This window comes from Prevotella dentalis DSM 3688, from assembly GCF_000242335.1.
Taxonomy (GTDB): Bacteria; Bacteroidota; Bacteroidia; order Bacteroidales; family Bacteroidaceae; genus Prevotella; species Prevotella seregens.
Genome location: NC_019960.1, coordinates 115,344 through 173,014, shown reverse-complemented (window position 1 = coordinate 173,014; position 57,671 = coordinate 115,344). Strand labels below are relative to the sequence as shown.

General features: G+C 58.3%; 46 protein-coding genes and 1 tRNA gene (1 of these 47 only partly in view). 25 read left to right on the top strand and 22 right to left on the bottom strand.

Annotation, left to right across the window (positions count from 1 at the left end; translation table 11 throughout):
- The 4 genes from PREDE_RS00605 to PREDE_RS00590 form a co-directional block, all read right to left on the bottom strand.
- A protein-coding gene (locus PREDE_RS00605) for an AMP-dependent synthetase/ligase (protein ID WP_015298333.1) crosses the window boundary here: on the bottom strand, positions 1 to 859 show its beginning. It extends 950 nt beyond the left edge of the window; the window shows 859 of its 1,809 coding nt (coding positions 1–859); its start codon is at positions 857 to 859; its stop codon lies beyond the left edge, outside the window.
- 71 nt (positions 860 to 930) lie between these two features.
- Entirely contained in the window at positions 931 to 2,061 is a 1,131-nt protein-coding gene (locus tag PREDE_RS00600; protein ID WP_005845759.1) for an AraC family transcriptional regulator, read from the bottom strand.
- A gap of 165 nt (positions 2,062 to 2,226) precedes the next feature.
- Complete coding sequence (locus PREDE_RS00595; protein WP_015298331.1) at positions 2,227 to 2,595, bottom strand: nucleotidyl transferase AbiEii/AbiGii toxin family protein; 369 nt, start codon at positions 2,593 to 2,595, stop codon at positions 2,227 to 2,229.
- On the bottom strand, positions 2,550 to 2,855 hold the full coding sequence (locus tag PREDE_RS00590) for a DUF6922 domain-containing protein (RefSeq protein WP_005845757.1): 306 nt from the start codon (positions 2,853 to 2,855) through the stop codon (positions 2,550 to 2,552). Before PREDE_RS00590 ends, PREDE_RS00595 begins: the two co-directional genes overlap by 46 nt.
- A gap of 154 nt (positions 2,856 to 3,009) precedes the next feature.
- On the opposite strand from PREDE_RS00590, the gene PREDE_RS00585 reads away from it, so the two are divergent.
- Positions 3,010 to 4,092: a M20 family metallo-hydrolase gene (locus PREDE_RS00585; RefSeq protein ID WP_044126937.1), complete on the top strand. Its 1,083-nt coding sequence runs from the start codon at positions 3,010 to 3,012 to the stop codon at positions 4,090 to 4,092.
- A gap of 424 nt (positions 4,093 to 4,516) precedes the next feature.
- Here PREDE_RS00585 and PREDE_RS00580 read toward each other — a convergent pair whose 3' ends face one another.
- From PREDE_RS00580 to dut, 4 genes are read right to left on the bottom strand one after another with little or no spacing between them, the layout of a single operon-like run.
- A complete protein-coding gene (locus tag PREDE_RS00580) occupies positions 4,517 to 6,274 on the bottom strand; it encodes a murein hydrolase activator EnvC family protein (protein WP_005845754.1) in 1,758 nt (585 codons plus the stop codon).
- Positions 6,275 to 7,174 carry a DUF4292 domain-containing protein gene (locus tag PREDE_RS00575; RefSeq protein WP_005845751.1) on the bottom strand — a complete coding sequence of 300 codons (900 nt, stop codon included), beginning with the start codon at positions 7,172 to 7,174 and terminating at the stop codon, positions 6,275 to 6,277.
- Between the two features lie 20 nt (positions 7,175 to 7,194).
- Complete coding sequence (locus PREDE_RS00570) at positions 7,195 to 9,009, bottom strand: tetratricopeptide repeat protein (protein WP_005845750.1); 1,815 nt, start codon at positions 9,007 to 9,009, stop codon at positions 7,195 to 7,197.
- 11 nt (positions 9,010 to 9,020) lie between these two features.
- Entirely contained in the window at positions 9,021 to 9,458 is a 438-nt protein-coding gene (gene dut / locus PREDE_RS00565) for a dUTP diphosphatase (RefSeq protein WP_027952147.1), read from the bottom strand.
- A 130-nt stretch (positions 9,459 to 9,588) separates the two neighbouring features.
- Between dut and dgt the strand changes: the two genes are divergently transcribed.
- Positions 9,589 to 10,926, top strand: coding sequence for a dGTP triphosphohydrolase (gene dgt / locus PREDE_RS00560; protein ID WP_015298328.1), 1,338 nt, complete (start codon positions 9,589 to 9,591; stop codon positions 10,924 to 10,926).
- Between the two features lie 77 nt (positions 10,927 to 11,003).
- On the opposite strand, the gene PREDE_RS00555 is transcribed toward dgt, so the two are convergent.
- Positions 11,004 to 12,020, bottom strand: a complete 1,017-nt coding sequence (locus tag PREDE_RS00555) for a GNAT family N-acetyltransferase (protein WP_005845747.1) — start codon at positions 12,018 to 12,020, stop codon at positions 11,004 to 11,006.
- Positions 12,021 to 12,039: 19 nt separating this feature from the next.
- A complete protein-coding gene (locus PREDE_RS00550) occupies positions 12,040 to 12,930 on the bottom strand; it encodes a hypothetical protein (RefSeq protein ID WP_005845746.1) in 891 nt (296 codons plus the stop codon).
- A gap of 303 nt (positions 12,931 to 13,233) precedes the next feature.
- On the opposite strand from PREDE_RS00550, the gene PREDE_RS00545 reads away from it, so the two are divergent.
- The 14 genes from PREDE_RS00545 to PREDE_RS00480 all read left to right on the top strand — a co-directional run bounded on the left by PREDE_RS00545 (position 13,234) and on the right by PREDE_RS00480 (position 29,596).
- A complete protein-coding gene (locus PREDE_RS00545) occupies positions 13,234 to 13,692 on the top strand; it encodes a division/cell wall cluster transcriptional repressor MraZ (RefSeq protein WP_005845744.1) in 459 nt (152 codons plus the stop codon).
- Positions 13,689 to 14,627: a 16S rRNA (cytosine(1402)-N(4))-methyltransferase RsmH gene (rsmH, locus tag PREDE_RS00540; protein WP_005845742.1), complete on the top strand. Its 939-nt coding sequence runs from the start codon at positions 13,689 to 13,691 to the stop codon at positions 14,625 to 14,627. Before PREDE_RS00545 ends, rsmH begins: the two co-directional genes overlap by 4 nt.
- Complete coding sequence (locus tag PREDE_RS00535; protein ID WP_005845741.1) at positions 14,624 to 15,064, top strand: FtsL-like putative cell division protein; 441 nt, start codon at positions 14,624 to 14,626, stop codon at positions 15,062 to 15,064. Before rsmH ends, PREDE_RS00535 begins: the two co-directional genes overlap by 4 nt.
- A gap of 6 nt (positions 15,065 to 15,070) precedes the next feature.
- Positions 15,071 to 17,251, top strand: coding sequence for a penicillin-binding protein (locus PREDE_RS00530; protein ID WP_005845740.1), 2,181 nt, complete (start codon positions 15,071 to 15,073; stop codon positions 17,249 to 17,251).
- A 44-nt stretch (positions 17,252 to 17,295) separates the two neighbouring features.
- Positions 17,296 to 18,753 carry a UDP-N-acetylmuramoyl-L-alanyl-D-glutamate--2,6-diaminopimelate ligase gene (locus PREDE_RS00525; RefSeq protein WP_015298327.1) on the top strand — a complete coding sequence of 486 codons (1,458 nt, stop codon included), beginning with the start codon at positions 17,296 to 17,298 and terminating at the stop codon, positions 18,751 to 18,753.
- A 44-nt stretch (positions 18,754 to 18,797) separates the two neighbouring features.
- Positions 18,798 to 20,066, top strand: coding sequence for a phospho-N-acetylmuramoyl-pentapeptide-transferase (gene mraY, locus PREDE_RS00520; protein WP_005845738.1), 1,269 nt, complete (start codon positions 18,798 to 18,800; stop codon positions 20,064 to 20,066).
- A 110-nt stretch (positions 20,067 to 20,176) separates the two neighbouring features.
- The gene (murD, locus tag PREDE_RS00515) at positions 20,177 to 21,508 is read left to right on the top strand and encodes a UDP-N-acetylmuramoyl-L-alanine--D-glutamate ligase (protein ID WP_005845737.1); all 1,332 of its coding nucleotides are present in this window, start codon (positions 20,177 to 20,179) and stop codon (positions 21,506 to 21,508) included.
- Between the two features lie 18 nt (positions 21,509 to 21,526).
- Positions 21,527 to 22,801, top strand: a complete 1,275-nt coding sequence (locus PREDE_RS00510) for an FtsW/RodA/SpoVE family cell cycle protein (RefSeq protein ID WP_005845736.1) — start codon at positions 21,527 to 21,529, stop codon at positions 22,799 to 22,801.
- A gap of 96 nt (positions 22,802 to 22,897) precedes the next feature.
- Positions 22,898 to 24,013 (top strand): undecaprenyldiphospho-muramoylpentapeptide beta-N-acetylglucosaminyltransferase, encoded by a 1,116-nt coding sequence (gene murG, locus PREDE_RS00505; RefSeq protein ID WP_015298326.1) that lies wholly within the window; start codon positions 22,898 to 22,900, stop codon positions 24,011 to 24,013.
- 30 nt (positions 24,014 to 24,043) lie between these two features.
- Entirely contained in the window at positions 24,044 to 25,423 is a 1,380-nt protein-coding gene (murC, locus tag PREDE_RS00500; protein WP_005845734.1) for a UDP-N-acetylmuramate--L-alanine ligase, read from the top strand.
- Positions 25,424 to 25,426: 3 nt separating this feature from the next.
- The gene (locus PREDE_RS00495; protein WP_005845733.1) at positions 25,427 to 26,221 is read left to right on the top strand and encodes a hypothetical protein; all 795 of its coding nucleotides are present in this window, start codon (positions 25,427 to 25,429) and stop codon (positions 26,219 to 26,221) included.
- Between the two features lie 16 nt (positions 26,222 to 26,237).
- The gene (gene ftsA, locus PREDE_RS00490; RefSeq protein WP_005845731.1) at positions 26,238 to 27,686 is read left to right on the top strand and encodes a cell division protein FtsA; all 1,449 of its coding nucleotides are present in this window, start codon (positions 26,238 to 26,240) and stop codon (positions 27,684 to 27,686) included.
- A gap of 66 nt (positions 27,687 to 27,752) precedes the next feature.
- Positions 27,753 to 29,111 (top strand): cell division protein FtsZ, encoded by a 1,359-nt coding sequence (gene ftsZ, locus PREDE_RS00485; RefSeq protein WP_005845729.1) that lies wholly within the window; start codon positions 27,753 to 27,755, stop codon positions 29,109 to 29,111.
- Positions 29,112 to 29,143: 32 nt separating this feature from the next.
- Positions 29,144 to 29,596, top strand: a complete 453-nt coding sequence (locus PREDE_RS00480; RefSeq protein ID WP_005845727.1) for a GatB/YqeY domain-containing protein — start codon at positions 29,144 to 29,146, stop codon at positions 29,594 to 29,596.
- Positions 29,597 to 29,726: 130 nt separating this feature from the next.
- On the opposite strand, the gene recO is transcribed toward PREDE_RS00480, so the two are convergent.
- Positions 29,727 to 30,449, bottom strand: a complete 723-nt coding sequence (gene recO / locus PREDE_RS00475; RefSeq protein ID WP_005845725.1) for a DNA repair protein RecO — start codon at positions 30,447 to 30,449, stop codon at positions 29,727 to 29,729.
- Between the two features lie 108 nt (positions 30,450 to 30,557).
- Between recO and PREDE_RS00470 the strand changes: the two genes are divergently transcribed.
- The 7 genes from PREDE_RS00470 to PREDE_RS00440 all read left to right on the top strand — a co-directional run bounded on the left by PREDE_RS00470 (position 30,558) and on the right by PREDE_RS00440 (position 38,736).
- Positions 30,558 to 30,632, top strand: a tRNA-Glu gene (locus tag PREDE_RS00470).
- Positions 30,633 to 30,658: 26 nt separating this feature from the next.
- The gene (rpsT, locus tag PREDE_RS00465; RefSeq protein WP_005845723.1) at positions 30,659 to 30,913 is read left to right on the top strand and encodes a 30S ribosomal protein S20; all 255 of its coding nucleotides are present in this window, start codon (positions 30,659 to 30,661) and stop codon (positions 30,911 to 30,913) included.
- A 209-nt stretch (positions 30,914 to 31,122) separates the two neighbouring features.
- Positions 31,123 to 33,096 (top strand): DNA topoisomerase (ATP-hydrolyzing) subunit B, encoded by a 1,974-nt coding sequence (gene gyrB / locus PREDE_RS00460; protein WP_005845721.1) that lies wholly within the window; start codon positions 31,123 to 31,125, stop codon positions 33,094 to 33,096.
- Between the two features lie 246 nt (positions 33,097 to 33,342).
- The gene (locus PREDE_RS00455) at positions 33,343 to 34,356 is read left to right on the top strand and encodes a hypothetical protein (protein WP_005845720.1); all 1,014 of its coding nucleotides are present in this window, start codon (positions 33,343 to 33,345) and stop codon (positions 34,354 to 34,356) included.
- A gap of 155 nt (positions 34,357 to 34,511) precedes the next feature.
- Positions 34,512 to 36,866 carry a glycoside hydrolase family 95 protein gene (locus PREDE_RS00450; protein WP_005845718.1) on the top strand — a complete coding sequence of 785 codons (2,355 nt, stop codon included), beginning with the start codon at positions 34,512 to 34,514 and terminating at the stop codon, positions 36,864 to 36,866.
- A complete protein-coding gene (locus PREDE_RS00445; protein WP_005845716.1) occupies positions 36,866 to 37,822 on the top strand; it encodes an alpha-L-rhamnosidase N-terminal domain-containing protein in 957 nt (318 codons plus the stop codon). Before PREDE_RS00450 ends, PREDE_RS00445 begins: the two co-directional genes overlap by 1 nt.
- An 11-nt stretch (positions 37,823 to 37,833) precedes the next feature.
- A complete protein-coding gene (locus PREDE_RS00440) occupies positions 37,834 to 38,736 on the top strand; it encodes an AraC family transcriptional regulator (protein ID WP_235777496.1) in 903 nt (300 codons plus the stop codon).
- On the opposite strand, the gene PREDE_RS00435 is transcribed toward PREDE_RS00440, so the two are convergent.
- The 5 genes from PREDE_RS00435 to PREDE_RS00415 all read right to left on the bottom strand — a co-directional run bounded on the left by PREDE_RS00435 (position 38,702) and on the right by PREDE_RS00415 (position 45,243).
- Positions 38,702 to 39,340: a DUF3109 family protein gene (locus tag PREDE_RS00435; protein WP_005845712.1), complete on the bottom strand. Its 639-nt coding sequence runs from the start codon at positions 39,338 to 39,340 to the stop codon at positions 38,702 to 38,704. The two genes, PREDE_RS00440 and PREDE_RS00435, sit on opposite strands and share 35 nt — an antisense overlap.
- Positions 39,341 to 39,375: 35 nt before the next feature.
- Positions 39,376 to 40,038: a uracil-DNA glycosylase gene (ung, locus tag PREDE_RS00430; RefSeq protein ID WP_005845710.1), complete on the bottom strand. Its 663-nt coding sequence runs from the start codon at positions 40,036 to 40,038 to the stop codon at positions 39,376 to 39,378.
- Between the two features lie 87 nt (positions 40,039 to 40,125).
- Positions 40,126 to 41,643 (bottom strand): 2,3-bisphosphoglycerate-independent phosphoglycerate mutase, encoded by a 1,518-nt coding sequence (gene gpmI, locus PREDE_RS00425; protein ID WP_005845709.1) that lies wholly within the window; start codon positions 41,641 to 41,643, stop codon positions 40,126 to 40,128.
- A gap of 105 nt (positions 41,644 to 41,748) precedes the next feature.
- Positions 41,749 to 43,011, bottom strand: a complete 1,263-nt coding sequence (locus tag PREDE_RS00420; RefSeq protein WP_005845708.1) for an SGNH/GDSL hydrolase family protein — start codon at positions 43,009 to 43,011, stop codon at positions 41,749 to 41,751.
- Between the two features lie 12 nt (positions 43,012 to 43,023).
- A complete protein-coding gene (locus tag PREDE_RS00415; protein WP_005845707.1) occupies positions 43,024 to 45,243 on the bottom strand; it encodes a M6 family metalloprotease domain-containing protein in 2,220 nt (739 codons plus the stop codon).
- A gap of 158 nt (positions 45,244 to 45,401) precedes the next feature.
- On the opposite strand from PREDE_RS00415, the gene PREDE_RS00410 reads away from it, so the two are divergent.
- Complete coding sequence (locus PREDE_RS00410) at positions 45,402 to 46,952, top strand: ATP-binding protein (RefSeq protein ID WP_015298324.1); 1,551 nt, start codon at positions 45,402 to 45,404, stop codon at positions 46,950 to 46,952.
- Between the two features lie 144 nt (positions 46,953 to 47,096).
- Entirely contained in the window at positions 47,097 to 48,650 is a 1,554-nt protein-coding gene (locus PREDE_RS00405) for an ATP-binding protein (protein WP_015298323.1), read from the top strand.
- A 367-nt stretch (positions 48,651 to 49,017) separates the two neighbouring features.
- On the opposite strand, the gene PREDE_RS00400 is transcribed toward PREDE_RS00405, so the two are convergent.
- From PREDE_RS00400 to PREDE_RS00375, 6 genes are all read right to left on the bottom strand, one after another.
- A complete protein-coding gene (locus PREDE_RS00400; protein WP_005845703.1) occupies positions 49,018 to 49,836 on the bottom strand; it encodes a hypothetical protein in 819 nt (272 codons plus the stop codon).
- A gap of 21 nt (positions 49,837 to 49,857) precedes the next feature.
- On the bottom strand, positions 49,858 to 51,360 hold the full coding sequence (locus PREDE_RS00395) for a RagB/SusD family nutrient uptake outer membrane protein (RefSeq protein WP_005845702.1): 1,503 nt from the start codon (positions 51,358 to 51,360) through the stop codon (positions 49,858 to 49,860).
- 21 nt (positions 51,361 to 51,381) lie between these two features.
- Positions 51,382 to 54,528, bottom strand: a complete 3,147-nt coding sequence (locus tag PREDE_RS00390) for a SusC/RagA family TonB-linked outer membrane protein (protein WP_015298322.1) — start codon at positions 54,526 to 54,528, stop codon at positions 51,382 to 51,384.
- A 159-nt stretch (positions 54,529 to 54,687) separates the two neighbouring features.
- A complete protein-coding gene (locus PREDE_RS00385) occupies positions 54,688 to 55,629 on the bottom strand; it encodes a helix-turn-helix transcriptional regulator (RefSeq protein ID WP_005845699.1) in 942 nt (313 codons plus the stop codon).
- Positions 55,622 to 56,311, bottom strand: a complete 690-nt coding sequence (locus PREDE_RS00380; protein WP_005845697.1) for a ribonuclease HII — start codon at positions 56,309 to 56,311, stop codon at positions 55,622 to 55,624. Before PREDE_RS00380 ends, PREDE_RS00385 begins: the two co-directional genes overlap by 8 nt.
- A 2-nt stretch (positions 56,312 to 56,313) precedes the next feature.
- Positions 56,314 to 57,522 (bottom strand): cysteine desulfurase, encoded by a 1,209-nt coding sequence (locus PREDE_RS00375; RefSeq protein WP_005845695.1) that lies wholly within the window; start codon positions 57,520 to 57,522, stop codon positions 56,314 to 56,316.
- Positions 57,523 to 57,671: the final 149 nt, after the last annotated feature.

Below are 57,671 nucleotides of genomic sequence, written 5' to 3'. Positions count from 1 at the left end.
CTTTCACGGCCTGATACACTTTCTCCCAGAAGCGCGGCACGCTCGACATGCACGTGGGATGGGTCTCGCGCATCGAATCCTGTATCTCCTTGGGATAGGTGTTGATGATAATCTCGGCCCCCATGGTCAGTGACAGATAGGTCCATCCCCGCTCGAAGATGTGCGTGAGGGGCAGGAAACTAATGATTCTGTCCTTTTCGCTCACCGGCACGCACTCGCCGTTGGCCCGCATGGCGGCGGCATACTGCCCATAAGTGAGCATCACACCCTTGCTCTCGCCCGTGGTGCCACTGGTATAGATGATGTTGCAGAGGTCGTCGTCATTGGCTTCGGCCCATCGCTTCTCCACCTCCGTCTGACGCGGCAAGTCCTCGCCGAGCTTCAGGAAGTCGTCAAAATAGAGTGCGTTGGGGTCGTGGGTACTGATGCGTACACTGTCGTCGAAGACGATGATACGCTCCAGCGAGGGGCACAGTGCAAAGACACGGTGGGCCTTGTTGTACTGTTCCTGCTCGCCTACAAAGAGGAAACGTACCTCCGCATCGTTGATCATGTACTGTATCTGCTGCTCCGAGCTCGTGGCATAAAAGGGTATTGAGCATGCCCGCACGCCGTAGGCGCCGAAGTCTGTATAGAGATAATGGATGCAGTTTTGGGAAAAAACAGCTATGTTTTCCTGCGGACGGATACCCAGGTTGAGCATGGCATTGCTCACCTGCTTGACGCGCAACGAGAACTGATTCCAAGACACGGTCTTCCACTTCAGGCTGCCGAAGTTGCGAAAAGTGAGTACCGCCCGAGAGCCATATTTCTTTGCCTGTTCATGGATAAGGACCGAGAGGTGACTTCTGTTCTGCATGTTTTTGGGATTTATAATTGATGCAAAGATAGCGTTAATTGGCAAAGAAAACAAGAAAAATCCCCGTTTTTTTATCTTTCGGCCGCCTTGGGGCGGTAGCCTTTAAACCTGGCAAAGTTGCGATAGAACGTGCTTTTCGTGGCATAGCCGGCCCGCTGGCCCAGCTCCTCAACGGTGATGCCGGGCTCTTGTTGCAGCACCCGCTCGGCATAGTCCACGCGCAGCCGGTTCACATACTCGGAGAACGTCATGCCCAGCTCCTCGTTCATGGCCTGCTGCACGTAGCGGCGGTTGGTGCCCAGCCGTCGGGCCACGTCATCAACCTTAAGATCGGGCAGCAGGTAGAGCTGCTCGTCGCTCATCACCCCACGCACCTGCGCCAGCCACTGACCCATACTTTCAGCCTCGGGCGCGGCCTCCGGCCCGTCTGTTCCGAGCTCCACGTCCTCGAAAGAGAACTGTTGCCGATAGCCGCAATAGCCCAAAGCAAAGAGCAACATACTGAACATCACAAACGGAATGGCCAGCAACCACAGCCGTCCGGCAAAGTAATGGCGACCAATGGCATTAGCTGTAAACGACACGATGCACGTCGCCACCATCAACACCAAGATGGTGGTCACACCGCGAAGCCGTCGGTTGTCCGTGTCGGCATACAGCGAATCGACCAGCCGGTTGTAGCGTCTCACCTTGCGTGTGCCCACCCACAGCGTCACAACCACGCCGACGGCAAACAGCACTTTGCCTGCATGGTGCACGACCGCCATCCACCAAACCAGCCCCGCAAGGCTGTCAAAACTATTGCGATAGAGGTAAGCCTCGATGAAATGGGCCGTTTCCAACGGTGTCATCAGCAGGTAGAGGGCACCCACCACAACGCCAAATGCCACCGGAGGCACAGCCACCAGGAGATTCGTCGATCGGCTCACCCGACCCTCGGTGAGCCGGACGAGATAGCGCAGATACAGCGGGAACACGGCCAGATTGCAGACCACATAGAGCGTGTCGAAGAGCGGAAGCAGCAGCGTGTCGCGGTTGAAGAAGACGCAGTGCCCCATATATAATAAGGTGGCGGCCGCCGCCCACAACAGCAGGGCGCGGTGTGCCGCCCGGTCGCCGTGCTCCTTGACATCCAAGGCCAGCATCGCCATCCAGAAAGCACAAACCAGCATGGGGGCCACCGTAATCATTGACTGGGCCATAGATTGTCGTTCGTAGGTTATGACTTGTATTTGTACCGGCTGCAAAGATAGCGCATTTTTCCGAAACGACAACTTGTTTTCCGAAAATTGAAAGCAGGACTCCGCAGTCCGTTCCTCCTCCTTGTCGCAGCCTGTCACTGCTGCATGCATGGCTATGCACTGTCCTCAAACATGTTGCACTTCGCGCAATATCGTGGCCTTGACAGTCTCCCACGTCAACGTACTGAACATCCGAGGCATCAACTGCTCCTCGGCATCTTCAAAATAAGAAAGGCTCATCAGGGCTCGGAACTCGCTATGTTCAGGGTATTTGCGCCGGTAAAAAGTCATCAATTCACGCAACGTGTAATGTTGTAAAAGGAAGATATCGTCGGGCAGACGGCCGAACAGATCCAAATCCACCGACTGACGGTGTCCATACTGCAGGGCCAACGCCGTACCTCCTACAAGCCGCATGCCTGCAAACAGCGGTTCGGCCATGAGCCGTTTCAGGAGTTCCAGGGTGTGGGGTTCGACTGTCTGATACGATAACATCTGTAGTCTTCCTTTCTGGTTTGCGAGATAGCGCATATATACGACAGGCATACCGGGTCGAGTGTGCGCAGTTGCTTGCACACCTCCACGATTTTGTCAAGTCCATAGTAATCCCTAATCAGGCGCCAATCGCTCAGTTCGCCGTACTCCAGCACGCGCTGCACAATCTGGGCCGGAGCCCGGTCCATGTCGGCTTGCGCCAAGTCAATGTCCCAAAACAAATGGCTCGACAACCGCCCGATACACTCTTGACTGCTCATGGTTTTCTTTCCTTTTACATTCCGAGTCAACGGATTCACTGCAAAGATAGGCGTTTCCCGCCAAACCTGCAAGGGCTGGAGGATTTTTCTCTGTCCTTTCAGAATCAGAGGAACAAAGGGGGCGGATATGGGGGAATTTGCTTACTTTTGCAACATGGAACAGCACATCGAACTACAAGAACAATACCTGCGCGACGCCACCGATCTGCTCCGTCGGCTCATCGCCACGCCGTCCGTGAGTCGCAGCGAAAGCCAAGCCGCTACCATCATGGAGGCAACCATCCGCAGCTACGGCTTCGAGACCCACCGCGAAGCCAACAATGTATGGGCCGTGGACCCACTGTACGACCCCGCCCGCCCCACGTTCCTGCTCAATGCACACCTCGACACCGTGAAGCCCGTGGCCACGTGGACGCGCGACCCCTACGCCCCCACCCTCGAAGACGGCACGCTTTACGGCCTGGGCAGCAACGACTGCGGCGGCGGACTGGTGACGCTGCTGCAAGTGTTCCGCCACTTCTGCCGCGAGCGGGCCGAGAGGCCGAGGGGCTTCAACCTGGTGTATCTGGCCTCGGCCGAGGAGGAAGTGTCGGGCCGGGACGGCATCTGCCGCGCCCTGCCCCTGCTGCCCCACGTGGACACGGCCATCGTGGGCGAGCCCACGGGCATGCAGCCGGCCATCGCCGAGAAAGGACTGATGGTGCTCGACCTCGTTGCCCACGGCAAGAGCGGGCACGCCGCACGGGACGAGGGCCAGAATGCCATCTACGAAGCACTGGACGACATGCAATGGATTCGCGACTACAGGTTCGACCGTGTGAGCCCGTTGCTCGGCCCGGTCAAGATGACTCTCACCGTGGTCAACGCCGGCACGCAGCACAATGTGGTGCCCGACCGCTGCACCATGCTCGTCGACGTGCGCCCCAACGAGCTCTACACCAACGAAGAAATCTACGACATCGTGTGCCGAAACGTGCGCAGCGAGGTGCGCGCCCACTCGTTCAGGCTGCATGCTTCGCACATCGACGAGGGCCATCCGCTGGTGCAGCGGTGCCTCCAACTCGGGCTCAAACCCTTCGGTTCGCCCACGCTGAGCGACCAGGCACTCATGCCATTCCCCTCGCTGAAACTCGGTCCCGGCGAGTCGGCACGGTCGCACAGCGCCGACGAATTCATCCGCATCGACGAGCTGGCACACGCCCTCGACCTCTACCTGAGCCTGTTGGGCGGACTGTAAAAAGGAGAAGTGGAAAGGCTGCAAAAGCGGCGCGGCAGCGCGGCAAAAAGGCCATGGTGTTGCTGTCACGCCTCCACGCCGGTGCGATTGCACCGCAAAGGCCGCGCGATAACGGCGTAAACGCCGCATGAAAACGCCGCAAACGCATCGCGTTTACGGCGTAAAGCCAACGCCATGAAAGCGCAAAGCCGCACCGGCAGCCGCAAGGCGGGGGTGTGGCAAATGCTAAACTTGCTGTCAAATGGCAGAGACACATGCCTTGTGTGTCCGTAAATAGAGCCATCTATGTCCGTAAATAAAACCATGCCGTGGACGCGCCTTGAGCGCGTCCACGGCATGTAAATTCCAATTATATTGTTTCGTCAAAGCGCCGCTCCGCCGTCGTGCCCCTCCCATGGAAGGGGTGAGAGGAGCTGTCAGGGAGTCATCGGCGCAGCCACGCCTCGGGATTGAGCTTGGTTCGCTCCTTGCGCAGCTGGAACTGGAGGATGTTGTCGGCCCCCACCGAGCCGAGCGTCTGGCCCGTGCTCACCTTTTGGCCGCGGCTCACGCTCACCGATTTCAGGTTGCAGTACACCGAGATGTAGGCGCCGTGGCGCACCATCACCACCATGCTGCCTCCGTAGCCGATGACCGCGCTCACCTCGCCGTCGTAGACCGAACGGGCCTGACAGCCGTTGCCGCCCATGATATTGATGCCCTTGTTGTCGAGCGTCACGCCGCGAAGTCCCTCCACATTGTACTGCCCGTAGTGGCTCACAATCTTGTAACCACCCGTGATGGGCATGGGCAGACGGCCGCGGTTGGCCTCGAAGCCACTGTTCATCATGCGGTCCACGGTGGAAAATTTCTGCACCTCCTCGGCGTCCTGCCGTGCCTCGGCAATCTCTTTCTTGGCGCGGGCAGCGTCCACCTCTTCTTTCAGCTCGGCGGCGCGTCGCTGCGACTCGGCCTCGCGGGCCGCCTGTTCGGTGGCGGCTTTTCGGGCTTCGGCCTCGCGGGCGGCCTGCTCCGCACGGGCGGCCTTGTCAGCCAGGTCGCGTGCAGCAGCCTGCTGGGCGGCACGCTCCTGGGCCGAGGCTTGCTCGGCCGCTTTGCGGCGGGCCTCGGCGGCAGCCTGTTCGCGGGCCTTGGCTTCGGCGGCGGCAGCCTGGCGGGCCTCCTCCTTGAGCCGGGCCTCACGGGCTCTGGCCTCGGCAATGCGGCGGGCGTTCTCGCGGGCGGCAGCCTCGGCTTCGGCTTTCTTGCGGGCTATCTCGACCTCACGCCGCTTGGCAGCCTCAGCCGCAGCGGCACGCCGCTTGGCCTCGGCCTCGGCACGCGCGCGCGCTTTCTGTATCTCGATCTCCACCAGTCGGTCTATCTGTGCATTGAGGGCGGCGTCTTTCTTGTGCTGCTCGGCAATGATGGACTGGATGGTCTTCTGCTGTTTCTGCAATCCCTGCACCACCTGCTGCTGCTCGTTCTTGCTGCTTTCGAGCCGGCTCTTCTCCTCGCGTCCCTTGGAGAGCAGGGTGTTCTTCTGCCCCTTCACCTGTTGCAACTGGAGATGCTTGGCGTTCACCTGGTTCTGCTTGGCCTTCACGGCCTCGCCCTGCGCCCGCTGATACTGCGCGTATTCGCGCACGAAACGCAGCCGACGGTACATCTGATAGAAGTTCTTGGCCGAGAAAACGAACATCAGTTTGTCCTGCACTGAGCGGTGACGGGCCATGTAGCGCATGGACTTCACGTAGCGGGCCTGCCGCTCCTTGAGCTGCTGCTCGAGGGTTTCGAGCTGTGCATTGAGAATGCCGATGTTGCCTTCGATGTGCCTGATGTCGGTCTGGATGCCCTCGATGTTCTTCTGCCGCTGGTCTATTTCGCCGTTGATGACAAACAGATTGCGCAGCCGCTGCTCCACGTCGGCCCGGTTGGCCTTGAGCGCCTGCTCCTGCTCCTTGATTTTTTTCTGGATGGCCGCCCGCTGGTTTTGCAGTCCGCGGATGGACGAATTGGTGTAGGTGGGCGTGCGGGCGGCAGGTGCCTTGGCGGGCTTGGCAGCCGGGCGGGCGGTCTTCGCCGTGCGTTTGGGGGTGGGAGCAGCCGTGGCAGGGCGCTTGGCCGGCGCATGCTTGCGGGTCTGAGCACCGGCGGCCGAGGTCAGGGCCAGGGCCAGCACAAAAGTGATGATGCGTCTCATTTACATGTTTAATAATTTGCCCAGAATATCCTTGGCCTCTATCTGCTTGTACTTGGCCGACACGGTGGTGCGCGGTTCCCAGCCGTCGGTGGTCTTGAGGTCGCCCATTTCGAGCTTCACGGTGGTCTTCTTCACCTTGTCGGTAGCCGTTGTGGTGAACGAGAACTGCTGGGTGGCGGGGAAGATTTTCGAGCCAAGCGGCTTGAAGTTGGCGTAGTCCCACGTCAGATCCGACTGGCCGTGGCCCGCACTGCTGTAGGCCACGCGGGCCTGGTCGATGCGTCCGCTCGTGCGGTCGGCCTGCCACACGTAGCTCATCGGACCGTTCTCCAGGCTCACGGGCAGCGTCTGCCCCACCCCGTCAATCGTCACGTCGAACTTCTGCAGGTCGCTCTCGCCCACCCGTGACGCGCCGGGCAACAGCAGCTGGTTCCAGAAGAGGGCCTGGAGAGAGTAGAAGTTGAGCCCGTTGTCCTGCAGGAAGTCGAGCTGCGTGTAGTCGCCCTTGACATACTGTTTGTGCAGTCGGTCGACCACGAGCACATAGTCGGGCGTGAACTCCAGCCGCCCCACCTCGGTGCCGAGCAGGGGGATGAACAGCTGCAAGCGGATGACCTCGTCGCGCCGCATGTGCAGCGAACCGGGCACGGTGACGTCGCGATCGCCCATAGTTGCGGTGAAGGTCATGTCGGCTACAATGTTCCGGGCATAGACCTTCTGGTCGCTCACTTTCTGCACGAAGGCCAGTTTGCGGGCCTCTTTTGTGGCAGCGGCGTCGCCCTTGACCACCACGCCGGCCGGCCGTTCGGCCACGAGGGCTTTCTTGGCTCCGCACGAGGCCAGCAGCAAAGGCAGCCCGAGGAGCAGGGAAAACAGGGATTTCTGTATCTTCATCGTCATAGTTGCTAAATGGTTTCGGGTTATCTACGCCCTGCCTTGCGGGCCGGGCGGCGGGCGGCTGACGGACGGACGGGCTGTATCTTGCGCATGAGGGCCGTGCGGTCGGCCCCGGCCGCGATGGCCCGCTGCCAGTAGGCCACGGCCGCCGGACGGTCGCCCGTCTTGTCGTAGATGTCGCCGGCATGCTCCAGCACGTCGGCGTTCAGGGTGGAGTCGGGGGTGTTGGCCAGGGCTTGGTCTATGTAGAGCTTAGCCTCGGTGTAGCGGCCCTGGCGGTAGAGCACCCAAGCGTAGGTGTCGAGATAGGTGGCATTCTTGGGTTCGGCCTTGACGGCGCGCGCGCTCATCTCCTCGGCCTTCTTGAGGTCGCCGCCCTCTATGGAGAGGAAGTAGGCATAGTTGTTGAGCGTCATCACCTGGTCGGGCTTCCATTGCAGGCAGCTGTCGTAGGCGGCGTAGGCTTTCTTCAGCTCGCCTTTGTTGTGGTATATCTCGCCCATGATGGCGTAGAAGTCGCTCACGATGGCCGGATCGCTCTTGTCATTAATCTCTGCCGTACCTCGCTGAAAGGCGTCTAGGGCCCCGTTGTCGTCCTTTTGGTAGTAGCGGGCAAGGCCTGTAAAGTAATAAAACACCATTTCATCGGGGTTGTATAGCATGCCCGGCTCGCTCAGAGCAGCTATCTCCGTCCAGTTGCCCTTGCCCCATTTGTTTCGGATGAGCTGCAGGCGGGCACCTCCGTTGTCGGGTGCCAGCCGCAGCAACTGCACGAGTGCCGAGTCGGTCTGGGCCGCGGGCATCTTCTTGAGCGTGTAGTAAGCCACGCGCATCTCGGCCACCTGGGCGTCGCGCGGGGCCACCTGCTGCATGCGGTCGAGGAGCGAAATGATGAGAGTGGAGTCGCCACCCTGCTGCTCGTTCTCCTGAATGGCCTGGCGCATGAACTGAATGCGGTTGTCGGCGGGCGTGTTGCGGCCCAGCAGCACGCGTTCCATCATCTGGCGGGCCAGCGAGTCCTGCCCTGCGGCCCGATAGTAGTCATACATGGAGCTGAGGGCGTAGGTGTTGTCGGGCTCCTCTTTCAGGGCCCCGGCAAACAGCGGATAGGCCTCGGCCGGCCGGCTGTTCTGCATGAGCCAATTGCCCAGCATGATGCGGTAATTCAGGTCGTTGGGGTGGCTGTCGGCCAGTTGCCGCAGGGTGCGGTAGGCACTTTTCGTGTCGCCTTTCAGCTCGTAGGCTCCCATTCGGGCCAGCGCAAGCTGCTCGCTCTCGCCCTCCACCTGCTCCAGGCGGGCTATGGCGTCGAGCATGTGGTCGTAGTCTTTCTGCTGCTTGTAGAGCTGCACGAGGATGTTGAGCACGTCGCTGCGGTCGCGGTGGAGGGCATAGAGCTGCTCGTAGGCCTCGACGGCCCGGGCGTAATTGCCCGTGCCGATATAGTATTGGGCCACCTTTTCTTGATACACGTCGTTGTCGGGACTGAGCCGGGCGGCCCGCTCCAGACGGGCCAGAGCCAGCGAATCCTGATGGAGCCGGGACAGATAGGGGGCCTGCAGGTAGTAGGCTTCGGCCGCATGGGGGTCGATACGCAGACAATGGTCCAGCAGATCGAAGGCGGCGGCGTGGTGCCCGGCATTCTGCTGGCGCACGGCTTCCAGGAAAAAGTATTGGTAACGCAGCCGGTCTGCGGGGCTCAACAGAGCCACGGCAGAGGCTGCAGGAGGAGTGGGTTTCTGCTTCCGGGCCTTGCCCATGACGGGTGCGGACAGGGCCAACAGCAGGGCTAAAGCCGCTGCGAACGGAAACCTATGTGTGCGTTTGCTGTTCATCATGCGTACTGCGTTCACTTCACGCCGGTGTGGCCGTAGCCGCCGGCACCGCGTTCGGTCTCGTCGAGCACGTCGACGGGCTCGAGTTCGGCCTGCTCGTAGCGGGCTATGACCATCTGGGCAATGCGCTCGCCGGCATTGACCACAAAGTTTTCTTGGGAGAAATTGACGAGCAGCACCATCACCTCGCCCCGATAATCGGCGTCGATGGTGCCGGGCGTGTTGAGCACAGTCACCCCATGCTTCAGGGCCAGACCGCTGCGAGGGCGCACCTGCGCCTCGTAGCCCTCGGGCAAGGCAATGCGCAAACCCGTGGGGACAAGGCGGCGCTCCAAAGGCCGGAGCACCATGGGGGCATCGATATTGGCTCGCAGGTCAAGGCCCGCACTCTGCTCGGTGGCATAGGCCGGCAGGGGCTGGCGGCCGGTGTTGACAACTTTGATTCTTACCATAATAAGTGCAAAATTACGCATTTCCATGCAGACGGGTTCATTTTAAATATTAAAAAGACAGAAAATTGGGGAAATAGACGTATCTTTGCGCCTAAACCACAAGATAAAACGACACCAAGAACACGACGACATGAACTGGAAACAACTCATCTCCAACAGGCGGCTCGGACAGGAAGACACGCATCCGCTGCGCCATGACGACCGCTCCGAGTTCAAGCGCGACGGCGACAGGCTCATCTATTCGGCCCCTTTCAGGCGGTTGCAGAACAAGACCCAGGTGTTCCCGCTGCCGGGCAGCGTGTTTGTGCACAACCGGCTGACACACTCCCTGGAGGTGTCGTCGCTGGGCAAGTCGCTGGGCGACGACGTGGCCACGCGGCTCATCGAGCGGCACCCCGAACTGCGGGGCACGCTGTTCGAGGAGATTGGCACCATCGTGCAGACGGCCGGATTGGCCCACGACATGGGCAACCCGCCCTTCGGGCACTCGGGCGAAAAGGCCATCCAGACCTATTTCACCGAAGACGAGGGCAGCTGTCTGCGCGGCAAGGTGAGCGAGGCTTTCTGGAACGACATCACGCATTTCGAGGGCAATGCCAATGCTTTTCGCCTGCTCACCCACCAGTTTGCCGGCCGGAGACCCGGCGGCTTTGTCATGACCTATGCCTCGCTGGCCGCCATCGTGAAGTATCCCTTTGCCAGCAGCGTGGCGGGAAACCACGGCAAATTCGGATTCTTCGGCACGGAAGAACCCACTTACCGCAGGATTGCCGAGGAGCTGGGCATCGTCCGCCTGTCCGCCCCGGGCGAGCCCCTGCGCTGTGCACGCCACCCATTGGTCTACCTCATGGAGGCGGCCGACGACATTTGCTACGAGATTATGGATATAGAAGACTCCCACAAACTGAAGATTCTCTCGTTCCAAGAAACCGAGGAACTGCTCATGGGATTCTTTGATGACGACATGAAACGCAGAATCAGGCAGCGGCTGGACAGAGAAGGCGTGACCGATCTGAACGAGCAGGTGGTGTACATGCGGGCCTGCGTCGTGGGCAAACTGGAGAACGAGTGCGTGAAAACTTTCGTGGAACACGAGGAGGAGATACTGGCGGGCACCTTCCAAGGCAGCCTCATTGACAACATTGCACAACTGCAACGTGAGGCCTACAAGCGATGCGCCGCCCTGTCATACAAGAAAATATACCGAAGCAAACCCGTGCTCGACGTGGAACTGAGCGGTTACAAAATCATGGAGACGCTGATGCAGACACTTATCGGGGCCGCCGTGCACCCTGAAAAATTCCACAGCCAGCAGCTCATCGGGCGATTCAGCAGCCAGTACGACATCCAGAGCGAAAGCCTGGAGACACGCATCATGGCCGTGCTCGACTATATCAGCGGCATGACCGACGTCTATGCGCTGGACGTTTACCAGAAAATCAACGGCATCTCACTGCCTATCGTGTAGGCGGCATGCAAGTGCGCTCTCCCACAGGAGGGGGAACTGAAAACAGAAAAGGCAAGTGTGCGAAACCCGCACACACCTTAATCGGACACATTTTGATGGGCTGCCGCACGGCCGCTCATGCTGGAGGGTGCCGGGGGGAGACTTTGGTTGACGGCTTCGGGATGCTCGTCGACAAAGCTGTTGATGTGGCGCACGCGCTTCTCCTCGAAGATTTCGTCCATCGCAATCAGGATGCCACTCTCCTCAACATTGCCAAACTCACGGTTGATGCCCGTGCCGAAGAACTTCATGGTGGGGCTCAGATTCATGTAAGCATTAATCAGCGGCGGGATGTTGAAGCCCAGATTGCGTATTTCCCGGTTCAGAATGCGATAGTCTTTCCTAAAGTCGTCTTCACAGAAAATGCGGGACAATTCTTCTTCGTTAGTGCTCGTTTTCAACGGATTCATCGGTACAACGAGCTGCTCGTGGTCGCCAAAGTGCTTGCGCAGGAAGTAGAGTATCATGTCGCGACCACGACTCACGAACGAGGGATACATCGTCATCTTACCAAAGAAATACTTGCAACGGGGGTTGATGACCGTCAGGGCGCCGAGGCCGTCCCACAAGTTGTCGAGGGCAAAGATGGACTTGGTGTTCCTGCGCACATTCTGATACTCCAGCGAAACAAACGAGCGGCCCAGCTCAACAGTATAGGGAGCATACTCGCGCATGAAGTTTTCAGAGAAGCGGAACATGTGGCTCATGGCCAAATTGGGCTGTCCATCGGCATTGAGCCGCCAATTCTCGCCGAAGAGATAACGGTAGCCGCCAATGATTTCTTCGGCTTCTGGATTCCACACCACCAGCTGGCTGCAGCCGTTTTCCATGGTGTCGAACTCGTCAATATCCGCCGACTTGCCGGTGCCGCCGCCCGAGGTGCGAAAGGCCAGCTCGCGCAACCGCCCTATCTCCAACATCACATTCGGGGCATTCTGGGCCGTCACGATGTAGATGTCGTTGTGGCTCTTGTTGGTCGTCCGCAGCAGACGTTCGTGCGTCAGCTCGCTTTTCAACAAATCCTTACTAATCGGCTGGATAATCTGTTCTTCCATAAACACTTGTTATTTAAGGTCACTCGCCTCTAAGACCGGCAGGACCCGCTTGTTCGTACACGCGATCTTCAACGAATTTAGCCCATTCCATCGGGGTTCGACTCTTGTCGAAAGTCTGCCAGGGAATGGGCTTGCCAATGACGATTCGGAAGTCTTTGTGCACGTTGCGATACATCTCGTCCACCAGAAACAGCATGGCAAGATTCACCTTGAGCCCAAGCCGCCTCTGCCATTTGGCTATGCGATAAAACCGTTCGGAATTGCGCCCGCTGAAATAAATGGGCACCACGTCGCGCTGATACTCCACGCTCTTGGTAATAAAAGTCTTTTTCCACGGCAGGTCATGGATGATACCGCCCGTCTTACGGGAATTGAGACCGGCTGGAAACATCAGCATGTGGTTGTCGCTCTGGAAGCCCGACTCGACCATTTGGGGAAAATTGCGGCCCTGGCGCCCCGTCTTGTTGATGCCGATACAAACCGGTTTCAAGCCCGGGAGAAACATCAACAGGTCGTTGACCAGGTAACGGAACCGGCCGTCGTAGTGCTTGCCGATGATCGATCCCAAGCACACACCGTCCTGTCCACCCAGCGGATGGTTGGACACAAAGGTGTAGAACCGGCCGTCGTTCTTGTCGGGCAGATTCTCTTCGCCCTCTATCGTGACGTGCATATCAAGATAACGGACACACTCGGCAAGCCACTCGGTGCCCACCTTGTCACGACTTTTCCACAAGAAATCATTAACCTCGTCCTCGTGAACCATGCGTTTCAGCCAAGCTACGACCATTCGGGGCAAAAATTTCACCTTGTCGCCCATCTTGCTGCGCAGCACTTTCTCAATATCAATGATCTTGTCTGCGGCCCTGTCCGTAGCCTGGCTGGTCTCCTTTTCTATGCTTTCGCTCATCCTTTACGCCATACTAAACAGATGCAAAAATAGCATTTCTTTTTCTAAATTCCTTAATCTTGTACAAAAAAGTTTGTTTTTTGTAGGTTATGCAAGCAAAAAGAAGCCAAATGAAGAGCTATCCCTTGACGAAACCAAAGCGCCTCCTGAATCCTGTGCACCCAAGAAAAGCCCCTCACGCAACGGCTACGCCTTGCCTTGAAACAATAAAAAACACGTATTCTTAAAAATTGTGGGGCAAAGTGGCGCAAAGTGGGGAATTTTGCGTAACTTTGGAGGCGAATAGAGCTTATAGATGTACGCATGCGTTTTTTAGGTAATATCGAAGCCAAGGTCGATGCGAAAGGACGGGCATTTCTGCCGGCTTCTTTCCGCAAGTTACTCACGTCGCCCGACGAGGAGAACCTTGTGCTGCGCCAGGACATCTTCGAGAACATCTTGGTGATTTATCCGGAGAGCGTGTGGAACGCACTGATGGACGAGATGCGCCATAAGCTCTCTCGGTGGGACCGCCGGGAGCAGATGGTTTACCGAACATTCGTGAGTGGCGTCATCAATATCAGCGTGGATGCCACGGGACGCATCCTCATTCCCAAGCCCTTTCTCCAGACCGCCGGCATCAAGCAGTCGCTGAGATTCGTGGGTATGGGCGACTCCATCGAGATTTGGGCCAACGACCCCGAGGCCTCGCAACCGTTCATGGACAAGGATGCCTTTGGCGCCGCCTTGGAAGACGTGATGAAAACGACAACCGCAGAATGACAAAGACCGCAGAGACTTACCATGTACCCGTGCTCTTGACCGAGAGCATTGATGGGCTCAACATCAAACCGAACGGCATCTACGTGGATGTTACCTTTGGAGGCGGCGGGCACTCGCGCGAGATCCTCTCGCGGCTTGGTCCGGAAGGACGGCTCTACAGCTTCGACCAGGACGCCGACGCGGAACAGAACGCCGCTTTCACGTCCAGTGCATCGCACCCGGCACCGGGGAATTTCACCTTTGTAAGGTCGAACTTCAGATACCTGAAAAACTGGATGCGCTACTACGGTGTGGAGCAGATAGACGGGGTGCTGGGCGACCTCGGCGTATCGAGCCATCACTTTGATGACGAGAGCCGCGGGTTCTCTTTCCGCTTCGATGCCCCGCTCGACATGCGGATGAACAAACGTGCGGGGAAGACAGCGGCCGACATTGTGAACGACTATGAGGAAGAACGGCTGGCCGACATCTTCTATCTCTACGGCGAACTGAAGAGCTCCCGTCGCATTGCAGCCACAGTGGCCAAGGCCCGACAGGACAAACGCATTGTCACGACACAGGATTTCATCCAGGCCGTGGAGCCCCTCTTCCGGCGGGAGCGCGAAAAAAAAGATATGGCCAAGCTGTTTCAGGCCCTGCGCATTGAGGTGAATCACGAGATGGCCGCACTCAAAGAGATGCTGGCCGCCGCCACCGAACTGTTGCGGCCGGGTGGCAGGCTGAGTGTCATCACATACCACTCGCTGGAAAGCCGCATCGTAAAGAACATGATGAAGACCGGCAACGTAGAGGGCAAGATACAGCAAGACTTCTTCGGACGCATTGAAAGTCCCTATACGCTCATCAACAACAAGGTGATCGTGCCCGGCGAAGAAGAGCAAACCAGAAATCCGAGAAGCAGAAGCGCGAAACTGAGAATTGCAGAGAAGAAATGAAAGAAGACGAAACCAAACAGGACGACAACAAGGAACTGACCGAGGGTGAGGGCCTCTCGCTCAAGGAAGTGATACAGGAACAGGCCATCGAGGGCGAGGCCCCGCTGTCGCGCACCCTCTCCCTGCGCAAGATTCTTGGTGGTGACATCCTCAACACGGCCATCATTCGACGACAAATCTGGCTCTTCGTGCTCATCGCTTTCTTTATGCTGCTCTATATCTCCAACCGTTACAGCTGCCAGCAGGACATCATTGAGATAGACCATCTGCAGACACAACTGCAGGATGCCAAGTACAAGGCACTGTCGAGCAACAGCCAGCTCACGGAAAAGAGCCGCGAGAGCAATGTGCTCAACGAGCTGAAGAACAACAAGGACAGCGTGCTGAAGATGGCCAGTCAACCTCCTTATATCATTAATGTGCCCGAAGAGAAGTAGTCGCTCATGAGCAAGTTTGACAATAAAAAGATTATCCCCCGATACCGGGCCATCGCCATTCTGATGACCTTGCTGGCTCTTGCCGTCCTCGTCAAGGCCAGCTACATCATGACGGCCAAGCGCGACTACTGGACGAAAGTGGCCAGCCGGGTGAAGAAAGACAGCGTAGAGGTGGTGCCCATGCGCGGCAACATCCTGAGCTGCGACGGCCAGCTGCTGGCTTCTTCGCTTCCCGAATTCAAGATCTACATGGACTTCGGGCAGCTACACGAGGCGGGCAACGACTCGCTGTGGCATGCCAAGATAGACAGCATCTGCAACGGATTGCACGACATCTTCCCCGAACAAAGTGCCACGGCTTTCAAGAATCACTTGGCCGAGGGCATGAAGAAAGAGAAACGTCACTGGCCCATATGGCCGAAGCGCATCAACTATAACACGTTCTCCGAGGTGAAACAGCTGCCCGTGTTCCGGCTGTCGAAGTTCCAAAGCGGATTCCATTGCGACGAGTTGAACTCGCGCGAGCGGCCCTACGGCACACTGGCCGGGCGAACCGTGGGCGACATGTATGCCGCCATGAACGACGGACGGACGCCGCGGTGCGGCATCGAACTGTCGTACGACTCGCTGTTGCGGGGCACCAATGGCATCAAGCACCGCCGGAAAGTGCTCAATAAATTTCTGGACATCATGGACACACCGCCCATCGCTGGAGCCGATATTGTGACCACCATAGACGTGAGCATGCAGGATTTGGCCGAGCGATCCGTCATCAACGAACTGCGCGAAATCAACGGTAACGTGGGCGTGGCCATTGTCATGGAGGTGCAGACGGGCGACATTAAAGCCATCGTCAACATGGAAAAGTGCGTCGACGGCGAGTACCGCGAAATTAAAAACCATGCCGTCAGCGACCTGTTGGAGCCCGGTTCGGTGTTCAAGCCCATCTCCATTATGACCGCACTGGAAGACGGCATGTGCGACACCAACAAAGTGGTAGAGACCGGTCCCGGCATCTGGCCCATGTACGGGCGCGAGATGAAAGACCATAACTGGCGGCGCGGAGGCTATGGAACAATGAACTTGCCCAAGACGCTGAAAGTGAGTTCCAACATCGGGGTGAGCCGTATCATCGACGAATACTATCACAGCAACCCGGAGAAATTCGTGCGTGGAGTGTACCGCTCGGGCATTACGGCCGACTTGCATATCCCCATTGTGGGGGCAGCATCGGGCAAGGTACGGATGCCCATGAAGAACAAGCGCGGCGAATGGACGAACTGGAGCAACACGGCACTGCCCTGGATGAGCATCGGCTATGAGACCCAGATACCTCCCATCTCGACCTTGGCGTTCTACAACGCCATTGCCAACGGCGGACGCATGATGCAGCCCCGCTTTGTAAAGGCTGCCATCAAGGACGGCGAGATCATCGAGGAGTTCCCGCCGCAGGTGGTGAAAGGCCATGAACAGATCGCCTCGCCAAAGGTTATCAAGGACATGCAGGAGATGCTGCGCAAGGTGGTAAGCGAGGGACTCGGCAAAAAAGCCGGCTCCGAATCGTTCCAAGTGGCCGGCAAGACGGGCACCGCACAGATGTCCAAGGGCGCCGCAGGGTACAAGAGCGGCACGATGAACTACCTGCTCTCCTTTGCCGGCTACTTTCCTGCCGACAATCCTCGCTACAGCTGCATCGTGTGCATCCAGAAGTCGGGACTCCCGGCATCGGGCGGCGGCATGAGCGGCGTGGTGTTCCATCACATTGCCGAGGGCATCATGGCCCAGGATATTCGGCTCGATGTCAAAGATGCCCGCGACTCCGCATCGGTGTTCGTCCCCGACGTGAAAGACGGAAACATCCTTTCTGCCGACTATGTGCTGTCGCATCTGGGCATCAAGACCAATGCCGACTTCTCAGGTTCAGCCATCACTGCGTCCCGGAACAAGATATGGGGCATTGCCGAGAAGCGGCAGAATCTCGTGGCTCTGCTCCGCCGCAACGACCTCGGCAACCGATACATCCCAGACGTGAGCGGCATGGGCGCACGCGATGCAGTCTACCTGATTGAGAAGCGGGGCGTGAAATGCCGCCTCCTCGGACGGGGACGGGTGGTGAAGCAAAGCCTGGAACCCGGACATTTCATCAAGAAGACAAAGGGAGAAACCTGTGTCCTCACGCTGGAATGACAGCCCCGCGGCTCCATGTCAAGAACTATAAACCAAGCAAGAATATGAAGATTCAAGAGTTGCTGAAGAACATCAGGCCGCTCGCCATGGCCGGCGAGACAGATGTGGAAATCACAGGTGTAGACATCGACTCGCGCCAAGTGAAAGACGGTCACCTCTTTGTGGCCATGAAAGGGACACAGGTAGACGGCCATCTGTTTATCCCAAAGGCCATCGAACTCGGAGCCAAGGCTGTGCTCTGCGAGGATATGCCCACGGAGAAAGCACTGGGCGTGACCTACGTGCAGGTGGAATCCACGGAAGATGCAGCTGGCAAGGTGGCTACCCTGTTCTACGGAGACCCCTCGCGCAAGCTCAAGCTCGTAGGTGTGACAGGCACCAATGGCAAGACTACCATCGCCACCTTATTATATAATATGTTCCGCAAGATGGGTCACAAATGCGGTCTGCTCTCCACCGTCTGCAACTACATCGAGGATGAAGCCATCCCTGCCGACCATACCACTCCCGACCCCATCGAACTGAATATGCTGCTCGCCCGCATGGTCGAAGCCGGGTGCGAATATGCTTTTATGGAGTGCTCCAGCCACGCTATCGCCCAAAAACGCATCGCCGGACTGAAGTTTACCGGCGGCATCTTCACCAATCTCACCCGCGACCATCTGGACTATCACAAGACATTCGAGAACTACCGCAACGCCAAAAAGGCCTTCTTCGACGGGTTACCCAAGACAGCCTTTGCCATTACCAACGCCGATGACAAGAACGGCATGGTGATGGTGCAGAACACCAAGGCCGTGGTCAAGACCTATTCCATGCGTCAGATGGCCGACTTCCGGGCCCGCATCATCGAGATGCACTTCGCCGGGATGTACCTTGATGTAGACGGTCATGAGGTGGGCGTGCAGTTTATCGGCAAGTTCAACGTGAGCAACCTGCTCGCCGTCTACGGTGCAGCCCGCATGCTGGGCAAGCAGCCGGAAGAGATTCTCGTGGTGCTCAGCACGCTGCACAGTGTGAGCGGCCGGCTGGAACCCATCACCTCACCCGAGGGCTATACGGGCATTGTGGACTATGCACACACTCCCGACGCACTGGCCAACGTGCTCAACGCCATCCACGAAGTACTCAACGGCAAGGGACACGTCATCACGGTCTGTGGTGCGGGCGGCAACCGCGACAAGGGCAAGCGGCCGCTCATGGCCCAGGAAGCCGTTCGACAGAGCGACCGTGTCATCATCACGAGTGACAACCCACGCTTCGAGAACCCGCAGGACATCATCAACGACATGATGGCCGGGCTCAATGCAGACCAGCAGAAAAAGGTCATCAGCATGGCCGACCGCCGGGAAGCCATCCGCACGGCCTGCATGATGGCCCGGAAAGGCGACGTGATTCTCGTGGCTGGCAAGGGCCATGAGAACTATCAAGAGATTCAAGGCGTGAAGCATCACTTCGACGACCGCGAGGTTCTGCGCGACATTTTCGGCATCGGGAAATAGGGCTGCAGCCTCCCCCTATCCAAAAACATCAAAAGAGTATTCGCATGCTGTATTATCTTTTTCGGTTCCTGGAACAGTTTGGTATCTCCGGCGCACGCATCTGGGGCTACATTTCTTTCCGTGCCTTGCTGGCACTCATCCTGTCTCTTGTCATCTCAGCCTGGTTCGGCGAGCGCTTCATCAAGTATCTCAAGAGCAAACAGATTACAGAGACACAGCGTGATGCCAAGATCGATCCGTTCGGTGTCAAGAAGATTGGCGTACCCTCAATGGGCGGAGTCATCATTATTGTCTCCATCCTCATTCCGGTTTTGCTGCTCGGTCGTCTGCGCAACATCTATCTGATACTGATGATTATCACCACCCTGTGGCTGGGCTTCCTCGGCGGCATGGACGACTTCATCAAGATTTTCCACCGCAACAAGGAAGGTCTCAAGGGCAAGTACAAGATCGTGGGGCAGATAGGCATCGGCTTGATTGTCGGTCTCGTGCTATGGGGATCGCCCGACGTGAAGTCCAACGAGAACATCGTGTTAGAGCGGCAAGGGCAGGAAGTGGTCGTCAAGCACCGAGCTGAGGCCCGCAAGACGCTCAAGACCACCATCCCGTTTGTCAAAGGGCACAACCTCGATTACTCCTCCATCATGTCGTTCTGCGGCAAATACAAAACAGCTGCCGGCTGGATTCTCTTTGTCATCATGACCATCTTTGTGGTAACAGCCGTCAGCAACGGTGCTAATCTCAACGACGGCATGGACGGCATGTGTGCAGGCAACTCGGCCGTCATCGGCGTGGCCTTGGGCATTCTGGCCTATGTGAGCTCGCACATTGAGTTCGCTGCCTACCTGAATATCATGTACATTCCCGGCTCGCAAGAGCTGGTTGTCTTCATGTGCGCCTTTGTCGGAGCCCTCATCGGCTTCCTCTGGTACAATGCTTACCCGGCCCAAGTGTTCATGGGCGACACCGGATCGCTCACCATCGGCGGCATCATCGCCGTGAGTGCCATCATCATTCACAAAGAATTGCTGCTGCCCATCCTCTGCGGCATCTTCTTTGTAGAGAGCCTCAGCGTTATCTTTCAGGTGTGGTATTACAAGCTCGGCAAGCACAGAGGCATCAAGCAACGCATCTTCAAGCGCACGCCCATTCACGACAATTTCCGCATCACCGAGGAGCAGCTGGACCCCGATTGCCACTATCTCATCAAGAGTCCGCACTCACCCAAGCACGAAGCCAAGATCACCATCCGCTTCTGGATTGTCACCATTATCCTTGCAGCCCTCACCATCATCACGCTCAAAATAAGGTGACGCTCAGGCGGATGCCGACCGAAAGACATTGAAGAGGCGGCACACAGCACGCATCAGGTGCCAGGCATCCGGCATCATGAGGCAAGTTAACACGTAAAGAAGAAAGAAGAATGAAAAGAATCGTAGTATTGGGAGCCGGGGAGAGTGGCGCGGGAGCCGCCGTCCTGGCCCAGAAAGAAGGCTTTGACGTTTTCGTGTCCGACACTTCGCTCATCAAGGACAAGTACAAGAAGATACTCGATGACCACGGCATAGCTTGGGAAGAAGGCCACCACACGGAGGCCAAGATTCTGAATGCCGACGAGGTCATCAAGAGCCCCGGCATCCCCAAGGAGGCTCCGATGGTGCAGAAACTCATGGCCCAAGGCACGCATATCATCAGCGAAATCGAGTTTGCCGGCCGCTACACCCATGCCAAGATGATTTGCATCACGGGCAGCAACGGCAAGACCACCACCACCTCGCTCATTTATCACATCTTCAAGGCTGCCGGTTACGATGCCGGACTGGCCGGCAACATCGGTCACAGCCTGGCCTTGCAGGTGGCCGAGGAGCCACACGAATACTACATCATCGAGCTGAGTTCGTTCCAGCTCGACAACATGTACAACTTCCGAAGCAACATTGCCATCCTGCTCAACATCACGCCCGACCACCTCGACCGCTATGACTTCAAGTTCCAGAACTACGTCGATGCCAAGATGCGCATTCTTCAGAACCAGACCGAGGACGACAGCTTCATCTTTTGGAACGACGATCCTGTCATCAAGCAGGAGCTCGACAAGTACGACATCCGCGCCGTAAAGTGTCCTTTCTCCGAGCTCAAGGAGAAAGGTAGCATCGGCTACATGGAGGAGGGGCAGTACAAACTGGAGTTCCCAACCCCGTTTAATATGGAGCAAGAGGAACTCTCGCTCACGGGCAAACACAATATCTACAACTCGCTGGCGGCCGGTCTGGCCTCCAATATCAGCGGCATCAAGAAAGAGATTATCCGCAAGAGCCTGAGCGACTTCCCCGGAGTGGAGCACCGCCTGGAAAAGGTGTGCGACGTGGCCGGCGTGCACTATATCAACGACTCCAAGGCCACCAACGTAGACGCCTGCTGGTATGCCCTGGAAAGCATGCGCACTCCCACCATTCTCATCATCGGTGGCAAGGATAAAGGCAACGACTACTCGGAAATCCAAGAACTGGTGAAACAAAAATGCGTGGGCCTTGTCTATCTGGGTGCCGACAATGCCAAGCTGCACGCCAATTTCGACCATCTGGGCATCCCCGTCCGCGACACCCACTCCATGCAGGAGTGCGTGGCCGCCTGTTACGACATGGCCCGGCCCGGCGACACCGTGCTGCTCTCCCCCTGCTGCGCCAGCTTCGACCTTTTCAAGAATATGGAGGATCGCGGCGACCAGTTCAAGACACTGGTCCGAAACCTTTAATCCCTGCCCACAAGCCGAATGAACAAAAGACTCGGAAACATATTCAAGGGCGACAAGGTCATCTGGATGGTCTTCTTCTTCCTTTGCCTCATCAGCATCGTCGAGGTGTTCTCCGCCTCGTCTGAACTGACTTACAAGGGGGGCAACTACCTTGCGCCCATCATCAAGCACATCCTTATCCTCGGCGTAGGAATCCTGCTCATGGTGGTCACACTGAACATCAAGTGCCGTTATTTCAAGATAGGCACCTTCCCGCTGCTCCTCATTTCTTTCCTCACGCTGATTTGGGTGTACTTCGCCGGACAGTCCACCAACGATGCCCAGCGCTGGATTTCCATTCTGGGCATCCAGTTCCAGCCCTCCGAATTTGCCAAAGGGGCCATGGTTTTGGCCACCGCCCAGATTCTCAGCGCCATGCAAACCGATACCGGGGCCGACCGCCATGCCATGCCCTACATCCTCTCCGTGGGCGTGTTCATCATCCCACTCATCGGAGCAGAGAACCTCTCCACCGCCGCCTTGCTCTGCGTGGTGCTCTTCTTCATGATGGTCATCGGCCGCGTACCCGGCCAGCAACTCGGCAAGCTCATCGGGGCCGTGGTGCTGCTCATCACCGGTGTCGTGACGCTGGTCATGGTGCTGGGCACCGACATCAAGGAGCTGTCGCCCGAGAACAACCTTACCGAGCAGGTAGCGCAGACCAGCGGACAGTCTGAGGGCAAGCGCAGCAGCGGAGTGCTCCACCGTTTCGATACCTGGAAATCGCGCATCGACAAGTTTCTCGACAGCAAGGAAGTGCCCCCCGAAGACGTTGACCTCGACAAGGACGGACAGGTGGCACACGCCAACATCGCCATAGCCACGAGCAACGTCATCGGCAAGGGCCCGGGCAATTCCGTGGAGCGCGACTTCCTGTCTCAGGCATTCTCCGACTTCATCTACGCCATCATCATCGAGGAGACGGGCATTGTGGGCGCCGCCTTCGTGGCCATGCTCTATATCATCCTGCTCTTCCGCACGAGCCGCATTGCCAGTCGGTGCGAGAACAATTTCCCGGCTTTCCTGGCCATGGGGCTGGCCCTGCTGCTGGTTACACAGGCCCTTTTCAACATGTGCGTGGCCGTGGGCCTGGCCCCCGTCACCGGGCAGCCGCTGCCTCTGGTGAGCAAGGGCGGCACCTCATCTGTCATCAACTGCGTCTACATCGGGGCCATCCTCAGCGTGAGCCGCTCGGCCAAGCGCGCCGCCACTATCCGCAACGAGAGTCCGAAGCCCCTGGCAGCCGAAGCATAAGTGGCTCATACTTAGCGTAAAAAATAAATAAAGTGGGGCGAAAATGGCCAAATCATATTTTTTTTGATTACTTTTGCCGAAAATAAACAAGGTCAAATGGACAACGAATTGAGAATCATCATCAGCGGAGGCGGTACCGGAGGCCACATCTTCCCGGCCGTCTCCATTGCCAATGCCATCAAGGCCAAGCATCCCGATGCCAAGATTCTGTTTGTCGGTGCACTCGGACGCATGGAGATGCAGCGCGTGCCGGCGGCAGGCTACGAGATTAAGGGGCTGCCCATCTGCGGCTTCGATCGCAAGCACCTGCTGAAAAACATCGCCGTGCTTTTCCGCATTTGGAAAAGCCAGCGCATGGCCAAGCACATCATCAAAGACTTCCGTCCCATGGCGGCCGTGGGTGTTGGCGGCTATGCCAGTGGCCCCACCCTCAACGTGTGTGCCGAGCGCGGCATCCCCTGCCTCATCCAAGAGCAGAACAGCTACGCCGGGGTCACCAACAGGCTGCTGGCCAAGAAAGCGGCCAAGATATGCGTAGCCTATGAGGGCATGGAGCGATTCTTCCCGGCCGACAAGATTGTCATGACCGGAAACCCCGTGCGCCAGAACGTGCTCTCCACGCCGCTCTCCCGCGAGGAGGCCCGGCGCCAATTCGGTCTCGCCCCCGACAAGAAGACCATTCTGCTTGTGGGCGGCAGCCTCGGCGCACGCACCGTCAACGAGAGCATGCGCCGCCACCTGGCCGAAGTCAAGTCCTCGGAGGTGCAGTTCATCTGGCAGACCGGCAAATTCTACAATGACGAGATGAACCAGGCCGTGACCGCTTTCGGCGACATCCCCAATCTCAAGACACTCGACTTCATCAGCGACATGGGTGCGGCCTATCAGGCGGCCGACCTTGTCATCAGTCGCGCCGGTGCCAGCTCCATCAGCGAGTTCTGCCTCATCGGCAAGCCCGTCATTCTCGTGCCCAGTCCCAATGTGGCCGAAGACCACCAGACCAAGAACGCCATGGCCCTCGTGAGCCGCGACGCCGCCGTCTACGTGAAAGATGCCGACGCTCCCGACATGCTGCTGAGCACCGCACTGCAGGTTGTGGCCGACGATGCCAAGCTGGCCTCGCTGAGTGCCAACATCCAGAAACTGGGCCTCAAGGATTCGGCCGACATCATCGCCGACGAGGTGGTGAAGCTGGCCCGCACCGCCCGTTAACGACACATCGCAAACATTTCGCACAAATACATGGAACTGAAAGACATCAAAGCCGTCTATTTCGTCGGAGCCGGCGGCATCGGCATGAGTGCCATTGCCCGCTACTTCATGCGCAAGGGACTCGTGGTGGCCGGCTACGACAAGACACCGTCGGCCCTGACCCGCCAACTCGAAAAGGAGGGCATGATTATCCATTACGAGGAAAATGCAGCCGAGATTCCCCATGCCTGCCGCGACCGCCAGTCGTGCCTTGTGGTCTACACTCCGGCCGTACCGGCCGACCATCAGGAGCTGCAGTTTTTCCGTGCCAACGGCTTCGAGATCGAGAAGCGGGCCCAGGTGCTGGGCATTCTCACCCGCACCCACAAGGGACTCTGCGTGGCCGGCACCCACGGCAAGACCACCACGTCGGCCATGTGCGCCCACATCATGCACCAGAGCCACGTAGACTGCAACGCCTTTCTGGGCGGCATCTCCAAGAACTACGGCACCAACTACATCCTCTCCGACAGCAGCGACTACGTGGTCATCGAGGCCGACGAGTTCGATCGCTCGTTCCACTGGCTCCGTCCGTGGATGAGCGTCATCACCGCCACCGACCCCGACCACCTCGACATCTACGGCACCAAGGAGGCTTATCTCGAAAGTTTCCGTCACTACACCGAGCTCATCCAGCCCGGCGGAGCCCTCATCATCCATACCGATCTGGAGATGCGGGCCAACGTGAAACCCGACGTGAAGACCTATACCTACAGCCGCGACAAGGGCGACTTCCATGCCACGAACATACGTATTGAGAATGGCGAAATCACGTTCGACCTGGTTTCGCCCGTGGAGGCCGTGCCCAACGTGCGCCTCGGCCAGCCCGTGCCCATCAATATCGAGAACAGCGTCGCTGCCATGGCCATGGCCCAGCTCAACGGCTGCACACCCGAGGAGCTGCGGTTCGGCATGGAAACCTACCACGGTGTGGACCGCCGCTTCGACTTCAAGGTTCGCAACGACCGCCATGTGCTGCTCTCCGACTATGCCCACCACCCGCAGGAGATACTCCAGAGCGCGCGCAGTCTCAAGGAACTCTACCGGGGCCGCAAGATCACGGCCATCTTCCAGCCCCACCTCTACACCCGCACGCGCGACTTCTGTGCCGATTTTGCCGACGCGCTGAGCCATTTCGACGAGGTGATTCTCACCGAGATCTACCCCGCTCGCGAACAGCCCATCCCCGGCGTCACCTCGCAAATCATCTTCGACCGGCTTGCCCCCGGCGTGGAGAAGAGCATGGTGCAGCGGGCCGATGTGCTGGATCTCGTGAAGCAGCGCGACTTCGACGTGCTCATCATCCTGGGGGCCGGCGACCTCGACAACGACGTGCCGCAGATGGCCCGCATCATCGAAGCCAAGAAATAGCCGATGCACATCAACTGGAGAAAGGTAGTCCTGGGTGCGCTCGATGTGGTGCTTGGCGCCTACATCATCGTTGCCTTCACCGCGTTCAACAAGCCGAACGAGGCCGCCTACGTGTGCACCCAGGTCAACATCAACATCCAGGACGAGGCCACCAACGGCTTCATCTCGGCCGGAGAAATCAAGTCACGCTTGGAGCGCAACCGGCTCTACCCGCTCAACCAGCCCATGAAGCAGGTCAATGCACGCCGCATTGAGGAGATGCTCAAGCTGAGCCCCTTTGTCAAAAATGCCGAGTGCTACAAGACGCAGGACGGCCACGTGTGCATCACCCTCACCCAACGCATGCCCACCCTGCGCATCAAAGCAGACAACGGCGAGGACTACTATCTGGACGACAACAACAGCATCATGCCCAACTCCCACTACACCAGCGATCTCATCATCGCCTCGGGACACATCAACCAGTGGTATGCGCGCAACTACGTGTCCCATCTGGCCAATGCCCTTACGGCCAGCGACCTGTGGCGCAACCAGATAGAGCAGATCCATGTGCTGCCCGACCACGGCATCGAACTGGTGCCGCGCGTGGGCGACCACATCGTCTACATCGGGCGGCTGCCCGAGACACGGCACACGGGCCAGCGGAAAAAACTCGTCACCGACTACGTCAACCACAAGATGGACCGGCTGGAAAAGTTCTACAAATACGGCCTCTCGCAGGCCGGTTGGAACAAGTATGCCTATATCAACATCGAGTTTGACAACCAGATTATCTGTAAAAAACGAAGTTTGAACTGATTTATAACACATACCAATGGCAGAATTTATAGTAGCAATAGAACTGGGTTCATCCAAGATGACCGGTATTGCAGGCAAGAAAAACCTCGACGGAAGCATCAGCGTGCTGGCTGTCGTCAAGGAAGACTCTACGACCTGCATACGCAAGGGTGTGGTCTACAACGTGGACAAGACGGTGCAGACCATCTCCACCATCGTCAAGAAACTCGAGACCGCGCTCAAGGCCAAGATAGCCCATGTCTATGTGGGCGTGGGCGGGCAATCCATCCGCAGCATCAAGAACACCACGGTCAAGGAGCTGCCCCAGGACACCATCGTCACCCAGGATATGGTCATCGAGCTCATGGATGCCAACCGCAGCATGCAGTATCCCGAGCAGGAGATTCTGGACGTGGCCATTCAGGAATACAAGATTGACAACCAATACCAGCTCGACCCCGTGGGCATCCAGTGCCGACACCTCGAAGGAAACTTCATCAACATACTCTGGCGCAAGTCGTTCTACCGCAACTTCAACAAGTGTTTCGACAACGCCGGCATCGCCATTGCCGAGGTCTACCTGTCGCCGCTGGCCCTGGCCGACGCCGTGCTCACCGATGCCGAACGCCGCGGCGGCTGCGTGCTCGTCGACCTGGGTTCGGACACCACCACCGTCTGCGTGTACAATAAGAACATCGTGCGCCACCTGGCCGTCATTCCTCTGGGCAGCAACAACATCACGAAAGACATTGCCTCGCTGCAGATGGAGGAGAAAGACGCCGAGCAGATGAAGCTCAAATTCGCCAGCGCCTACACCGACCCCAACGACATTGACCTAACCCAGACCTACCCCATTGACGGCGAGCGCTCGGTGGAAATGAGCAAGTTTGTCGACATTGTAGAGGCCCGCATGCAGGAGATTATCGAGAATGTGTGGTGCCAGGTGCCCAGCGAATACTACGACAAGCTGCTTGGCGGCATCGTCCTCACGGGCGGCGGCTCCAACATGAAGAACATAGAGCGCGCCTTCCGCAACCACACCCGCCTGGACAAGATACGCGTGGCGCGCTTCGTGTCGCACACCATCCAGTCCAACCATCCGGCCATCACGGCCAAGGACGCCACCATGTGTACCGTGCTGGGTCTGCTCGCCCGTGGCGATATGAACTGCGCCGGCGACGAATTCAGCAGCACGCTCTTTGCCACCGACGCCCCCACGGCCGCCCCGTTGGCCGACGGCCCCAAGAGTCCGCGCCCCCTCATTGAGACCGCCGGCAAGGGCATCGTGCAGACCGAGGCCGAGAAAGCCGAGGCCGAGAAAGCCCGGCTGCGCAGACTGCAGGAAGAGGAGGAACGGCGACGCGCCGAAGAAGCCGAGGAGGAGGAGCGGCGGCGCAAGCGCGAAAACTCCCTGCTACACAAGGTGTTCACCGGACTCAAGACTTTCGGCAAGAAGATGGTCGAGGACGAGGAAGACGACAAATAAGCCGCCCCGACGGGCCACGGCAGTGACGCACAACAGAGAATCACACCCATTTAAAGACAGCCAGATATGATGTCAGACAACAGCAACAACAATTACAATACTGAAAACCAGAAGCCGTCCATCCTCGACTTCGGCGACACCGACCAGAAGGACAGCATCATCAAGGTCATCGGCGTAGGTGGTGGGGGCGGCAATGCCGTGAACCACATGTACCGCGAGGGCATCCACGACGTGTCGTTCGTGCTCTGCAACACCGACGCCCAAGCCCTCAACGACTCGCCCGTGCCCGTGCACTTGCAGCTCGGCAAGGAGGGTCTCGGGGCCGGAAACCGTCCGGCGCGCGCCCGCGAGGCCGCCCTCGAGAGCATCGACGACATCCGCCGCATGCTCAACGACGGCACCAAGATGGCCTTCATCACCGCCGGCATGGGCGGCGGCACCGGTACGGGTGCCGCGCCCGTCATTGCCCAAGCCAGCAAGGACATGGACATTCTCACCGTGGGCATCGTCACCATTCCTTTCCGCTTCGAGGGCCCCAAGAAGATAGACCAGGCCCTCGACGGCGTTGAGGAGATGGCCAAGCACGTGGACGCGCTGCTCGTCATCAACAACGAACGGCTACGTGAAATCTATCCCGACCTCACGTTGCTCGACGCTTTCGGCAAGGCCGACGACACGCTGAGCGTGGCTGCCAAGAGCATTGCCGAGATCATCACCATGCACGGCATCATCAACCTCGACTTCCGCGACGTGCAGACCGTGCTCAAGGACGGCGGCGTGGCCATCATGTCCACCGGCTACGGCGAGGGCGAGGGCCGCGTGAAACAGGCCATCGACGACGCCCTCAACTCGCCGCTGCTCAACGACAACGACGTGTTCAACGCCAAGAAGATACTGCTCTCCATCAACTTCTGCGACGAGAAGAAAGACAATCAGGGCCTCATGATGGAAGAAATGAACGACGTGAACGACTTCATGGCCAAGTTCGGCGAGGACTTTGAAATCAAGTGGGGCGTGGGCACCGACCCCGAACTGGGCAAGAAAGTCAAGGTGACCATCCTCGCCACCGGCTTCGGCGTGAAGGATGTAGAGCCCATGAGCCACCGCGGCCGCCACTCGCAGGAGGAGGCCAACCGCATTGCCGAGGCCGAAGAGCGCGCTGCCGAGAAGCGCGACCGCCGCGACCGCTACTACGGTAACGACGTGAGCAACACACAGCACAAGCGTCGGCCGCACATCTTCCTCTTCAGTCAGGCCGACCTCGACAATGAAGACGTCATCCTGGCCGTGGAGAACACACCCACCTACAAGCGCACGCGGCAGACGCTCGAGGCCATCCGCAACCAGGCCAACGGCGTGAAACCCGAGCCCGAACCCGAGGAGAATACAGACCCCACGCCGGGCATCATCAACTTCGGCGTGTAGTCTTCACCAGCATTGACAGAAAGGAAACAGCCATGGCAACACTATTCGACCAGGTGAGCAGCGACATCCGCACGGCCATGAAGGCGCGCGACAAGGTGCGCCTCGAAGCCCTGCGCAACATCAAGAAGTATTTCATCGAGGCCAAGACGGCCCCTGGGGCCAACGACACGCTCGACGATGCCGCCGCCCTGAAGATTTTGCAGAAGCTCGCCAAGCAGGGCGAGGAGAGCGCAGCCACCTACAACGGCGCGGGCCGCAGCGAGCTGGCCGACGCCGAACTGGCCCAGGTGGCCGTCATCAAAGCCTATCTGCCCCAGCCGCTCACCGAGGCGGAGGTCGAGGCCCAGGTGCAGGCCATCATCGCCCAGACCGGTGCATCCGGCATGAAAGACATGGGCAAGGTGATGGGCCAGGCCGCCCAACAGATGGCCGGAAAGGCCGACGGCAAGGCCATCTCCGCCATCGTGCGCCGGCTGCTGGCCTAAGCCCGCGGCCCGCGAGGCCTCCAACGCGCTACGTCCACGGCCTCATCGCATCGCCTTTACGCCGTAACCGCCGCGTCATTACACCGTAATGGCGCGGCGGTTACGGCGTTTTCGCAGACCCGTTGCACCGTCAGAACAACTCGTGCAGCACGTCCAGCGACTTGAGTTCCGGGAAGCCGGCCACGTGAAGCCTGTAATAATAGAGGATGATCTCCGTGCAGCGGTTGCGCTCCTGACGCGACATGCGGAAGAAACGCATGTTGTCAAAGTCCATGCGCATGAGCAAACCGATGCGCGAAGCCTCGTCGGGACGCAGATAGTCGGGGTGGCCCGGCTGTCGCAGCACGAAGCAGCCGTTGCGCAGGTCGAACCACGCCCCGCGCACATTGTCGGCCAGATTGGGAAAGAAACCGATGAAGCGCGAGAGCCTCATCATGAAAACAAGGTGGAAATTGGCGTAGCCCGATGTCACGTTGTCCAGCCAGGCGATGCTGCGCTCCACGTAGTCGTAGAGCTGTTCGTTCTGCAGTTCGCCGCGCGTGGCGTACGTCAGGAACTCGGCAGTAAAGAGCGAAATGGAAAGCTTGGCCGCGTCGAACGGTATCGACACAAAGGGGGCGGCCAGGCGCAGGTCGCGAAAACGCTGCAGCTGCTGCGCCGGCCGGTGGTCGAACACCAGCTCAAGCACGGTAAGCGGCTGGAACAACTGCTTCTTCGTGCGGCCGCGGCCGGAGCGGCTCAGATGGCAGATAAAGGAGAGGCGGCCCTGCACGCGCGTCAGCACATCGACGATGAGCTGCGACTCTCCATATTTGAGCGCATGGAGCACAACAGCTCGGGTTCGGATTTCCATACGGTCGCAAAAATACGAAAAACCAAGCAATTAGCGAAAAATTCCGTCTGGAAATTTGGCCGGATAAAGAAAAAGCACTAACTTTGCACCCGCAAAATTAAAGCCGACGGTCCCTTCGTCTATCGGTTAGGACGAGAGATTTTCATTCTCTAAAGAGGAGTTCGACTCTCCTAGGGACTACCATTGAGAAAAATAAAGTAGAAATTAAGATGGCAAATCACAAATCATCACTCAAGAGAATCCGCCAGACCAAGGCGAGAACGCTGCACAACAAGTATTACGCAAAGACCATGCGCAATGCCGTTCGCAAGCTCCGCTCGCTCACGGACAAGGAAGAGGCCGCTAAACTGTACCCTGTAGTTCAGAAGATGCTGGACAAGTTGGCCAAGACCAACATCATCCACGCCAACAAAGCAGCCAATCTGAAGTCGAGTCTGGCCCTCCACGTCAACAAGCTCGGCTAAGCGCCGCTTGCACCGGTTCATACCATACAAGGTCGCATATCCTCGTGATACGCGGCCTTGAATCGTTTCGGTCCACAGGCTTCGCAGGGACGCGGCCCGTCGTCGGCCGCCCGTGACAATCCGCCGTTTGCACCGTAATTTCGGCGGCAAAGTTTTCTCGGTATGCCGATTTTTTAGTATCTTTGCATCAAACAATCGCAAAACAACAAATGGCAGACATTCTCAATTCGGAAGATAATTATTCAGCCTCCAACATTCAGGTGCTGGAGGGCCTTGAGGCCGTGCGCAAACGCCCGGCCATGTACATTGGCGACATCAGCGAAAAGGGTCTGCACCATCTCATCAACGAGACGGTGGACAACTCCATCGACGAGGCCATGGCAGGCTTTTGCCAGGACATCGAGGTGACGCTCAACGAGGACGGCTCGTGCACGGTGCAGGACGACGGCCGCGGCATTCCCGTGGATGAACACGAGAAACTGCACAAGAGTGCACTCGAAGTGGTCATGACCGTGCTGCATGCCGGCGGCAAATTCGACAAGGGCTCCTACAAAGTGAGCGGCGGTCTGCACGGCGTGGGCGTGAGTTGCGTGAACGCTCTGTCCAGCCACATGCTCTCTCAGGTCTTCCGCGACGGCAAGATTTACCAGCAGGAATACGAGAAAGGCAAGCCACTCTACCCCGTCAAGGTCATCGGCGAGACCGACCGTCGCGGCACGCGCCAGCAGTTCTGGCCCGACGCCGGCATCTTCACCACGACCACGTTCCAGTGGGACATCGTGGCCCGCCGCATGCGCGAGCTGGCCTTTCTGAACGCCGGCATCCGCATCACACTGACCGATCTGCGCCCCAACGACGAGGGCAAGACGCGCCGCGAGGTGTTCCACGCCAAAGATGGACTCAAGGAATTCGTGCGCTACATCGACCGGCACCGCACACATCTCTTCGACGACGTGATCTATCTGAAGACCGAAAAGCAGGGCCTCCCCATCGAGGTGGCCATCATGTACAACACAGATTACTCGGAGAATCTGCACTCCTACGTGAACAATATCAACACCATCGAGGGTGGAACCCACGTCACAGGCTTCCGCATGGCCCTCACCCGCGTGCTGAAAAACTATGCCGACAACGACGCGCAAATCTCCAAACAGATCGAGAAAGCCAAGATTGAGGTGGCCGGCGAAGACTTCCGCGAGGGGCTCACGGCCGTGATTTCCATCAAGGTGGCCGAGCCGCAGTTTGAGGGCCAGACCAAGACCAAGCTGGGCAACAGCGAGGTATCGGGGGCCGTGAACCAGGCCGTGGGCGAGGCTCTGACCAACTATCTGGAGGAGCATCCCGTCGAGGCCAAGCAGATTTGCGAGAAAGTGATTCTGGCCGCCACGGCCCGCGTGGCCGCCCGCAAGGCCCGTGAGAGCGTGCAGCGCAAAAGCGTGATGAGCGGCGGAGGGCTGCCCGGCAAGCTGGCCGACTGCTCCAACAAGGACCCCAAGCAGTGCGAGATATTCCTGGTCGAGGGCGACTCGGCCGGCGGCTCGGCCAAGCAGGGCCGCGACCGCTACACGCAGGCCATACTTCCACTGCGCGGCAAGATTCTGAATGTGGAGAAAGTGCAGTGGCACAGGGTGTTCGAGGCCGAGTCGGTGATGAACATCATCCAGAGCATCGGCGTGCGCTTCGGCGTGGAAGGAGAGGACGACCGCGAGGCCAACATCGACAAACTGCGCTACGACAAGATTATCATCATGACCGATGCCGACGTCGATGGCTCGCACATCGACACGCTCATCATGACGCTCTTCTTCCGTTTCATGCCGAAAGTCATCGAGGAAGGACACCTCTACATTGCCACCCCGCCCCTCTACAAGTGCACCTACAAGGGCAAGGTGAGCGAATATTGCTACAACGACCAGCAGCGACAGGCCTTCCTCGACAAGTATGCCGGAGGCGTGGACGACGGCAAGAGCATCCACACACAGCGTTACAAGGGTCTCGGCGAAATGAATCCCGAGCAGCTGTGGGAGACCACCATGGACCCGGGCCAGCGTCTGCTCAAGCAGGTAACCATCGAGAACGCGGCCCAGGCCGACGAGATATTCTCCATGCTCATGGGTGACGACGTGGAGCCGCGCCGCGAATTTATCGAGGAGAATGCCGCCTACGCCAACATCGACGCATAGGCCACGGGCCGGTGACCAAGGCCGGCCGGGCGCTCCACGGAGCACCCGCACAACGCTTGTCCCCCGGCAGCCATCCCCCGGCAGCCGGGGGACAAGTGTTTCATGAAGAGGCCGGCGGCATGATTTTTAAGGGAAGAACCATAAAAAGCAGACCTTTTGCTTTCACCTTATAGATATTATCCGTATCTTTATCACAAGCTTAAATCTAAAGTGAAAACATCTATTTCAATTCTTAAAAGCAACACTATGAAAACAAGAAGACAGCTGCTCGTGCTGGCCGCATGGGTCATCGGCGCGGCAGCAGCACACGCCCAGCTGGGCATCATCAAGAAAATCAAGCAAACTGCAACGACTGCCCAAGGGGTTGTAGACATGGCCAACGGCGACCACAAGTTCAGCAACACCTTGGGACCGGAGGGCGTCTACCGCAGCCGGACGCGCCAGGTCATTCTCGACAAGACCCACGAGACGGGCGAGCTCAAGGGCAAGAAGGTCACCTACACGTTTGAAAAGAACGGCGATGTCGTGCTCGACGACGGACAAAAAGTGGGCCATATCCACGACAACGGCACGATCGACTGCCACGGCACCGCGGGCTACATCAAGCTGGAAAGCAACGGCGCGGTGAGTGTGGGCGGAGACAACATTGGCCATATCGACGACGGAGGCCATGTATATATGTTCGGAGTTGTCGAGGGCATGTACGAAGGCATGAGCAAACCACAGGCAGCTTTCCTCTATTATGGCATCTGCCAAACCAAGGAAAACATGGCCAAACTCAAACAGGAACAGGCCGAACGTGCCAGACAACGGGAAGAAGCCGCCAAAAGACGGGCCGCCATGGAAGCCTCGAACAATGCAGCGGGCCGCGGCGGCGGCTCCTCTCAGGGCAAAGCCCGCGAGTATAGCATCCAGAAAGGCGGTGCCCGCGGCTTCGTTGACGAGAATGGCGTGGTCTACAACTGGGCGCACAAAGTGGTGGGACGTCTGCCCAAGGGCAACGGCGACATCACCAACGCCAGCGGTTCGAGCATCGGTCGCATCTGGTCGGGCGACATCAAGGATCGTTCGGGCAACCTCGTCTGCCACGTTACCAGCGGCGGCTCCATCTCGGTGAGTGGCTCCAATGCCACCGTGGCCGAGGTGAGGGGTGGCGGACGCGTGGACACCACACAGGGCTCCAAGACGCTGGGCTACTGCGACTGCCGCAATCCCGTATGGACGGCAGCCATCATCTTCTGCAATTTCTTCGGCTTCTAAACACCGCGCGCACCCATCGCCGCGCCAGTCGGCACCATGACAGTCTGAACGGAAAGGGATTCCGACTCTTTCCGTTCAGACTTTTTTATGCCTTTAACTTTGGAAAATGGCGAAAAAAACGTACTTTTGCATCATTATCATGTAAAGGCTACGAAATGAAAACAATCCACTGCCTGACGTTCCTTTTCTTCCTGTCGTCCACCCCGCTGGCCGCCCAGACCCGACACCAGCCCCTGCGCCTGTGGTACGACCGCCCGGCCACATGCTTTGAAGAGTCGCTGCCCATTGGCAACGGAAAGCTCGGAGCCATCATCTACGGCGGGCCCGACGACAACGTGATACACCTGAACGACATTACCTTCTGGAGCGGAAAGCCCGTGGATCTCACCATCGACAGCGACGCGCACGTGTGGATTCCCAAAATACGCGAGGCCCTCTTCCGCGAAGACTACCGGCTGGCCGACTCGCTGCAGCACCATGTGCAGGGAGCCAACTCCCAGTATTACCAGCCGCTGGGCACGCTCCGCATCCGCGACCTGCAGCCCGGCGAGGCCTCCGGCTACCACCGCCAGCTAAGTCTCGACAGCGCCGTGTGCCACGACCGCTACGTGCGCGGCGGCGTGACCTACACGCGAGAGTACTTCGCCTCGGCCCCCGACAAGGTGATTGCCGTCCGTCTGCGGGCCTCGCGCCCGGGCATGCTGAGTTGCAGCATCGGCCTCGGCTCGCAGGTGGACCACGGCACAAAGACCTCAGACCGCCAGATCATCATGACCGGCAACGCCGCAGGAGACCCGCAGGAGACCATCCACTTCTGCACCGTGCTGCGAGTGAGCAACGACGGCGGCTCGGTGGAGCGCACCGACAGCAGCCTCGTTGTGACGGGGGCCAACGGTGCAACCATCTACTTGGTGAACGAGACGAGCTTCAACGGATACGACAAACACCCCGTGACCCAAGGGACTCCCTACATCGAAAACGCCATGGACGACGCCTGGCATCTCGCCAACTACAGCTGCGACAGCCTGTTGAGACGCCACCTCGACGACTATCAGCCCATCTTCCACCGGGTGAGCTTCACCCTCGACGGCAGTCGCTACAACGCCACGCAACCCACCGACAGCATGCTGCGCGCCTACGGCAGCCAGCCCGCCTACGACCGCTACCTGGAGGCGCTCTACTTCCAGTTTGGCCGTTACCTGCTCATCAGCAGCTCGCGCACGCCGGGAGTGCCGGCCAATCTGCAGGGATTGTGGAACGAAAAGAAGAAAGCCCCATGGCGCGGCAACTATACCATCAACATCAATCTGGAAGAGAATTACTGGCCCTGCGACGTGGCCAACATGCCCGAAATGTTTGCACCGCTGGCCACATTCTGCCAGAATCTGGCCCAAACAGGCGCGCAAAACGCCCGCAACTACTATGGCATCGGCCGGGGATGGAGCTGTGGCCACAACTCGGACATCTGGGCCATGACCAACCCCGTGGGCGAGAAGAGAGAGAGCCCCACGTGGAGCAACTGGAACATGGGCGGGGCATGGCTCATGCAAAATGTGTACGACCACTATCTCTACACCCAGGACCGCGACTACCTTTCCGGCACGGCCTATCCGCTAATGAGGGGTGCCAGCGACTTCATACTGGACTGGCTGGTGCCCAATCCCCGGAATCCCGAGGAACTGATAACGGCTCCCAGCACGTCGCCCGAAGCCTACTACGTGACTGACAAAGGCTACAAGGGAGCCACCCTGTACGGCGGAACGGCCGACCTGGCCATCATCCGCGAGCTCCTCACCAACACGCTCGAAGCCGCACGCACGCTGAACCGCGACAGGGCCTACCAAGACACGCTGCGCCACACGCTGGCCCGGCTGCATCCTTACACCGTGGGCCGGCAGGGCGACCTGAACGAATGGTACTACGACTGGGCCGACGAGGACACCTGCCACCGGCACCAAAGCCACCTCATCGGGCTCTATCCGGGTCACCAAATCACCGTGGGTGCCACGCCCCAGCTGGCCCAGGCGGCGGCCCGCTCACTGGAAATGAAGGGCGGGCGCACCACGGGATGGAGCACCGGATGGCGCATCAACCTGTGGGCCCGGCTGCACAACGCCAGCCAAGCCTACCGCATCTATCAGAAACTGCTGGCCTATGTAGACCCGGCCCACACCCAGAAACAGCACGGCGGAACCTTTCCCAACCTCTTTGATGCGCACCCGCCTTTTCAGATTGACGGCAACTTCGGCGGCACCGCCGGCGTGTGCGAGATGCTGATGCAGAGCGACGGCAAGACCATCGAACTGCTCCCGGCCTTGCCCGAAGCCTGGCCGGCGGGCGAGATTTGCGGCTTGCGGGCCCGCGGCGGCTTCGAGGTGAGCATGGGCTGGAAAGACGGACGCGTGACGTGGGCCGAGATTTCGAGCGGCAAGGGCGGCAAGGTGAACGTGAGCTACAACGGCCGGGTAAAGCCAATCAGCGTGGGCAAGGGCAAAACCAAGACGCTCTGATGCACCGGCTGACGCCTTTTCTGGCCCTGCTCCTGTGGGCGATGCCATCGGCCGCACAGGGGTTCGACACCCATTGGATAAGGATGCCGCAACCCGACAGCACGTCGCACGTGTGGTTTCGGCAGACCTACCTGCCCGCAGGCCGTGCGCGCGATGCCAGCATCACCGTCGTGACCACGGGCTTTTTCAAGCTCTACGTGAACGAGTGCAACGTGGGCCGGGCCCTCTATTACCCGGCGCGGGCCACGGGCGACGACGCTCCTGTGGCCATGACTTTCAACGTAACGCCCTACCTGCGCAGCGATACCGACGTGGTGGCCATTGCCTATTCGCCCGCCTGGCCGCATCTGAACTCCAGGCAAATCTCCGTGGCGTTCCATGGCCGTGCGGCCGACGGCACCCCATTCTGCCACTGGAGCGACGGCAACTGGCTCTGCAGAAAGGCCAATTCCTGCCTGACAACCGACGGCCGCGAGCGGGTGGACGGTCGGCGTCACAACGCCGCATGGCGGACGGCATGGTTCGATCCGGCCTTGTGGGTCAGTGCCGAGACACAGGCCGACAGGTCCGACGAGCAGCCAGAAAGCAGTCTGCCAGCCGACAAGCACCGGCCAACCGACGGCGTTGCCCCACACATCGTACGCCGACGCGGCTGTTCCTACATCGAGACCGTGGGTAAGGGCGTGGAGCTGGAGTTCGGGCAAGGGTTCCACGGACGGCTGCGACTCACCCTGCGCAACGCCCTGCCGGGCGAACGTATCTGCATGGACGGACTGGAATATATCTGCAGCGGGGAAATGGACGAACAGGCCTGCCCGGTGTTCCTCACCCACAACTACCGGCGTCCACGGCTTACCGGCGACAGCCGCTTCCGGCGCGACCAAGTGACTGAAGCGGAAGCACTGGAGACTTCCTGCGCTTCCGATTCTCAAAGAAATATGTTACCTTTGCACTGATGACAGGGAAAATGACCAATCAGACAGAACTCAAGGAGATTACCGTAGAGAGTACACGGATAGCCAGCAACGGCAGCTACATCGATGATGACCTCACGCTCGTGGACGATATTGCCCGGCTTCCCTTCCCCCAGGAGCCGCGCCGCGTGCGCGCACTCATCCTGGCCCTCTGCACGAGTGGCAGCATGGAGTACAGCGTGGACACCATCAAACACACGGTATTTGCCGGCGACATCATCATCATCAACAGCGGACAGGTGACCGACGACTACCATAAGAGCCCCGACTGCACGGGCATTGCCTTGGTGATTTCAGACCAGTTCTTCTACGAAGTCCTCTCGGGCGTGCACGAAATTTCCTATCTCTTCACTTTCTCGCGCACGCATCCCGTGTTCCATCTCACCGAGGAGGAAATGCAGAACACCGGCAACTACTTCCATCTCATCAAGCGCAAGGTGGACGACACGGGCCATCGGTTCCGACGCGACACGGTTCGCTCGCTCATCCAGGCCCTGATCTACGACACTGGCGATACTATCTCACGCATACAGGCAACCAGCCAAACCCTGGGAACGAGGGCTGAACACATCTACATTGAGTTCATGCGGCTGGTGGAACAAGAGTTCTATCATGAGCGGCGGGTGGGGTGGTATGCCCGCCAACTGTCCATCACGGCGAAATATCTGTCCGAAACCGTGAAGCAGGTGAGCCATCAGACGCCCAACGAATGGATAGACTACTACGTCGTGCTGGAGCTGCGCACGTTGCTGCGCAGCACTACAAAGAGCATCAAGGAAATCACGGAAATGATGCACTTCCCCAACCAAAGCTTCTTGGGGAAATACTTCAAGGAGCATGTAGGCGTAAGCCCTTCGGTGTTCAGGAAGAAGCCTCTGAAGACACTCTCCGCCTGATTTCTTCGCCCACCTCACACAATTCTTCATACCATGCCCGCCCAAAACGCCGGATGAGCGGCTCTTTCAGAAACTCGTAGATGCGCAAGTCGAGTTCCCGTCCTTTCTTCACGGCATCCCGACAAATGTCCCAACGATGATAGTTGAGCCCGACAAGGCCGCCACCGAACTGCTTCTCGCGAATGGGATAGAGGGCACACGAGATGGGCTTGCACCACGAGGTGCGCCCGTCATGGCACGCCCGTTCCAAGGCGCAAAGGCAGCAATTGTGGATGGTGTGGCCGTCTGTCCTGTCGTCCAAATCCTCATAACAAGTGAACACGCAATCCTTGCCGTTCACAATGCTCGTCACCAAGTCGCCGTCACGGTCGGCATAAGCCACGCCCTGTCGGTCGACCACGCTTTGGGCCGAAGCCGAAAGCTGGGGCCAAACCTCGTCGAGACAGGACTCAATGCTCCCTATTTCGTCGAACGTTACCGGTGCGCCGGCATCGCCCTCAACGCAGCACCGTCCCTTGCAGGCATCGAGATCACAGCAGAATTTTTCGGTGAAAATATCGGGGGAAACCAATACGTCCCCTATCTGAAGAATGTGAAGTTCCATAAAACGCTATTCCAAACTCCCGCCTCATGTGGTTCCTACCACTCGATTTCAGCCGCTCCGTGCGCACGGAGATAGGCATTGCAGCGGGAGAACTGATGCTGCCCGAACCATCCGCCACGGTTGGCCGAGAGTGGTGAGGGGTGTACCGACTCAAGCACCAGGTTGCGCTGCTGGTCAATGAGATAGCGTTTGCTGCGTGCATAGCCGCCCCAAAGCATGTAGACAAGGTGTTCCCGATGGGTGCTCAAGGCCTTGATGGCTGCATCGGTAAACGTGTCCCAGCCCAGTTTCTGGTGGCTGTTGGCCTGATGGGCACGCACGGTGAGCGTGGCATTGAGCAGCAACACGCCCTGCTCGGCCCAGCGGCTGAGGTCGCCCGACTGGGGCATAGGCCGTCCGAGGTCGGTTTCTATCTCTTTGAAAATGTTGAGAAGCGAAGGCGGCATCATCACTCCCTCGGGCACGGAAAAACTCAATCCCATGGCCTGCCCCGGCTCATGATAGGGATCCTGACCGATAATCACCACTTTCACACGGTCGAAAGGACAGAGATTGAACGCGTTGAAGATCAGCCGTCCGGGAGGATAGCACGCTCCCCGGCGGTACTCTTCGCGCACCGCCGAGGCAAGCGCGGAGAAATAAGGCTTGGCAAACTCGGGCTCAAGTTCCCGATGCCACGATGTCTCAATGTTGACCATACGGATTGGCAAGCATATAAAAGATAACAGATGCGCGGCGACGCACACCGGGTACATCCGCCGCGACATCTGCAAAGAGCATGCTAATTAGTCCTTAATCAGGTTTTCACCCGTCATGTCGGACGGCTGTTCCAGCCCCATGATGTGGAGGATGGAGGGGGCCACATCGGCCAGACGGCCGTCCTTCACCGTGGCCGAGTTGTTGTTGGTCACGTAAATAAAGGGCACGGGATTCAGAGAATGGGCCGTATTTGGCGAGCCATCGGGGTTGATGGCATTGTCTGCATTGCCGTGGTCGGCAATGATGATGGCCTCATAATCATTGGCTTTAGCAGCCTCGATCACGTCGTGTACGCATTGGTCCACTGCCCAAACGGCCTTGGCAATAGCGTGGTAAACACCGGTGTGGCCCACCATATCGCCATTGGCAAAGTTCACCACAATGAAGTCGTACTGCTGGGTATTGATGGCCCCCACCAGCTTGTTCTTCACCTCGAAAGCACTCATTTCAGGCTTCAAGTCATAAGTAGCCACTTTTGGCGACGGCACCAAGATGCGGTCTTCACCGGCAAAAGGCGCCTCGCGTCCACCATTGAAGAAGAACGTGACATGGGCATATTTCTCGGTCTCAGCCGTATGGAGCTGGCGCAGTCCATGCTTGGAGAGGTACTCGCCAAGCGTGTCTTCCACGTTCTCCTTGGGGAAGAGCACGCCCACGCCCTTGAAGTTGGCATCGTAAGGAGTCATGCAATAGAACTTCAAGTCCTTGACGGTGCGCATGCCCTCCTCGGTCATGTCCTGCTGGGTGAGCACCTGCGTGAGTTCCTTGGCACGGTCGTTGCGGAAGTTGATGAAGATAACCACGTCGCCTTCCTGAATGGTTCCGTCCACGTTGGCGTTGCTGATGGGCTTGATGAACTCGTCGGTCACGCCCTCGGCATAGCTTTCTTCCATGGCCTTCACCATGTCGTCGGCCTTCTTTCCCTTGCCCTCGACGAGCAGGTCGTAGGCTTCCTTCACACGGTTCCACCGCTTGTCGCGGTCCATGGCATAGAACCGACCGACGATGCTGGCGATGTGAGCTTCGTTGGCCTCGCACACTTTCTGGACATCCCCAATGAATCCTGCACCGCTCTTGGGGTCGGTGTCGCGGCCGTCCATGAAGCAATGCACGAAGACATTCTTCAGTCCATACTCCTTGCCCACCTCGATGAGCTTGAACAGATGGGCGAGCGAGGAGTGCACGCCACCCGTCGAGGTGAGTCCCATGAGGTGGAGCTTCTTGCCCGTTTTCTGGGCATAGCTGTAAGCCTCGACGATTCCTTTGTTCTTCAGGATGTCGCCACTCTGGCAGGCCTTGTTGATTTTCACCAAGTCCTGATACACGATACGGCCGGCGCCAATGTTCAGATGGCCCACCTCGGAGTTGCCCATCTGCCCGTCGGGCAGCCCCACATCTTCGCCGCAAGCCATGAGTTGAGAGTGTGCGCTCACTGCGTACAGATAGTCGAGATAAGGTGTCGGTGTGTTGAAAATCACATCGCCCTTACCATGCTTGCCGCATCCCCATCCGTCGAGGATCATCAATAAAGCTTTCTTTGCCATAATATTCTTTTGCTGTTTAATGTTTTAAAACTGTCGTTAACCCAAAGGGTTATGCAAAGTTACCACCTTTTCGCCTACTGGCAAAATCTAAATCCATAAATTGATTTAAAGCTGCGGTTTTGCCGCAGACACCACTTCGGCGGCCAACCGCCCCATCTCTTTGTATCCGGCTGCATTGGGATGCAGACAGTCGGCCAGCCGCCACTCGGGGCGCAAGGCCTGTGGGTCGGACGGATCGCGCATGAGCCGGTCGAAGTCGATCACGCCGTCGGCCTCTTTCTGCGTGCGTATCCACTCGTTCAGCCACTGTCGGCCGGCCTCGTGGTTGGCCGAAAAATAACCCGCCCCCTTCATGGGCGTGATGGTGCCAAGGTAGACTCGCAAATGGGCCCGCCGGCATTTCTCCATCATCTGCCTGTATTGCTCGGCCAGTTCACGAGCCGTGACCAGTGCGTCACGGCTGTTGCCCAGGTCGTTGATGGCCTCAAAGATGATGACGTCTGTCACGCCGGGCTGCCCCAAAATGTCACGGTCGAACCGGTCGCGGCCGGGCTGCCCGTAGCCCACGGACAGCACCCGATTGTTGCCTATCCCCAGATTGAGCACCCCAAACTGCTTGCGAACGCCGTCTCCCTGCTGCTGCCGGCCGGCCGGTTCACCGTTCAAGTTGAAGCTCATCTCGTCGGGCCATCGGTTCTGGTGGTCGGTGGTGGAGCCCTTGCCGTCGGTGATGCTGTTGCCCAGAATGGCAAACGTGCGCACGTCGTTGGCATAGACGGCCAGCGAGGAGATGTTGAACCATTTCTCATAACGGAATGCCTGCGAGAAGTCTGTATGCGGCTTGCTGCTGCCTCGCAGGATATACGAGGTGGTGCGCGACCCCATGTGCACCGTCGGCACCTTGGGGGCCCGGCGGTAATTGATGGTAATGGCCACACGCTCCAGCGGACTCAAGGCAAACCGCTCGGCATCCGAGCAGACGCGCTTGCCGGGTGCCAGCGTCACCTCCTCGCGCCCCTCGAAGTGCAAATACTGCGCCGTGGCGGGGTCGATGCGAAAGGAGTCGAGGGCATGGGCAATGTAGACGGAGCGTATCTCGACGGGCTCCGTGGAGAAGATGTTGGACAGTTCGAGACGCAGGATGTCGCCCCCAGCCGACACTTTCACGATTTGCCGCACCGAACGGTTGGTCATCTCGTTGTTGTAAGGCATGTAGGCCTTCACCGGAATCTGCATGGCCGTGGCCCACGTGCCTGTCCAATGGCCGGTCAGGCTGGGCAACGGACGGGGACGAACAGGTAGTGGCGGTTGGGCCGTGGCCGCTACAACCACAACCGACAGCAGGAGCAACAACAGTTTTCTTTTCATAAGACGGGCATGCTATCTCACCACCTTCCGGCCGTCCTGTATATAGACTCCGTGGGGCAGACGCTGCAAATCGACGCCCACATACTGGCCGCCGAGTGTATAGATGCGGCCGTTGCGCAAGCCGTCCTGCGGCCTACGCTCCACGGCACGGATGCCCGTGGCCAGCGGCCGCTCCACCAACACGTCGTCCAGGAAGAAGCGATTGCTGGGCGAGAACGTGAGCGAGGCGCTGCCCTTGCCGGCCAGCCTGAACTTGTAGACCTCCCACTGCCCCTTGGCCATGGTCAGCACGGTGTCCGTGGCGTTGCTGCCCACGAAGCGGGCATTGCCGCCATTGAGCGTGAGCAACAGCTGCATGCCGTCGCGGCGGGCGTCCCACCCGGCCGCACGGAAGCTCAGGGCCACCGTGTCGCCGGGCAGGGTGAACGCGGGCGAGGTGACCATGCCGCTGCCCACCGAGGCCGAAGTGCCGAAGCGGGCACACTGCTTGCCGCCATAGGCGTGGACATAGTCGGTCCAACCGGGCAGGTCAGGCGTGAACACGGCCGAGGCCACCTGGCCGTTGAACTGGTTGTCGTTGCCGCCATTGCCGGCACACTGGTCGAACGTTTCGTGCAGCAGCACCTCGGTGGACGGGTCAACGACCGTGCCTCCACCCGATGCCCCGTTGGCGCGGAAGCGGAACGTCATGAGGCCCCCACCCTGCTGCTGGATGCCGAGCAGCGCGCCGTCCATCAGCTTTTTGCCGGAGGCATTGCTGTGATAGAGCCGGGCGGCGGGCACCGAAGTGGCCGTGAGCGAATCTTTCTGGCCGTAGGGATAGAGGTCGGTTTGCTGACTGGTGTAGGTTGTACTGTTGTCGGCATGGAAGATGGTGAGCCGCTGGTGGTTGTTCTTGGTGTAGGAACTGCTGCCGGTGGTGTTCACCTCATTGTAAAACCATATCTTCTCATCATAGTCTACATGGGTCACCAGCAGTCCGCGGCCGGGCAACGCTGTGTCCCAGCCCGTGCGCTGGCGGTTCTCCACCAGGTAGTATTCGTCATCGTGGCCGTCGTTGCGGATGATGTAGCTGGCACCATGCTCGCTCATCGGCTTCATGTCGGCCACGAGGGTGTCGGCTTTCAGCTCCACGGGCTGCAGCCATCCGGCCACCATCTTCTCGTAGGCCGTGTAGCCGGCCGGTCGGTAGCTGTCACCGTTGTAGCTGCCGCTGCACATCAGGTCCCAGTCGCCCATGCCGAAGTTGCTGCCTTGGCTGGAGGTGTCGTAGAAGTCGGGAAGCCCCAGACAGTGGGTAAACTCGTGGCACATGGTGCCCACGCCCGCCGTCTTGCCGGCGTAGTCGAGTTCGTTGGAACAGGCATAGGTGTCCACCTTCACGCCGTCGAGTTCGAGCGGCTTGCCCATATGCTGGACAAGTCCACGGCTGTCATAGACGGTCGTGGCCGAGCTGATGGTCCACTCGTGGGGCCACACCACGTCGTCGTCGCCTTGGGTTCCGACAGAACCCGTGCCGTAGTCGGCCTCGCCATGGCCGGCATAGAGCACGTAGACCTGGTCCACATAGCCGTCGCCATCCCAGTCGTACCGGCCGAAGTCCACCGAGTCGGCGGCCGCCTCACAGGCCTCTTTCACCATCTCCACGGCATGGGGCTCGTTGCCCTCGCCGTCGTTCTTGCCATAATAGGCATAGCCGTTGGGCAGCTTCACGGGGCCAACCACATCGAAGTCGAGCACAAACCGACCATTGCTCTGGGCAAGAAAATAGTCTTTCACCGAGCCTTTGAAGTTGCCCTCACGGAATCCCAGCTCGTTGGCCACCCGCGTAAAGAAGGCCTTGTCGTTGGCCGTCTGGAAACTTTTGTCCGCAAACTCCACCAAAATCACCAGTCCACGCCGGTTGCCCTCGTAGAGTCCTTGGTTCGTCTTGACCCGGCGCAAGGCAGCCCGGCGGCGTGTCTGCACCCCCTCGCGGCGCACCTGCGCCCGGCGGCGCATGGCACCCATGGCCTCTGTGTCTATTTCGCGGAAACGGCCGTCGCCGTCGGGCAGGAACCGCCGGCCGTCGGCCGACTGCCAGTAATGCAGGTGTTCGTCGCCGCGTAGCTCCACGCGCACGGTGTTTCCGTCGCTGAGCGTGGCCGTGCGCCACACACCCCGGCGGGCGGGCACGGCATTCAGGGCCAAGGTCGCAAGACTCAAGACCAGTGTCATGAGTATCTTTTTCATCTGTATTTCTGAATAAACATTCGTTCGATTCGTTCTCCTTGCAAAATTACCACTTTCCAACGAAAGCACAAAGAACGCGTGCAGGAAAATAAAAAACGGGCTTTTCTTTTGCCAATACACCGCTTTTCGCTATCTTTGCCCCATAAGCACAACGAAGCATGGATACACAAAAATACCCCATCGGCATACAGAATTTTGAAAGTCTCATCGCTGACGGCTACACCTACGTGGACAAGACCGAAATGGTTTACCGGCTGGCCAGCATGGGCCGCTACTATTTTCTGAGCCGTCCGCGCCGCTTCGGCAAGAGTCTGCTCATCTCCACCCTCGAGGCTTACTTCGCCGGACGCAGGGACTTGTTCCAAGGACTGGCCATCGAGCAGCTGGAAAAGGAGTGGACGCAATACCCTGTGCTCCACCTCGACCTCAACTCGCGGAACTACGATTCCGCCCATGCACTGCGCGAAGAGCTGGCCAAACACCTGGAGCTTTGGGAGAAAATCTATGGCGATCAGCACCAGTCCAAAGCCTTGGAAGAGCGGTTTTACCACATCATACGGATGGCTTTCGAGCAGACCGGCCAGCGCGTGGTGGTGCTCGTGGACGAATACGACAAGCCCTTGCTGCAGGCCATCGGCAACGAAAACCTGCAGGCCGAGTTCCGTGCAACGCTCAAGGCCTTCTACTCCGTGCTCAAGACGCAGGACCGATACATCAGGCTCGGATTCCTCACGGGCGTTACAAAGTTCGGAAAGGTCAGCGTCTTCTCCGACCTGAACAACCTCTTCGACCTCTCCATGGACGAACGCTACCAAGCCCTCTGCGGCATCACCGAGGAGGAGATTCACCGCTACTTCGAGCCCACGCTCCACCAGCTGGCCGGGAAAAACCGCATCACCTATGAAGAGGCGTGCGACAGGCTCAAGCGGCGCTACGACGGGTACCACTTCGTCGAGGGGGGCGTCGGCATCTACAACCCCTTCAGTCTGCTCTGCACGCTGGACACGCTCAAGTTCGGAAGCTACTGGTTCGAGACCGGAACACCAAGCTATCTCGTCGAGTTGCTCAAGCAGGACGGATACCCGCTGCCCAACCTCACCGAGGAACAGGTGTCAGCCGACTTCCTCAACAGCATCGACTCCGTGTCGCAAAACCCCATCCCCGTCATCTACCAGAGCGGTTACCTCACCATCAGGAGCTACGACGAGGAGTTCCAGCTCTACCGTCTCGGCTTCCCCAACCAGGAAGTCGAGGAGGGGTTCATGCGCTACCTGCTGCCGTTCTACACGCACGTGACAGCCGGGGAGTCGGTGTTCAGCATCGCCAAGTTCGTGCAGGACGTGAGGCAGGGACGGCCCGAACAGTTCATGCAGCGCATGGAAACCATGTTCGCCGACACCGACTACAAGATTGTGGGCGACTCGGAGCTCTACTTCCAGAACGTTTTCTATCTCGTCATGAAGATGATGGGCTTCTACACCAAGGTGGAAAGGCCCACCAGCGGAGGCCGCATGGACATGGTGATCGAGACCCCGGACTACGTCTACATCCTGGAGTTCAAGCTCGACGGGACGCCACAACAGGCCCTCCAACAGATAGAAACCAGGGGATATGCCCGACCGTTTGCCATGGACAAGAGGCGCGTCTTCCGCATCGGAGTGAACTTCTCCAAGCAGAAACGCTGCATCGACGGCTGGGAAATCCAATAGGCGGCCGAGCCGAGAAGCGGTTCGGCCCGCAGAAATCAAGCTTAGGCACACACGGCAAATCACGGCACCGAGAGCGAAAAACAGCGTTCACCGCCTGGCCAAGCGCCTCCTTTCGCCATCTTTGCCCCATCAATACCAAAGAACATGGATACAAAGAAATACCCCATCGGTATACAGAACTTCGAGAGTCTCATCGCAGACGGCTACACCTACGTGGACAAGACCGAAATGGTTTACCGGCTGGCCAGCATGGGCCGCTACTATTTTCTGAGCCGTCCGCGCCGCTTCGGCAAGAGTCTGCTCATCTCCACCCTCGAGGCTTACTTCGCCGGACGCAAGGACTTGTTCCAAGGACTGGCCATCGAGAAGCTGGAACAGGAGTGGACACAATACCCTGTGCTCCATCTCGACCTCAACAACCAAAAGTACGACTCGCCCGAAAGCCTCGTGCAGATACTCGACGTGAACGTCGCGGCATGGGAAGACCGGTATGGCCGCAACGAACGGGAGAGCACCCTGTCGCTCCGCTTTGCAGGAGTCATACAGCGGGCCTACGAGCAGACCGGCCAGCGCGTGGTGGTGCTCGTGGACGAATACGACAAGCCCTTGCTGCAGGCCATCGGCAACGAAAACCTGCAGGCCGAGTTCCGTGCAACGCTCAAAGCCTTCTACTCCGTGCTCAAGACGCAGGACCGATACATCAGGCTCGGATTCCTCACGGGCGTTACAAAGTTCGGAAAGGTCAGCGTATTCTCAGACCTGAACAACCTATTCGACCTCTCCATGGACGAACGCTACCAGGCCCTCTGCGGCATCACCGAAGAGGAGATTCACCGCTACTTCGAGCCCACGCTCCACCAGCTGGCCGGGAAAAACCGCATCAGCTACGAAGAGGCGTGCGACAGGCTCAAGCGGCGTTACGACGGATACCACTTCGTCGAGGGGGGCGTCGGCATCTACAACCCTTTCAGTCTGCTCTGCACGCTGGACACGCTCAAGTTCGGAAGCTACTGGTTCGAGACCGGAACACCAAGCTATCTCGTCGAGTTGCTCAAGCAGGACGGATACCCGCTGCCCAACCTCACCGAGGAACAGGTGTCAGCCGACTTCCTCAACAGCATCGACTCCGTGTCGCAAAACCCCATCCCCGTCATCTACCAGAGCGGTTACCTCACCATCAGGAGCTACGACGAGGAGTTCCAGCTCTACCGTCTCGGCTTCCCCAACCAGGAAGTCGAGGAGGGGTTCATGCGCTACCTGCTGCCGTTCTACACGCACGTGACAGCCGGGGAGTCGGTGTTCAGCATCGCCAAGTTCGTGCAGGACGTGAGGCAGGGACGGCCCGAACAGTTCATGCAGCGCATGGAAACCATGTTCGCCGACACCGACTACAAGATTGTGGGCGACTCGGAGCTCTACTTCCAGAACGTTTTCTACCTCGTCATGAAGATGATGGGCTTCTACACCAAGGTGGAAAGGCCCACCAGCGGAGGCCGCATGGACATGGTGATCGAGACCCCGGACTACGTCTACATCCTGGAGTTCAAGCTCGACGGAACGCCACAACAGGCCCTCCAACAGATAGAAACCAGGGGATATGCCCGACCGTTTGCCATGGACAAAAGGCGCGTCTTCCGCATCGGAGTGAACTTCTCCAAGCAGAAACGCTGCATCGACGGCTGGGAAATTGCAGGGTAAGGCCACGTCTTGGCGGCGGAACGGCCCAACCTCTGCGCCGTAACCGACCCACCATTACGCCGTAAAGGCCGCGCCAAAACGCCGTAAAGACCATGCATTTACGGCTCTTTCAAAACAAGGCGAGGGGTTCCCCGCAAAGACAACAACACATCATGCAGAAAGCTGCACGGATAATTCTGAACAAAAACTCCGTGCAGCTTTCTGCATGTCTGGCCGTTGTGCATTTCGGAGAGACGGCAGGACATAGCCACATGGACCATGGGAAAGCGCATGAAAGCTAACCGATCCAAACGAAAGAAGCCCGGAACAGGCTGGAGACGGACTCCTGCGCTGTTCCGGGCTTCCGGATGGGAGAATGAGGTCGACCTTAGTCGTTATGCGTCATGGACACATAATAGACTCCGAATGAGCCGGCAGCAGCCTCGGCCGACCAAAGGCTCGACTTCAGCAAGCCGCCCTTGGAGGTGAACGTGAACGTCACTTGGTCGATATAACCGCTGGCATCTTCGTTCTGGGCCTTCATCTGCACGTCGCCATACTTCTGGTGAACCATAAGTACTTGGTTGGTAGGTATGGTGACGGTGCCAGCCTTGGCGTCGTAAGTGCCGGTCACGGTCTTGCCGCCACCAAACAGATTGGTCAGGGTCACGGCCGTGGTACTGCCCTCGGCAAAGGCCACCGTCACCTCGTAAGGATCGCCATCGACAGCGAAGTTGCCGTCGTCGCCCATGCCATACTGGGTGCAGGTGTAGGTGCCGTTGAGGTCATAAGAGGGAGAGGCGGGCGTGGTGACCGTCTGCGTCTCGCTGACAACCATGCTGCCGTCGCCCAACACGGCATAGCTGCGGGCATAGTAAGTGGTGAGTTCGGTACAGTTGGACAGGGCGGCGGTAAAGGCTGTGGCCAGCTTGTCATTGGCCACGGAGGTGACCGTTCCGCTGAAATCCTGAGTGGTAGAGAACTGTACACCCACCTCCGAAACCTGCAGGGTGTCGCTCACCGTAGCCTCGGCCGACAGCTTGGAAAAGCTCACAGCCTTCAGCGAAGAGAGGCTTACCGTGGGCTTGGTAGCCACAACATATTTGGCGTCGATGGCGCTCTTGTCGTCCATTTCGTCGTTGCAGCTGGCAAGGACAGCCACCGCAGCGAGGCATGGAATCATCAGTTTCAATATATTCTTCATCATGATATTCTCCTGTTTAATGGTTTATGGGTTCTGATCCTCTGACTTAATCAGCTTGTTCTCCTGCATCTCGCGGCGTGGAATCTGGTAAGTCCACTTGACATCGTGGGCAGGAACGGCAAAGATATAGCCCGTAAAATGGTTGGTTCCCTGGTAGGTACGGTCGATGCCCTTCCCGGTACGCTTCAGGTCGAAGTAGCTGAAGCCCTCGCCCCAAAGCTCAATGCGGCGCTGCAGCAACACGTCGTCCACACTCACGGAAGCCTTCTTCCAGTCGGGCTGGCGATTGGCCATGAGCACGGCAAGCACCTGGGCGGCCTTGTCGTTCTGTCCCAAGCGGGCGTAGGCCTCGGCCTCGATGAGCACCATCTCGGCGGCACGCATGTAAGGATAGTCCATGGTCCACTTACCGTCCCAGCCAAACTTCAGGTTGGCATAGGGCATCTTCGCGCCGGCATTGGCCTGGTTGTCATTGCCCTCGGGGCCGTTGAAGAGGCTCTTGCGGTAATCGGTGCTGGAAATCTGGTTGTAAAGGTTGGCGTCGATGAGGTTGGTATTGTAGCCCATGCCGCTATAACCCGGAGACAAATTGGAAATGTGCGAGAAGAACGAGGCATAGGTCGTCTGTGTCTCCGTGTTCTGATCAAAGCCCCACATCCACTCTTTGTTCGCGATGTTCATGAAACCGTCGTGCAAACCGGTATTGTCCATGATGACATAACCCTGACGGGCGGCATTGGCGGCATCGGCAGCCTTCTGCCATTGCTGCGAGAGCAGGTAGTAACGGGCCAGCAGACCGTTGGCCACGTGCTGGTCCACATAGTTCTTGCTGGGGCGGGTGTAACCGTCCAAATTGCTCACAGCCGCCGTGAGATCCTTTTCAATCCGTGCATAGACTTCCTTGAGGGTGTTGCGGCTCTTGTACTTGGCCATCTCCTCCTCGGAGTAGCCGTCGGCCGCGGTGTATATCAAGGGCACGCCCTTGGCCTCGCTGTTCACCGTGCCGGCAGTGGTCACGGGATCCTGATAGAGCTGGATGAGATAATAGTAGGCCATTCCGCGCATGGCCTGGGCCTGGCCCAGCAGGGCCTTCTCGCCGGCAGTGAGCTCCCTGCCCGCAGGATAGAGCGAGATGATTTCGTTGGCCTTGGCAACGACTGTGTAGAAAGTGTTCCAGTCCACGGCCGTGCGACGATAGTTGTACATACGGTTGTCGAAGCCATAGTCGAAGCGGAACCAGTGGAGGGCGCCGGCTGCAATGTCCACGCCCATCATGTCGGTGGCATGAAGCACGGACATATAGCTGAAGTCGTCGTGCGCTGCTTTCTCGCCGGCTTTCTGCGTATCAAAGGTGATGAGCCATGACCAGATGCCGTTCAAGAAGACGTTGGGATTGTGTCCGGCGGCCTTACCGGCAGCATCCGGGTCGAGATGTTCCCTGTCCTGCGTATTGAGGTAGTCGCTGCCGCAGGAGTTGAGTCCTGCCACGAGGAGCAGACCCACTGCTAAATATTTGAATATTTTCATTTGATGCAATGTTATGAATGGTTAGAACGTCAGGTTAAGTCCAAACGAGTAGGTGCTGATGGGCGAATAATGATAGCCATTGTCGCCGGAGAAGCTCTGCCGCGGATCAAAGCCCTTACGCTTGGAGATGAAGCCCATGTTGTCTCCGGCAAAATAGACGCGCAGCTGGCTGATGCCCCAACGGCCGGTAATGTCTTTCGGAATGGTATAGCCCAGTGTCACGTTGCGCAGGCTCAGGTAAGAGCCTTTGATAAGGAAGAAGTCGGATATACCGTCGATGCGGGCATTCTGTACACCATAGTTCAGGGCCGGGATATTAGTATCGGTATGGGTAGGTGTCCAGCGGTTGAACATGTCCTTGTGGAAGTTGGTACCATCTATACCCGTGTTCATGAGCATGGAATAGAAGTTGTCGCGCACCCACCCGCCGAGCTGGAAGGCCGTCTGCACGGAGAGGTCGAAGCCATAGGCCTGTACCGTGGTGCCCAAACCGCCGGTGAGGTCGGGGATGGCACTCTTGTTCAGGTTCACAACAGTGGCTTCAGACGAGTTGTTGACGACGCTCACCGTCTTCCCTCCCTTGCCGTCTGGTGTGTACTTGTTGTACTGGGGTTTGCCTGTCTTGGGGTCTACACCCAGGTATTCATAGCCCGACCAGTTGTAGATGCTGCTGCCTTTCTTCCACCAATAGTAGCCGCGCTCGAAACCATCTTTGAATTCTTCTCCTGCCTTGGAATCGGGAAGCTTGGTGAGTTTGTTCTTGTAGTGCGTGAAGTTCAGGTTTACATTCCACACCACGGTGCTGTTCTTGATGATGTCTGCATTGGCATCCACCTCGAAGCCCACGTTGCGCATGTTCACCTCGTTGCGCCATACGAAAGACGGCGTTCCCTCGGAAGCGGCGAGCGGACTCCTGAAAAGCATGTCGTTGTTGTTCTTGACAAAGAAGTCGAAGTTTACGTTCACGCGGCTGTAAAGGCCCAGCTCGAAGCCCGCATTGAACATAGCCTGCTTCTCCCACGTGAGCGACTTGTTGCCGCGCAGCGTCTTGGAGAATGCGGGATAGCCGTTCACGCGGTCCACCGAGTACTGATCGTGGTAAGCATGGGTAATGTCATTCTCGTTCTCGTCGAGGATTTTGTCGTTACCCTGCGTGCCATAGCTGGCCTTAAGTTTCAGGTTGCTCACCTGTTTCTTCAGGCCGGCAAACCAAGGCTCCTCGCTGATGCGCCATGCACCACCCAAGGCCCAGAACGTGCCCCAGCGCACATCCTTGCCGAAGCGCGAGCTGCCATCGCGGCGAATGCTGGCCGTCAAGTAGTAGCGGTCCACATAGCTGTACTCCCCTTTGAGCAGGTAACCTTCGAGAGCATACTCGTTCATGTAGCTGTTGAGCTCCTGATACTGGGCCGCGTTGGCAAACTCGGGATTGGTAAAGTCGGCAAACTGCGTCATGTGACCGTAGAAATAGTTGTACTTATCCTTCTTGTTCTCATGCACGCCCATCAAGTGAACTTCGTGCTTGTCGAACAAATGGCGCCAGTCCAGAATCTGGTTGGCATTGAAAGCACCCCTGCGAGTGGCATACCTATAACCGCGGCCGCCCACGCCCTTGGCGTCGCCGCCGATAGGTGTGGCAAAGTTTACCTGGTTCTCGTTGAACACATCGTAGGCTACATTCAGCGTGAACGTAAAGTCGTTGAGGAACTTTGCCTCGAAGTATCCGCGCGAAGACAGGTTGTCACGCACGTTTTTGTTGATGTTGGCTTCGGCCACGGCCAGCGGGTTGGCCTCCGAAGCGTAGGGGCGCACGTATTCCGTACCGAAGTCGTAGCGGCGGTTGCCGTCCTCATCGTACATCAATCCGCCATCCTTGTCATAGAGATAGATGGGGTAGATAGGGGCGATGCCCTGCGAGAACTGGAAGATATTGGAGTAGTTGGAACCCTCCTGGTCGGCAAACTGGCGCATGTTGGTCTTGGCATAGGCCAGGTTTCCACCCACCTTGATATGGTCATTGATTTGCTGGTCCACCTTGACACGGGTGCTGGCACGCTCGAAACCCGAGCCGGGCATGTAGCCCTCGTCGTTCAGATAGCCGGCCGAGAGATAGGCTTGGGTCTTTTCCGTGCCGCCAGTCACGTTCACATTGTACTCCTGTCGCACGCCGTTCCTGAACGGATCTTTCGTCCAGTCGTCCGTCCACTTGCGCTGCGTGGCGTTGGGATTGAGCTTGCCGGTGAGCGGATTGATGATTTGATCGTCGGCTATACCTTTATATATATTATACTTCAGGTTGTCCGAGATGAGGTGCTTGGCGGCGTAGTCGTTGGCACCAGCGTATCCCCGCTCTGAGATGAGGCTGTTACGGTAGGCCTCGAACATCATCTCGTAGTACTCGCCGGGGTCGCTGATGATGTCGTAGTTGCCCACACCACGCGCGTTGATACCGAGGCGGGCGTCGAAAGTCACCTTGGCCTTGCCGGCCTTACTGCCCTTGGTGGTGATGATAATCACACCGTTGGCACCGCGTGCACCATACATGGAGTTGGCGGCAGCGTCTTTCAGCACGGTCATGGTCTCAATATCCTGTGACGACAGCGAGTTGAGCGAGCCCTCATAAGGCACACCGTCCACCACGATGAGCGGGCTCTGGCTGCTGGAAATCGAGCCGATACCACGCACAAGAATCTTGGCAGACGAACCCGGCGTACCCGATTCGGAGGCAATCGTCACGCCGGCCACGGTACCCTCGAGGGCTTTCGACACGTTCGACACCTGGAGCTTCTCCAGATTATCGGACTTGAACGTCGAGGCCGCACCCGTGAACGACGACTTTTTCTGCGTTCCGTAGGCCACGACCATCACCTCGTCGAGCTGATGGTTGTCGGGCAACAGCGAAATTCTTATGTTGCGACCAGCCTTCACTGTCTTCTGCTGCATACCAATGTATGAGATTTCCAGACGCGAATCGCTGGGTGCAGAGATGGAGAACTTGCCGTCCACATCGGTCACCGTGCCGGTCTTCGTGCCGGCCACCCTCACTGCGGCCCCGACTACAGGGTCTCCGTTCTCGTCGACAACGGTACCAGACACCTGTGACTGTGCCAAGGCCATTCCTATCGAAAGGAATAGTCCGGCCAAAATCATTGTAAGTCTCTTAACCATAAATTCTCTCTTTTTTAAATGATTATGAATTATTAATAATGTGGGTACAAAATTAATTAATCTTAATGAAACGTGCAAATATTCATGAGGGAATCTTACAATTTGGCTGAAAAAAGTAACAATATATAGCAAATTGTCTCTCAAAAAGGCGATTTCTGCCTACAAATTGGCCGTCATTCGGGCAATACGCTTGTGCAAATAGTCGCGCAGCCCGTCGCCGGCAACCACTTCTATCTCGTCGAACAGGCCGAGAACAAACCGCGATATGCCCACGTAGCTGGCCACATCGGTGTCGAGCCGCCAATGGTGCGCGTCCTCCTGCACGGTTTGCGAGGCCGCCTGCGGGTACTCCTCAAGCAGCAGCCGGTAGGCCAGCAAACTGAGTCTCAGACTCACGGCATGGCGCTCTTCGCCGCTGAACATAAAGAGATCGGTAAACACTTCGCGGTGGAACGCCTCGTTGAACCACGGCGTGTCCACCACCTCCACCTGCCCGATGCGGGCTATCTTGAACGTTTTGTTCTGATGACTCTTGATTTCATAGGCCCGCACGTCGGCCTTGTCGCCTTGAAAAAGGAAAGGCTCGACCACCCGATCGGCGATGCTCCGGCTGTGGGGCGAGGCATAGCCGTGCAGGATGACGACCCTGCGCATGGCCATGGCCCGCTCCAGCTGTTCGGTATTGACAAACTGTTGGTGGTGCAGCCGCGCCCCCTCGTCGGTGGGCAGATCGTAGAACCGTTCGAGCTTGCTGCGTGCGCCGTCGGCCAGTGCATGAGGATCGGCCGAGGCGATGAGCAGCCGGTGCAGATAGGCTGCCTCGTCATGGGTGAAATCCACGCAGCCCGCGAGGTCGTTCCAAAAGGGCGACCGAGGGTCGAGGGCATAGCTCCGGCCGCGGTGCAACAGGTTGATGCCCGCCTGTCTGAGGGCTTCCAACGCATAATAGAAGTTGCGCGTGGAGGTGCCCATGGCGGTTGCCAGTTCCCTCACGGAATGTCCGTGCCCGTCGGCCAGCAGCCGAATCAAGGCCAGCCAGCCGCCGATGTGCGAGCGTACCGGCGCGGGCACGAGCTGCGGCTTCGTCCTCAACTCACCCATCCGTGCCCTCCGTTCCAAAGTCAATCTCCGGTTCGTCCAAGGGCAACAGGCGGAAGCTGCGGCGATGGAATGGGCTGATTCCGTACCTCGCAATGGCCTCACGATGCCGGGCGGTAGGGTAGCCCTTGTTCTGCTGCCAGTCGTACACGGGATATTGCCCGGCCAATATATCCATGTAGTCGTCGCGATACGTCTTGGCCAGGATGCTGGCGGCGGCGATGGCTTGGAAGCGACCGTCGCCTTTTACCATGCAGGTGTGGGGCAACACCCCCGGATCGTCGGGGCGCACGGGGATTCGCCGGCGACGGCCGCCGGCGGGCTGCCCCTCGGAAGGCTTGTAGGGGTCGAAGCGATTGCCGTCGATAATCAGGGCCTCGGGGCGTACATCGAGCTGGTCTATGGCCCGGTGCATGGCCAGAAAGCTGGCATGCAGGATATTGATTTCATCGATTTCATCGGGAGTCACCACGCCAATGGCCCAGCTCAAAGCCTCGCGCTCGATCTGCTCGCGCAGGGCCATGCGCCTGTGCGGTGAGAGCTTTTTGGAGTCGTTGAGCTCCGGATTGTCGTAGTCGGAGGGCAGGATGACGGCCGCAGCATACACGCTTCCGGCCAGACATCCGCGCCCGGCCTCGTCGCAGCCAGCCTCGATGAAATGGGGATAAAAGTGTGGAGCAAGCATGGTCAGAACATCTTGCTCACCCGTTCGATGCCGGCGACAAGCGCGTCAACCTCGTCACGGGTGTTGTAGAGGGCGAAAGAGGCGCGAACCGTACCGGACACTCCCAAACGGTCCATGAGCGGCTGGGCACAGTGATGGCCGGTGCGCACGGCGATGCCGAGGCGGTCGAGCAGCGTACCCATGTCCATGTGATGGATGTTGCCCACGTTGAAACTTATCACAGCCTCTCTCGACCGAGGGCCATAGATATGGATATTCTCGATGGAATGGAGCCTTTCGAGGGCGTAACGGGTCAGTTCACGCTCGTAGGCGGCTATGTTGTCGAGACCCAGTTCAGACACATAGTCGAGTGCCACGGCCAGTCCGTGGGTGGCCACATAGTCGGGCGTACCGGCCTCAAACTTCAGCGGCGGCCGCTCGAAAGTGGTCTCTTCAAAGCTCACGCGCCCAATCATCTCCCCGCCGCCCTGATAAGGCGGCAGTTTGTCGAGCCATGCTTCCTTGCCATAGAGCACGCCGATGCCCGTGGGGCCATAGACCTTATGGCCACTGAAAACGAAGAAGTCGCAGTCGATGTCCTGCACGTCCACCGCAAAATGGGGGGCACTCTGCGCTCCGTCGACCACTACGGGCACACCGTGGGCATGGGCGATGCGCACCATCTCTTTCACCGGATTCACCGTGCCGAGCACGTTGCTCACATGGGCTATGCTCACTATTTTGGTCTTCGGCGTGAAGAAACGCTCGTAGGCTTCGAGGTCGAGCACGCCATCGTCGGTCATGGGAATCACCTTGAGCACGGTGCCCTTGCGGCGCCCCAACAGCTGCCAGGGCACAATATTGGAGTGGTGTTCCATGGTGGAGACTATCACTTCGTCGCCCTCTTCCATGAAAGCCTCGCCGTAACTGCTGGCCACAAGGTTGAGGCCTTCGGTGGTGCCGCGGGTAAAGACTATCTCGGTGGTGCCGGCCGCATGGAGAAAACGGCGCACCGTCTCGCGCGCCTGCTCATGCAATTCGGTGGCCTGCTGACTCATCCAATGCACGCCACGGTGCACGTTGGCATTGACATTGAGGTATTCCTCGCGCATGGCATCGAGCACGCACAGCGGTTTCTGCGTGGTGGCCGCATTGTCGAGATAGACCAACGGCCGGTCGTAGATGGTGCGGGAGAGGATGGGAAAGGAAAGCCTTGGCAATTCAAAATTCATAATTCAAAATTCAAAATTAGACGAGCGACAAAGCAATACAGAGACCGTTGGCAATTCAAAATTCATCATTCAAAATTAGACGAGCGACAAAGCAATACAGAGACCGTTGGCAATTCAAAATTCATCATTCAAAATTCAAAATTAGACGG

Bases quoted from the DNA above. Each gene is read 5' to 3' on its own strand.
- recO (WP_005845725.1), bottom strand. From the start codon at position 30,449: ATGGAAATCCGAACCCGAGCTGTTGTGCTCCATGCGCTCAAATATGGA.
- PREDE_RS00375 (WP_005845695.1), bottom strand. From the start codon at position 57,522: ATGAATTTTGAATTGCCAAGGCTTTCCTTTCCCATCCTCTCCCGCACC.
- PREDE_RS00595 (WP_015298331.1), bottom strand. From the start codon at position 2,595: ATGTTATCGTATCAGACAGTCGAACCCCACACCCTGGAACTCCTGAAA.
- dgt (WP_015298328.1), top strand. From the start codon at position 9,589: ATGAACTGGAAACAACTCATCTCCAACAGGCGGCTCGGACAGGAAGAC.
- PREDE_RS00480 (WP_005845727.1), top strand. From the start codon at position 29,144: ATGGCAACACTATTCGACCAGGTGAGCAGCGACATCCGCACGGCCATG.
- PREDE_RS00535 (WP_005845741.1), top strand. From the start codon at position 14,624: ATGAAAGAAGACGAAACCAAACAGGACGACAACAAGGAACTGACCGAG.
- PREDE_RS00585 (WP_044126937.1), top strand. From the start codon at position 3,010: ATGGAACAGCACATCGAACTACAAGAACAATACCTGCGCGACGCCACC.
- PREDE_RS00570 (WP_005845750.1), bottom strand. From the start codon at position 9,009: ATGATGAACAGCAAACGCACACATAGGTTTCCGTTCGCAGCGGCTTTA.
- PREDE_RS00420 (WP_005845708.1), bottom strand. From the start codon at position 43,011: ATGAAAAGAAAACTGTTGTTGCTCCTGCTGTCGGTTGTGGTTGTAGCG.
- PREDE_RS00545 (WP_005845744.1), top strand. From the start codon at position 13,234: ATGCGTTTTTTAGGTAATATCGAAGCCAAGGTCGATGCGAAAGGACGG.
- PREDE_RS00380 (WP_005845697.1), bottom strand. From the start codon at position 56,311: ATGCTTGCTCCACACTTTTATCCCCATTTCATCGAGGCTGGCTGCGAC.
- PREDE_RS00395 (WP_005845702.1), bottom strand. From the start codon at position 51,360: ATGAAAATATTCAAATATTTAGCAGTGGGTCTGCTCCTCGTGGCAGGA.
- PREDE_RS00390 (WP_015298322.1), bottom strand. From the start codon at position 54,528: ATGGTTAAGAGACTTACAATGATTTTGGCCGGACTATTCCTTTCGATA.
- PREDE_RS00400 (WP_005845703.1), bottom strand. From the start codon at position 49,836: ATGATGAAGAATATATTGAAACTGATGATTCCATGCCTCGCTGCGGTG.
- dut (WP_027952147.1), bottom strand. From the start codon at position 9,458: ATGGTAAGAATCAAAGTTGTCAACACCGGCCGCCAGCCCCTGCCGGCC.
- ung (WP_005845710.1), bottom strand. From the start codon at position 40,038: ATGGTCAACATTGAGACATCGTGGCATCGGGAACTTGAGCCCGAGTTT.
- murC (WP_005845734.1), top strand. From the start codon at position 24,044: ATGGAACTGAAAGACATCAAAGCCGTCTATTTCGTCGGAGCCGGCGGC.
- PREDE_RS00510 (WP_005845736.1), top strand. From the start codon at position 21,527: ATGAACAAAAGACTCGGAAACATATTCAAGGGCGACAAGGTCATCTGG.
- PREDE_RS00440 (WP_235777496.1), top strand. From the start codon at position 37,834: ATGACCAATCAGACAGAACTCAAGGAGATTACCGTAGAGAGTACACGG.
- murG (WP_015298326.1), top strand. From the start codon at position 22,898: ATGGACAACGAATTGAGAATCATCATCAGCGGAGGCGGTACCGGAGGC.
- PREDE_RS00580 (WP_005845754.1), bottom strand. From the start codon at position 6,274: ATGAGACGCATCATCACTTTTGTGCTGGCCCTGGCCCTGACCTCGGCC.
- PREDE_RS00405 (WP_015298323.1), top strand. From the start codon at position 47,097: ATGGATACAAAGAAATACCCCATCGGTATACAGAACTTCGAGAGTCTC.
- PREDE_RS00455 (WP_005845720.1), top strand. From the start codon at position 33,343: ATGAAAACAAGAAGACAGCTGCTCGTGCTGGCCGCATGGGTCATCGGC.
- mraY (WP_005845738.1), top strand. From the start codon at position 18,798: ATGCTGTATTATCTTTTTCGGTTCCTGGAACAGTTTGGTATCTCCGGC.
- rpsT (WP_005845723.1), top strand. From the start codon at position 30,659: ATGGCAAATCACAAATCATCACTCAAGAGAATCCGCCAGACCAAGGCG.
- PREDE_RS00445 (WP_005845716.1), top strand. From the start codon at position 36,866: ATGCACCGGCTGACGCCTTTTCTGGCCCTGCTCCTGTGGGCGATGCCA.
- PREDE_RS00435 (WP_005845712.1), bottom strand. From the start codon at position 39,340: ATGGAACTTCACATTCTTCAGATAGGGGACGTATTGGTTTCCCCCGAT.
- PREDE_RS00590 (WP_005845757.1), bottom strand. From the start codon at position 2,855: ATGAGCAGTCAAGAGTGTATCGGGCGGTTGTCGAGCCATTTGTTTTGG.
- PREDE_RS00600 (WP_005845759.1), bottom strand. From the start codon at position 2,061: ATGGCCCAGTCAATGATTACGGTGGCCCCCATGCTGGTTTGTGCTTTC.
- gpmI (WP_005845709.1), bottom strand. From the start codon at position 41,643: ATGGCAAAGAAAGCTTTATTGATGATCCTCGACGGATGGGGATGCGGC.
- PREDE_RS00525 (WP_015298327.1), top strand. From the start codon at position 17,296: ATGAAGATTCAAGAGTTGCTGAAGAACATCAGGCCGCTCGCCATGGCC.
- PREDE_RS00410 (WP_015298324.1), top strand. From the start codon at position 45,402: ATGGATACACAAAAATACCCCATCGGCATACAGAATTTTGAAAGTCTC.
- PREDE_RS00495 (WP_005845733.1), top strand. From the start codon at position 25,427: ATGCACATCAACTGGAGAAAGGTAGTCCTGGGTGCGCTCGATGTGGTG.
- murD (WP_005845737.1), top strand. From the start codon at position 20,177: ATGAAAAGAATCGTAGTATTGGGAGCCGGGGAGAGTGGCGCGGGAGCC.
- PREDE_RS00385 (WP_005845699.1), bottom strand. From the start codon at position 55,629: ATGGGTGAGTTGAGGACGAAGCCGCAGCTCGTGCCCGCGCCGGTACGC.
- PREDE_RS00555 (WP_005845747.1), bottom strand. From the start codon at position 12,020: ATGGAAGAACAGATTATCCAGCCGATTAGTAAGGATTTGTTGAAAAGC.
- PREDE_RS00450 (WP_005845718.1), top strand. From the start codon at position 34,512: ATGAAAACAATCCACTGCCTGACGTTCCTTTTCTTCCTGTCGTCCACC.
- PREDE_RS00415 (WP_005845707.1), bottom strand. From the start codon at position 45,243: ATGAAAAAGATACTCATGACACTGGTCTTGAGTCTTGCGACCTTGGCC.
- gyrB (WP_005845721.1), top strand. From the start codon at position 31,123: ATGGCAGACATTCTCAATTCGGAAGATAATTATTCAGCCTCCAACATT.
- ftsA (WP_005845731.1), top strand. From the start codon at position 26,238: ATGGCAGAATTTATAGTAGCAATAGAACTGGGTTCATCCAAGATGACC.
- PREDE_RS00550 (WP_005845746.1), bottom strand. From the start codon at position 12,930: ATGAGCGAAAGCATAGAAAAGGAGACCAGCCAGGCTACGGACAGGGCC.
- rsmH (WP_005845742.1), top strand. From the start codon at position 13,689: ATGACAAAGACCGCAGAGACTTACCATGTACCCGTGCTCTTGACCGAG.
- ftsZ (WP_005845729.1), top strand. From the start codon at position 27,753: ATGATGTCAGACAACAGCAACAACAATTACAATACTGAAAACCAGAAG.
- PREDE_RS00530 (WP_005845740.1), top strand. From the start codon at position 15,071: ATGAGCAAGTTTGACAATAAAAAGATTATCCCCCGATACCGGGCCATC.
- PREDE_RS00575 (WP_005845751.1), bottom strand. From the start codon at position 7,174: ATGACGATGAAGATACAGAAATCCCTGTTTTCCCTGCTCCTCGGGCTG.